Consider the following 56,959-nt stretch of genomic DNA (forward strand, 5'->3'; position numbering starts at 1 on the left):
CATGACCGAGTAACGGTTGTTGTCGAAGCGCACGAGGCAGGTCGTGGACACCGAGGCGGTGATGGCGTGGAAGCCGTCGAAGCGGCCGGCATAGGGAACGAAGGCTGCCCGCTCGATCTCGAACCGCTCCCAGACGGTGTGTTCGCGCTCCTCGGGATGAGGATGCGCCTTGGCGTAGGCGATCACCCCATCGAGCAGGAGGGCGTTCAACTCCTCGTAGCTCTTCACCCGGACGCGCGGGGTGAAGAAGCGCTCGCGCACCAGCCCGACCTGGTTCTCGACCTGCCCCTTCTCCCAGCCCGAGGCCGGCGTGCAGGCGACCGGATCGACGAGGTAGTGCGAGCACATCTGCAGGAAACGGCGGTTGTAGGCGCGCTCGCGCCCGACGAAGATCGTCTCCACCGCGGTCTTCATGTTGTCGTAGATGCCGCGCTGGCAGGTACCTTGGAAGAACGCGAACGCCCGGTCGTGGGCGTCGAACACCATCTCCTGGCTCTCGCGCGGATAGGCCCGCACGAACAGCATGCGCGAGTGGCAGAGGCGGACGTGGGCGACCTTGACCGTGACGGTCGTGCCGCCGATCAGCACGATCTCGTTGCTCCAGTCGAACTGGTAGGTCTCGCCCGGGGCGAACGACAACGGCACGAAGGCTTGCGCCGTTACGGAGTCCCGCTCGCTGCTCCAGGATTTGGCATAGCGCCGAACGGCATCGTAGCCGCCCTCGTAGCCGAGCCCGCGCAGCGCCTCGTAGATCCGGATCAGGGTCAGCCGCTCGCGGGCGGACCTGCCGGCGTTGGTGGTCAGCATCCGATCGAGATCGTCGCGCCACGGCCCGAGCTTGGGCAGCGGCTGCACGTCGCGCTCGTAGGCGAAGGCGGTGGCCCCCGACCGGATGACCTTCCGGACCGTGTTGCGGGAGACGTGCAGGTCGCGGACGATGTCCTTGATCGCGCGGCCGCGGGTGAAGAACTCGCGCCGGATGCGCGCAATCGTGTCCACGCCCTTCATCCCCCTACACCACCCTTCCGGCCGTACCGGAGGGCAGTCTGCGAGAACGAGGTTAGGGGGTCAGAATTGGACGCCGATCCCCCGCCTCACGGGGTCAAAGTTGCACGCCGAAACACAGCAGGACCGGCGCGATCACCGCCCACTCCGCATCCGTCAGATCAAACCGTGCCATCGGTATCTCCTTCCAAAGAGGGAAACCCGATGATCCTCGTCCTGATCCAAAACCCGTTATGAGTTCACGACCTAGGTAGGGAACTCATACAACCAATTGCCGTCGCTTGCGTTTTCTTCCTGAGTTTGGAGTTTCCAGCGCAGGAGGATTGCGATGGCACGGTTGTTCTGGCTTTCGGATGAGGCTTGGGCGCGGATCGAGCCGCACCTGCCTCACGGCCAACCGGGCAAACCTCGGGTCGACGACAGGCGGGTCATCAGCGGCATCCTGCACGTCCTGAAGGTCGGCTGCCGCTGGCAAGACACGCCTTCCGCCTATGGCCCACACACGACGATCTACAACCGCTACAACAGGTGGTCTCAGCGCGGGGTCTGGCAGCGGCTGTTTGCCAAGATCACGGCCGCAGGCCCCGTTCCCGACGAGTTGATGCTCGACGCGTCCCACGTGAAGGCCCACCGCTCGGCATCGGGCGGAAAAGGGGGGCCTGGAGCCAGGCGATCGGCCGCTCGCGCGGCGGGTTCACGAGCAAAATCCATTGCTTGGCCGATGGTCGTGGCCGACCGGTTGCGTTCGCCCTGACGCCCGGCAACGTGGCCGACATCACCATGGCGCTGCCGCTATTGCAGGCTGTCGTGCCGCCCAAGCGCCTGATTGCCGACAAGGCCTACGACGCACAGAGCCTGAGAGACTGGCTGAAGAGCCACCGGGTGATCGCCACCATCCCGTCCACGGCCACCCGGACGGTGCCCTACAGGCACAGCCGGATCGCCTACCGGCGGCGCAATCAGATCGAGCGGCTGTTCGGCCACCTCAAAAACTGGCGGCGCGTTGCGACCCGCTATGATCGCTTAGCCTGCAACTATCTGGCCGCCGTCGCGCTCGTTTCGTGTGTCATCGCATGGACCTGAATGAGTTCACGACCTAGCGCGTTCATGGGCGAGGACACGTTCCTCGCTAGCGCGACCCAGAGCCCGATTGCGGGCATCACGCTCAGCCACGTCGTACTTCCGGGCGATGAAGGTCATCTGCTCGAGTTCGTCGGGCGGCGGCGCATTGCTGTGCGTCGGTGGCGGGCCGATCCACAACATTGCTTCCTCGCGAAGCGCTGACGGCGACGGCCCCATTGCCATCCGCGGGGCTGGTGCGAGCCAATCCGGATGACGGTTGAGCCAGAGCACCACCGCATCGACGAGCGAGGCCTGGAAATTGAAGGCCGGTTTGTGGCCGGGGATCCAGTCCTCACCGAGCCCCTTGAGCACGGCGCTGATATTCTGATGCTTGTATTCGATCGAGCCGCGGGGCCGATCGATCACCGCCTGCAGCAAGCGGTTATGCTTGGCCTTGCTGTAGGGGCGCCCGGCGATGTCATCGCCAAGCATCGCGAAGTAATCCGCCACGATCGCGTCGTTCTGCTCGTCGGACCAGTCACCCGCTATGGTAGCTCCCAAGCGAGCCGGCCAAGCTGTGAGAGGCCCGGATCACGCCAGCAATTGTGCCGGCACACCGAGCGCCGGTCCGGCATCGGCAAGCCGCTGGTCCAACGTATGCACTGTAGCGCCATGCTCCGACGCGACGGCAAGATGCAGGGCGTCACCGGCGCGAAGGCCCAAGGTGTGCTGATCGGCAAACTTCGCCGCCGCGCGGAACTGCCGGCCCGTCACGGGCAGCACGGTGAAGCTCTCGGCGACCAGCTTGTTGAACATGGCGAGCGCTGCCGCGCGCCGCTCCAGGCTGATCTGTCCAGTCCGCAGTTTGATCGCCATGGCCGACGACATCTCGGTGACCGTCCAGTCGCTGATCAGGAGCTGAGCGGGATCCTGCTCTGCCAGCCAGGCCTGAACACGCGGCGTCATCGCTTCATTGGAGTGCGCCGCAACGATCAGCGACGTGTCGAGATAGAGCATTAGTAGCGGTCGCCGTCCCGCATCGATCGCACGAGATCAGCGGCACTCTGGGACTGGGGCGGCATCGCCGCCGTCAGCGATTGGAGCAGTGCGGCATCGATCGGCTTACGCGGCCTAGCCACGGCAGTGAGCCGCGCGACCGGCTTGCCGCGCCGGGTGATTTCGATCGAATCGCCCGCTTCGACCCGGTCGACCAGTTCGCTCAGATGGGCTTTGGCGTCCGCCAGATTGATCGCATCCATGCCACGCTCCTGACCATGTAGATGGTCATATAGCGCGTTTGGGATAAGAATTCCAGCGGCGCCTTTCCTCGTCACCCTCTTTGGCAAACCCTTAGGACCGGAGGCAATCGCAAGCCATCCAGATTGCATGTTCGGGAGGCACGTCCTGATCACTCGCCGGCATGACGCTCGCGAGTCTTCAGGAGACATGACATGACGCTCGAGCAAACTGCCTGCCAACTTGGCGACGTTCGCAACTGGACCAATGACGGGTCATTCATCCCGGATTGGGTGCGCATGCAAATGTCTGGAGACGTCGCATCCAATGGCACTTTTCTTATCGTTACACTGGTCGGCACCGCGCGGGTGCATTTGGGAGACGTTGTCATCGAGCATCGAGGCCAACTTTGGTCTCGGTCACCTGAAGAAGTTCCACAACTGATCGACGGCTTTGACGCAGAGGTGTCGCTGCCAATCGCCGCTATCGGTCCTGGCAAAGCCGCTCAGTTCGGAACGAAGAGCAAAGCCGGAAAAGGAAGAACACGGGGTGGTGAGCGCAAGATCGGATTTCGGCCGCCCATTGGAAAAATGCCGAGCATCGAATGGGTGCATACCACCGAGCTAAGCGTCGATCAGTCCTACCAGCGGTCGATCGACAATGAAGGATCACGGCGTCTGATCGCGAGCATCGCCGCCAATTTCGACTGGCGCCTCTGCGCTCCGCTCGTCGTCTCGCGGCGCCCGGATGGGTCGAAGGTGATCATAGACGGGCAGCACCGCTGGGCTGCAGCTGTCCGAAGAGGCGATCTGCTGCAATTGCCGTGCTGCCTTTTCACCTATGACAGCCCAGAGGATGAGGCGCGCATGTTCATCGTCGCCAATCGCGCCCGCAAGCCGATGAACCGTCTGGATGATTTCCACGCCGCCTTGGCGGCGGGGGATGAAGATGCGCTCGAGATCCAAAGGCTCGTGACTGAAGCGGGGTTGCGAGTGGCCCGCAACACCGCATCCACCGCCTGGAAAGCCGGAGAGGTTGCGTTCACGTCCTCGATCGCGGCCGCGCTGCGTCGATATGGCCCGCCGATTGTCTCTGCCGCACTGACCAGCATAGCCGAGGCCTATGAGGCTCGCCCTCTTACTTATGGTGCGTCGATATTCGGTGCCTTGATCAAGCTCTTCGCCAATCCCCCTGAAGGGTTTGATCCTGACGATCTCGTACCCACGTTGCGGCATTTCGATATGGCCTCACTCGGGGAGATCATAAGGGGCCTTAACGGCGGCGACACCCGCACGGCCGCCGTTCACGCTGCCATTCTCGAAAACTTGAGTCAGGAAAAACTGGCCGACAGCGAAGTACCGGCGTAGTAGTTTGATGTTGCACTCGGGGCTTGCCCGAGTGCGACATTTTCAATCGCCCTGCAATTCCGCCTCAGGTCTCGTGAGGACCGCTGGGCTCAGCACCAAAATCATCGGGAGCGATCAGACTGGGCGGACTGGTAGCTTTGCCGATAAATTGGATCTCAGCGTTCTTTTACCGGGCGCGTCTTGCGCAGGCGAACATCGGGAAGGGGCCTTTCTGATGCGTCCGGCATCGCTATCAGCACGACACTGTCTCAGCCAAGCCTCGACCTCGCTGAGATCCCACACCACACTTCGCGGTGTAAGATAGAACCGGCGCGGGAATTCGCCTCTGACCTCCATGTCGTAAATCGTGGTGTCGGAAAGCGGAACAACCAAGCGCAACTCATGTCAGCGGATCGTCCTGGGCAGTCCGGTCAGAACCGGAGGGCACGCCCGTCTCCGCCAAAAGCTTGCTCCATCTCGGCAATCGTGCAGCGGTGGGCCAGGCGTTGTCGCGTCTTGCCGAGAGAGGCCGGCTGATTCGGGCGGGGCTCGGCGTTTATGTTCGTTCCGTCACCGGTCGGTACAGCCCGAGAGTTCCTTCGATCGAGCGGCAGTGCAGGCATTTGCAAGGCAACGAGGCGAAATCATCGTTCCGAGCGATGCTGCCGCAGCCAACATCCTCGGCCTTTCTACACAAGTGCCAGTCCGGTCGGTCTATGTTACCTCGTGGTGTTCGCGGACCGCGCGTTTCGGCAGGCAGGTTGTTGAGCTTCGGCACGCCCCACGCTGGCAACTCGCTTTTGCGGACCGACCGGCTGGCAACACGATTCGGGCGTTGGCCTGACTGGGACCGGAGAGTGCGGATACTGCCTCGAGAACATTGAAGCGCACGCTCTCGCCGCCCGACTTCAGCGAACTCGTGTCAGCCGCATCGCAGTTGCCAACCTGGCTTGCCCAGGCCATTGGGAAGGCCGCATACAGCAGATGCCCTTCTCAACCTTGATGCAGGATCAAAACAGCCGTCGCTCTCGATAGATGGCGAAGGGTACGTTTCTCGAAAACGCCGAAATTTGCCAATGAAATCAACAGTCAGCCCTTCGAGACGATACAGTTGACGGTAGTCTTTAAGAGTGAGACTTTTTTCGTGAGCTATTTCAACCTGCTAGCTACGCCCGGCACCATTGAGTGGGAATAGGGCTGGCGCCCAGCCCGATCAGTCTTCCTCGGCGTCCGCCGTATCGGAGGGACGCCCGCCCCGATACCCCGTGGCCAACACGTAGAGCTCGCTCGAATCCGCCCGGCTCGCGTTCGGCTTGACGTGGCGCACGGCGGCGAAGTCGCGCTTCAGGTCCGCCAGCAAGGTGCCCTCGGTGCCGCCCTGGAACACCTTGGCGAGGTAGGACCCGCCGGGTGCCAGGATCTCGCGGGCGAACTCGGCCGCCGTCTCGGCCAGACCGATGATCCGCAGGTGATCTGTCTGTTTGTGCCCGGTGGTGTTGGCCGCCATGTCCGACAGGACGAGGTCGGCCGGCCCGCCGAGCAGGCCGGTGAGGAGGCCCGGCGCCTCCGGTGCGAGGAAGTCGAGGGTGATGAACTCGACGCCGACCATGGGCTCGATCTCGAGAAGATCGATGCCGACGATCCGCCCCGAGCCACCGACGATCTTGGCCGCGACTTGGGACCAGCCGCCGGGCGCCGCGCCGAGATCGACGATGCGCTGGCCGGGCTTCAGGAGCTTGAACCGCTCGTCGATCTCGATGAGCTTGAACGCGGCCCGCGAACGGTAGCCCTCGCGCTTGGCCCGGGCGACGTAGGGATCGTTGAGCTGGCGCTCCAGCCAGCGCTTCTGCGAAGCGGTGCGACCGCGCCCCGTCTTTACCCGTTGCTTGAGTTCGCCGCGCAACCCTGCGCCGGCACCACGCCTGTCACTCACCGGTAACCCCCACGGCGCCAGACGCCGTCTTCACGCATCATGTTCATCAAAAGGCCCTCGCGCAGGCCGCGATCGGCGATGCGCAGGCGGTCGGACGGGAACGCCCGGCGGATCGCCTCGAGAATGGCGCAGCCCGCCAGCACGAGGTCGGCCCGGTCTCGGCCGATGCACGGATTGTCCGCGCGCTGGTCGAGACGCGTGTCGAGGAGGTCGTCGATGGCGCCGCCGACCTCGCCGTCGCTCATCCACAGGCCGTCGACCCGGCGGCGCTCATAGCGGGCGAGGCGCAGGTGCATGGCGGCGAGCGTCGTCACGGTGCCCGAGGTGCCGAGCAGGTGGAAATGCCGGGCGTTGGCGGCGGGTGCGGCCCGGATGGCGAAGCGGGCCAGCATGTCGGCCACTTCCTCCACCATGCCCTCGAAGGTGAGGCGGGTCACGTCGGCGCCGCCGTGGCGCTCGGCCAGGGTGACGACCCCCACGGGCAGCGAATCCCAGGCGCGGATGCGCAGGGTCGGGTCCGTGGACGGGTTCGTGGCCGCCCCGTCGAGCCAGGCGATCTCCGTGGAGCCGCCGCCGATGTCGAAGATCACCACCGATTCGGCATAAGGGTCGGCAAGCGCCGCGCATCCGGTCACCGCCAGGTAGGCCTCCGTCTGGCGGTCGACGATCTCGAGGTCGAGGCCCACCTCGTCGCGCACACGCTCGACGAAGGCCGCGCCGTTGACGGCCAGCCGGCAGGCTTCCGTGGCGATGATCTTGGCGCGCACGACACCGCGCGCCTGCATCTTGGCCCGGCACACGCGGAGGGCATCGATGGTTCGCTCGATGGCGGGTTCGCTCAGGCGGTCGGCATTCCCGAGCCCCTCGCCCAAACGGACGATCCGCGAGAACGCATCAATGACGCGAAAGCCGTGGGACGCCGGCTCGGCGATGAGCAGGCGGCAATTGTTGGTACCGAGATCGAGGGCGGCGTAGGCATTTCGGCGCGCCGGCCGATGGGCCGCGGCCAGCGTCTCGGAGCGTGCCGGCAGCGCCCCCGGGTTCGTCACCGTGGGCGTAACGGGGCCGGCCGTGGGGCGGGCCGGCATGGTCGCGGCACTCTCTTCCCGCATCGGCTGCGCCGGATTCCCTCGTCGTGATCCCAGGCGGAAAGCCGGACCATCATTCGTTCACCAAGCTACAGGTGTCGCAGGCAAACTGCAAAGCCCTGAATTCGTTGACGTGGATCGTCCCACACCCTGGGAGGCGACGGGTTCGGGACGGGGCTTACCACAGCACTTCCGCTTACTGGGTCAGTTCGCCTTGCCGGCGGCCAGGAGGCGCGGCACCGGCCGAAGCAGGCTCTTGACCTGCGAGAACGGACGGGGGCGGTTGATGACCTCGTCGAGGCGCGACCACAGGGTCTTGGGCGAGAACGGCTTGGCGATGATCTCGTTGACGCCCAGCGAGATCGCCCGATCCACGACGTTGCGGCGCGGCTGAGCCAGCATCAGGATGATCGGCACCGTCGGGGATGGGGACGTCGTCGGCGTACGGGCAAGGCGGATGAACTCCTCGCCGGAGAGAATCGCCAGGTCCCAGTCGATGATGGTGAGGTCCGGCTTGCTCTCGGCGAGGACGCCGAGGGCCTCGGCGCCGTCGGGCGCTTCGAGGACGCGCTTGATGCCCACGCGCATGAGCATGTCACGCACGATGCGGCGGATATACAAGCTTTCGTCCACCACCAGGGCGGACAGGTCCGGAAAGGTCGGGGTGGCGATCATGGCGGTGGCGTTCGGCTCCGGTCCGCTCTCTCGGACCGGCCCAGCCCGCACCCTAGACGCGTCGGCCTTTTCGTTTTCCTAACATGCACACCAATCTCGCAATTTCGGAACGACGCCGCATTGCGCCGAAGCGAACCTTGCGAAGGGGTTTCCGGGGGGCGTCATGCCGGCTACGCATTTTGCCGCACAAAAATGATGGAACCTGAACCGAAGGCCGGAAATGGACCTTGCGATAGCGCCTTGTTTCAGTCAGGACTATGGCGTTATTCTTGGTCACCGCTGCCGGGGGTAATGATAGTGCGGAGCGTGGGCTGTCTGGGATGGCGCGCACGCGGTATTCTTAAATGATGGTCGGCGGACGGTTTTTGCGAGCTTTCTATGGGACGTGGTCGTGATTTCAGGGGGCCGCAGAAGCGCGGCTTCGATGAGGGTGGAGCCGAGCCGCGTTGGCCCGATCAAGCTCCGCCGAGCGGCGGTGGCTACGGCGGCGGCTTCGGTGGTGGCGGCGGTTTCGACCGCGCCCCGTCCCGCGCGGCGGCAGCCCCCTCGGGACCGGAGCGCGATGCGACGGTCAAGTGGTTCAACAAGGAGAAGGGCTTCGGTTTCGTCGAGCTGGCTGACGGTTCGGGCGATGCCTTCCTCCACATCCGCGCCGTCGAAGCCGCAGGCCATGCCGACCTCATGCCCGGCACGCGCCTGACGGTCCACACGGCTCAGGGCCAGAAGGGTCCGCAGGTGACCGACGTCACCAGCGTGGACACCTCGACGGCCGAGGCTGCCCCCATGCGCGACGCGCGTCCGCCCCGCACCGGCGGATTTGGCGGCGGTGACCGCTTCGGCGGCGACCGTGGTGGCTACGGCGGCGGCGCTGGTGGTGGCGATCGCTACGGCAGCGCCGGTGGCGGCGACCGTGGCGGCGGACGCTTCGCCAGCGGTCCCTCGACCGAGATGAGTGGCACCGTGAAGTGGTACGATCCGGCCAAGGGCTTCGGCTTCGTTTCCGTCAACGACGGCGGCAAGGACGTGTTCGTGCACCGTTCGGCCCTGTCGCGCGCCGGCCTCGAGTCCCTCGCCGAGGGTCAGCAAGTCGTGCTCGGCGTCGTCGAGGGCCAGAAGGGCCGCGAGGCCCAGAGCATCAACGTCGACGATTGATTCGAAACTCTGGTCGTTCTTCGGCCATGGTTGGAAGATCAAGTTGAGCGCACGGCGGTCCTCCGGGGCCGCCGTTTCGCGTTTCGGCTTTGAATTCCCCTGCGGAGAGACCATGCGGATCGCACCGCTCAGCCTGCTCTGGCTCGCGACCTTCGTCGTTCCGGCCTTTCCCGAGGACTTCACAGGTGCCTATGCGGGGGTAAATGCGGGCTATGCCTTTTCCGGCAAGGACAGGCCGAAAGCGGGGCTCGGGCTTCCTGCTTTGGACGACGCTCGCACCTCCGAGATGCCGCCGAGTGCGCGGCAGGCCTCGGAGGTTTTGCGGGCGCGCAATCGTCGGGACCGCCCCTCCCCTCTTCGATGAGGGATGGAAGTCATACGGTTTCCGCTTGATCATGTCGGTGAGGCGGTGAAACGCGGGTCCCCTCTCCTGGAAGGAGAGGGAGCACCCACGCGACCGTTCGATCCGAAGTGATCAACCGGAAAAGGTATCACTCCCCCTCACCCGACCTGCGGGAAGCGTGATGACCCATCTCACCAAGAATCCCGCCCAACAAAAAGGGCCGCCCCGAGGGGCGGCCCTTTTCGCATCGGCGACGATCTCCGGTCGGGATCAGCGCGAATAGAACTCGATCACGAGGTTCGGTTCCATCTGAACCGGGTAGGGAACCTCGCCGAGGTTCGGGATGCGGGTGACGCGCGCGGTCATCTTGGCGTGATCCACCTCGATGTAGTCCGGCACGTCGCGCTCGGCGAGCTGGGAGGCCACGACCACGATCTCGAGTTGCTTGGACGAATCCTTCACCTCGATCACGTCGCCGGTCTTCACGAGGTAGCTGGCGATGTTGACGCGCTGGCCGTTGACCTTGACGTGGCCGTGGTTGACGAACTGGCGCGCGGCGAACGGGGTCGGCACGAACTTGGCGCGGTAGACCACGGCATCGAGGCGGCGCTCGAGCAGGCCGATCAGGTTCTCGCCCGAATCGCCACGGAGACGGATCGCCTCGGCGTAATAGCGGCGGAACTGCTTCTCGGTGATGTTCGCGTAGTAGCCCTTGAGCTTCTGCTTGGCGCGCAGCTGCGTGCCGAAGTCGGACATCTTGCCCTTGCGGCGCTGGCCGTGCTGGCCGGGGCCGTACTCGCGGCGATTGACGGGGCTCTTCGGGCGGCCCCAGATGTTCTGGCCCATGCGGCGATCGAGCTTGTGCTTCGCCTGAATGCGTTTTGACATCGCGGTTCCTCTCGCAACGGAGATCTATCGAGGAACGCGCCCTCCTCTTTCCGGACCGGCCCCAAGGGCCTGACCCGGAACGACAGAGCGGCCGAAGCCGACTCACGGGTGCGCTTGAAAACGTTTCGGGGCCCCTCGTCGGGACCCCGTCACGTGCGCCTCGATAGAGCAGGCCGGCGCGCCCGTCAATGCCGAGCCGGCTCGGCTCCGCAGGGGCGGCCTTACTGGAGACCGAGCGGCATCGCTTCGACCTCGACGGCGGTGACGCCGCGCAGGGTGAGGGACGCCCGCAAGGCGTCCGTGAGGCCCGCGCCGCCGGTGAAAGCCCCGAGCACGGAGCCCGACGCGCCGTCCGCGGGGCGCCGGCCAACCCCCAGGAGTTGCGTCACCCGGCGGGCGATGGCGGGCGCGGGATCGATCCACAGGACCGGCCACGGCGCCAGGGCCTGGAGGCGCGGCAGCAGCAGCGGATAATGCGTACAGGCGAGGCAGATCACATCGGTCCGCCGGCCATCCTCGCCAAGGGCGAAGCACGGTGCGATCTCGGCGGCGAGGCGCGTATCGTCCACGGGCGCCCCGGCGAGCTCCGCTTCCGCGAAGCCGGCAAGATTGGGGGCTCCCACCAGGGTGACGTCACAGGCACCCGCGTAGGTCTCGATGAGTTCGTGGGTGTAGGCGCGCGCAACCGTGCCGGGGGTGGCGAGCAGGCTGATCCGGCGCGTGCGCGTTGCCTCCGCGGCCGGCTTGATCGGCGGAACGACGCCGACGAAGGGAATCGTGAAGCGTTGGCGCAGGGCCGGCAGCACCAGGGTCGAGGCGGTGTTGCAGGCGATGACCACGAGGTCCGGCCGGTGGACCGCAACGAGACGGTCCATAACGGCGAGCACCCGGTCGACGAGCGTCGCCTCCGCCAGGCGGCCATAGGGGAAGGCGGCGTCGTCGGCGGCGTAGACGTAGGCTGCGTCCGGTCGGGCTCGGCGCACCTGCTCCAGCACCGTGAGGCCGCCGAGCCCGGAATCGAAGACGAGGATCGTCGGAACCGGGTTTACACCCGCCGCCGCAGCGACCGTGGCCGCGCCTGCCATGAGATTGTTCCGCATCCGAACCCGGTCCGACGCCATGCGAGGAAGGCAAGTGTCGGTTGGCCCCGGTTAAGAGGGTGTGACCGCGGCGCGAAAAAGGCGGCCGGTTCGAGGAACGGGCCCGTCACGCTGCCGAGCGGGTTGGCGCGGCGGGCGCGACGAACCGTTCGGCGTCGCGCCCGTTGCCGAACGGCCCATCGGCCATATCTTCCAGCGTCACAGAGACACGGAGAAACCGGCATGGCAGCGACCGCAGCGTTTCGCGACACCGCCCCTGAGCTGTCCGGACGCACGGCGTTCCCACCGCCGAGCCTCAACGCCCGGCCGGTCGATCGTCAGGCCTGGATCGCGGCGTTTCATCATGTTCGCGACGAGACCGAGCGACGGGCCGCCCCCCTGTCGCCGGAGGATCAGCAGGTCCAGTCCATGGCGGATGCGAGCCCGACGAAGTGGCACCGCGCCCACACGACCTGGTTCTTCGAGCAGTTCCTCCTGCGGGCGCATCTGCCGGGCTACGCCCTCTACGACGAGCGCCTGCACTACCTGTTCAACTCGTACTACGTCGCCGCCGGCCCGCGCCAACCGCGCATCCTGCGCGGCCTCATCACCCGACCGACGACCGAAGAGGTGGCCGGCTACCGCGCGCATGTTGATCGCGCCGTCGATGCGCTTCTGGCGCAGGCTTCGCCGGCGTCCCTCGATACGCTGCTGCCGATCCTCGAAATCGGGCTCTACCACGAGCAGCAGCACCAGGAACTGCTGATCACCGACATCCTGCACGCCTTCGCGCAGAACCCCCTCGGGCCGGCCTACGATGAAGGGTGGCGTTTCCCGACACCTCAAACCGCGAACGGCACGGTGCCGCTCGCCCGAACCATCACCCGGATCGGGCATGACGGCGAAGGCTTCTCCTTCGACAACGAATCACCCCGCCACGAGGTGCTGATCCAGGGGGGCACCCTCGACTGCGGCCTCGTGACCAACGCCCAATGGTTCACCTTCATGGCTGACGGTGGCTACACCCGGCCCGAACTCTGGCTGTCCGATGGCTGGCTCGCGGCACAGGCCGAGGGCTGGGATGCACCGGGTTACTGGCGCCGAGACGGGGTCGGTTGGGCGACGATGACGCTCGCCGGCATTCGTGCCGTCGACCCATCCCTGCCTGTCACCCATGTGAGCTATTACGAGGCCGATGCCTACGCGCGCTGGGCCGGGCGCGATTTGCCGACGGAATTCGAATGGGAAGTCGCGGCCCGCGACGGGCTCCTGGCCGACGCCTTCGGATCGGTCTGGCAATGGACCCGAAGCGCCTACACGGCCTATCCGGGCTACCGGCCCGTGGACGGGGCGCTCGGCGAGTACAACGGCAAGTTCATGTCGAACCAGTTCGTCCTGCGCGGCTCGTCCGTGGCGACGCCCGAGGGCCATGCCAGGGTTGGCTACCGGAACTTCTTCTATCCGCATCAGCGTTGGCAGTTCACGGGCCTGCGCCTGTCCGACACCCGCGCCTAGAACAGACCCGACGTCCCGGAGACTCGATCGTTGACCATCAATCCCGTCTTCACGAACGCGAAGCCCCTCGCCGCGCGGGATGCCCGTCAGCAATTCGAGGACGATGTCGTCGCGGGCCTGTCGGCGCCGCAGAAATTCCTGTCCGCGAAGTATTTCTACGATGCGGCCGGGTCCGACCTGTTCGAGGCCATCACCCGCCAGCCTGAATACTATCCGACCCGGACGGAACTCGGCATCCTCGATACGAAGGGCGCCGAGATCGCCGCACTTCTTCCGACACGGGCCAATTTGGTCGAGCTCGGCAGCGGCTCCACCGTGAAGGTGCGCCGCCTCCTCGTGCACCGGCCGGATCTCGCCGCCTACGTGCCGGTGGACGTCTCCGAGACGTTCCTGCACAGCGAGGCCGAGGCCCTGGCCGCCGACTTCCCGAACCTCGCCATCGCGCCCGTAGCGGCGGATTTCACCCGCGCCTTCACCCTGCCGGATGGGCTCTCGCATGATGCCGTCGCGGGGTTCTTTCCCGGCTCCACCATCGGCAATTTCGAGCCGCCCCAGGCGACGCACCTGCTGGCGCATTTCGGCCGGGTGCTCGGGCTCGGCGCCACGCTCATCGTCGGCGTCGACCTCGTGAAGGACAAGGCCGTGCTGGATGCGGCCTACGACGACGCGGCCGGCGTGACGGCGGCGTTCAACCGCAACCTGCTCGTTCGGATCGAACGTGAGCTTGGTGCGGTCCTCGATGTCGAGGGGTTCAGCCACCGGGCGTTCTTCAACGAAGAAGCCTCGCGCATCGAGATGCATCTCGTCAGTGGCCGGTCGCAGACGATTCGCCTTGCGGGTCGCACCTTCGCCTTCGCCGAGGGCGAGACCATCCACACGGAAAACAGCTACAAGTACACCCTCGAAAGCTTTCGGACCCTGGCCGTTGCGGCGGGCTGGACGCCGCAGGCCGCCTGGACCGATGCCGAGGGCCTGTTCTCGATCCATGCCCTGACGCGGGCCTGAAGGGCTGCAGCGACAGCGTCGTTCCGCCGATCGTATCCGGGACGACGCGTTAGCTGCGCTTCTCCATCATCGCCTTGACCTGCATGAGCTGGTCCCAGACAAGGCCCGGCGAGGTGCCCAAGGCGTCGAAGCCGGCATTGATGCCCCAGTAGAGTCCCACCACCATGATCGGCACGAGGATCCAGCCGAGGATTTCCTCGCCCCGATGCCGCCGACGACGGCGCAGGCGCCGCTCCTCGCGGCGGGTCGGCGCGGGCGCGGTCTGGTGTTGCACGGGCGTGAGGGGCCCCTCATGCAAATCGTTCATTGGGATGCCCCCTCGTCATTGGCTTAGCCAACGCACACCGTGCGTTTCCTAGCAGGGCCGATACCTCAAGGGGCGCTTGCTAACCATCGCGAGGCCGCCTGTCGACTACCGGCGGCCGCTTCGGCGTTCGTCATTGCGGGAAACGGCGGGATCGGCCAGCCGTGCCGGGCCGATCCCGTTCTGACGTTTCGCTGGCTCAGGCCTTGACCAACGGCACCTTCGGCACCGTGCGAACGCTGCCCGAGCCGCCGCTGCCGGACCCATCGTCCTTCTTGCGGGGCGACACCTTGGCGCGGGTGCGCTTGTGCTTCTTGGCCGCGTTGGTCACGTCTTTCTCGGGCTTCGGGGTCACCGGTCCGGCCGGGAACTCGAAGCCGAGGGCCTGCTTCTCGCCCTCCTCGGGCGTCTTCACCACTACCCGCACGGCGCCGCCATCCTTGAGACGCCCGAACAGCACCTCGTCGGCGAGCGGCGTCTTGATGGTGGACTGGATCAGCCGCGCCATGGGGCGTGCGCCCATGGCATCGTCGTATCCATGCTCCACCAGCCACTCGCGTGCCTCGTCGGAAAGCTCGATGGTGACGTTGCGGTCGGCGAGCTGCGCTTCGAGCTGAAGGACGAACTTGTCCACCACTTTGGCCACCACCTCCTTCGGCAGGTGCCCGAACGAGATGATCGCATCGAGTCGGTTGCGGAATTCCGGCGCGAACAGCTTGTTGATCGCCTCGACGTCGTCACCCGTGCGCTTGGTCTGGGTGAAGCCGTAGGCCGACTTCGCCAGATCGGAAGCGCCCGCATTCGTGGTCATGATGATGATCACGTTGCGGAAATCGACCTGCTTGCCGTTGTGGTCGGTGAGCTTGCCGTGGTCCATCACCTGCAACAGGATGTTGAACAGGTCCGGGTGGGCTTTCTCGATCTCATCGAGCAGCAGCACGCAATGCGGGTGCTGGTCGATGCCGTCGGTGAGCAGACCACCCTGGTCGAAGCCGACATAGCCGGGGGGCGCGCCGATGAGGCGGCTCACCGTGTGGCGCTCCATGTATTCCGACATGTCGAACCGCAGCATCTCGACGCCCAACGACGCGGCGAGCTGCTTGGCCGCCTCGGTCTTGCCGACGCCCGTGGGGCCGGCGAACAGGTACGACCCGATGGGCTTGTCGGGATCGCGCAGGCCCGCCCGCGCCAGCTTGATCGCCGAGGTGAGGGCCTCGATGGCGTTGGGCTGGCCGTAGACGACGCGCTTCAGGCTGTCTGTGAGGTTCTTCAGCACCACCGCGTCGTCCTTCGACACGGTCTTGGGCGGAATCCGCGCCATGGTGGCGATGGTGGCCTCGATCTCCTTGACGCCGATGGTGCGCTTGCGGCGCGCCTCCGGCACCAGCATCTGCGAGGCACCGGTCTCGTCGATGACGTCGATGGCCTTGTCGGGCAGCTTCCGATCGTTGATGTACCGGGCCGAGAGTTCCACCGCCGCCTTCACCGCCTCGGCGGTGTATTTGAGTTTATGGAACTCCTCGAAATACGGCTTCAAGCCCTTCACGATCTCGATGGCGTCGGGGATCGACGGTTCGTTGACGTCGATCTTCTGGAACCGGCGCACGAGGGCGCGGTCCTTCTCGAAGTACTGGCGGTACTCCTTGTAGGTGGTCGAGCCGATGCAGCGGAGCGAACCGTTGGCGAGCGCGGGCTTCAGAAGGTTCGAGGCATCCATGGCTCCGCCCGAAGTGGCGCCGGCGCCGATGACCGTGTGGATCTCGTCGATGAACAGCACCGCGTTGGGATGCGCCTCGATCTCCTTCATCACCTGCTTGAGGCGTTCCTCGAAGTCGCCGCGATAGCGGGTGCCAGCGAGCAGGGTACCCATGTCGAGGGAGAACACCGTGGCGTCGATGAGGACTTCCGGGACCTCCTTGTGGATGATCTTGCGCGCCAGCCCTTCCGCGATGGCGGTCTTGCCGACGCCGGGATCGCCCACCAGCAGGGGGTTGTTCTTCTGACGGCGGCACAGGATCTGGATCGTGCGCTGCACCTCGGTCTCACGACCGATGAGCGGATCGATCCGGCCGTCGCGGGCCTTCTTGTTGAGGTTGATGCAGTAGGCCTCGAGGGCATCGCCCTTCTTCTTCGGCCGCGCGTCGTTATCCTCGCCGCCCGGTCGCTCGGCAGCGGATTCCTCCTCGGCGCCGCGCACGGGCTTCGGCTCCGACGCGCCCGGGCGCTTGGCGATGCCGTGGCTGATGTAGTTGACCGCGTCGTAGCGGGTCATGTCCTGTTCCTGCAGGAAATAGGCGGCATGACTCTCGCGCTCGGCGAAGATCGCCACGAGCACGTTGGCCCCCGTCACCTCCTCACGGCCCGACGACTGCACGTGGATCACAGCGCGCTGGATCACGCGTTGGAAGCCGGCCGTGGGCTTGGCGTCCTGGCGCCCGTCACCGATGAGATTGGCGAGCTCGGTATCGACGTACTCGACGAGGCTGCGCTTGAGGGTATCGACCTCGACGTTGCAGGCCCGCATCACCGCCGCGGCATCCTGATCGTCCACCAGGGCAAGGAGAAGATGCTCCAACGTCGCGTATTCGTGCCGCCGCTCGCCGGCGAGCGCCAGGGCGCGATGGAGAGCTTGTTCTAGGCTGCGAGAGAAGCTGGGCAAAGCGTGGCCTCTGTGTGGGGGTGCCTATTTCTTTTCCATAACGCACTGGAGAGGATGTTGGTGTTTGCGCGCGAAGTCCATCACCTGCGTCACCTTCGTCTCGGCGACTTCATAGGTAAATATGCCGCATTCGCCGACACCGTTCTGGTGCACGTGCATCATGATCTGGTAAGCGTCTTCCTGAGACTTGTTGAAGAACTTCTCCACGACGTGAACAACGAATTCCATCGGCGTGTAGTCGTCGTTGAGGAGGAGCACCCGATACAGGCTCGGGCGCTTGGTCTTCGGCTTGGTACGCGTGATGATCGCCGTACCGGACCGACCATCGTCACCGTTACCCGGACCGTCGGGGTTTGCTGCTGCCCGGGGCAGCTCCCGATACGGTCCGCCGCTCGCGGCACGGAAACCTTCCGGCGCGGGTGTCTTGGCTATGCCCTTCATCAGGACGTCGGACATCTGAATCGTATCGACCCCATGAGGCGGCGGCACGGTGCTCGCCAAACGGCCCGTGTCGCAAACCATGCGGGCCACGAAGGCAATCTATAGGGCGAGGGGCGACTTCGCCAGTCAGCTGCGCGCACTTGTCCGCCCAACCGCCGCGCCAGAACGACAGAGCCCCGCGCGTCGGGGACGCACGGGGCTTCGAACCGATGGATCGGGACGGGTGAATCAGACGGTGGCGGGCAGCTTCGCGCCGGTGCCCTGGGGCTTCATCGTGCCGGCGAGGCCGGTATAGAGTTCGCGCATGGTTTGGGCCTGGGCGACCAAGCGCTCGTAGGAGCTCTTGAGATAGGCGGTCTGGATCTCGAGGGCCGCTTGCGGCGTGCGTGCGGCGGCGAGCTTCTTCATGGTGGCGGTGCCTTCGGCCAACGATTGGCGGGCGAAATCCGCCCATTCGATGCCGGCGGTCTGGTTCGTCTTGGCCACGGCGGTCACGCCCTTCATCACGGTGCCGAGGCCAGCCTGGCCCTGGGTACCGGTCCTGTAGAGGGCCGCGGTCTTGTCGAAGGCTTGCGTCATCATGTTCATGGTTGGCACTGCCCCTGCGGGCATCCCTGGCGTCGAGATCGATCTGCCGCGGAAGGCGGCCCGCCGCGCGCGGATCGCCGGCTCCCTCCATTTGTGCGTCGCAGCAAAATACGTCAAGTCCTATGATGCGCTGCAACATGATCGGCGAAATCCACGGCGCCTCATTAACCCCGCCGTAACTGCATCCGCCTAGCCTGATTGACAGATGTTGCGGGGTCACGGCGGCGCTGACGCCTCCCCGTCCTGATGTTGCGTTGCAAGCCGGCCCCGCGCCGTCCTTGCCGAGGCGGTGAGTCGTGATGCGTAGCGTTCCCAACCCTGCGATGGCCTGCCCGGCGCAACTGTCCCGCCCGGGGACGACGCGCTCGTTGTCGGCCCTGATCGCGGCGGCGGTCGTTCTCACCGCGATGGCATCCCCGGCCGAGGCCAAGCGCCATCACCGTCGCGGCGGCGGCGGTTACAGCCCGCCCTACGCGGCGATGGTCATCGACGTGAAGACGGGCAAGACCCTGCACGCGGTCAACGAGGATTCCCTGCGTCATCCGGCGTCCATCACCAAGGTGATGACGCTCTACATGCTGTTCGAGCAGCTGGAGCGTGGCCGCTACACCCTCGAATCGCCCCTCACCATCTCGTCCTTCGCCGCGTCGCAGGCGCCGTCGAAACTGGGCCTGCGCCCAGGCTCGACCATCTCCGTCGAGGACGCCATCAAGGCCATCGTGACGAAGTCCGCCAACGATGTCGCCTGCGCCATCGGCGAGAACATCTCCGGCTCGGAGTCGCGTTTCGCCGAGATGATGACCGCGAAGGCGAAGGCCCTCGGCATGAGCCGGACGAACTACGCCAACGCGTCGGGCCTGCCGGATTCCGATCAGATCACCACGGCCCGCGACCTCACGGTGCTGGCCCGCGCCATCCAGGACCGCTTCCCGCGCTACTACCGCTACTTCCAGACCCGCTCGTTCGCCTTCCGGGGCCGGGTCATCGGCAACCACAACCGCCTGCTCGGCAACGTCCAAGGCGTCGACGGGATCAAGACCGGCTACACGCGCGACTCCGGCTTCAATCTGATGACGGCGGCCAAGCTCGACGACCGCCAGATCGTCGCCATCGTGCTCGGCGGCAAATCCGGGGCGAGCCGCGACAAGATCATGGCCGACCTCGTGCGCGCCAACCTGCCGCGCGCCTATGCGGGCAATCGTCAGACGCCCGCGACCATCGAGGTCGCCGAGCGCGCGCGCCCCGCCGTGGTGGCCGACGGCGCGTCCCGCACCCGCACCCAGGTCGCCTCGGCCGACGACGAGGACGTGGAGACCACGGCCTCCACGGCCCGCGAGCCCCTCGACATCTCGCCGAACCGGGCGACCACGACCCCCGGCTCCGCCGGCGCTCGAGGGCGCCTGCCCGCCGCCGCGCAGGCCTACGCTCCGGTCGCCCCCGCCTCCCCGTTTCCGACGGGCGTGAAGAGCCCGGCTCGCCTGGCTTCGGTCGACGGACCACGCACGGAATCCATCCCCAAGACCGTTTCGGGGGCCAAGGTGACGCCCACCGCGTGGGTGATCCAGCTCGGCGCCATGGACGACGAGGACAAGGCGAAGTCGATGCTGGCCGAAGCCCGCACCCGCGCCGGCGGCTCCCTGTCCCGGGCCGCGCCCTACACGGTGAAGGTCGAGCACGGCGGCGCCACCCTCTACCGCGCCCGGTTCTCCGGCTTCTCCGAGCAGGATTCGGCGCAGGATGCCTGCAATGCCCTCAAGCGCAGCGGCTTCAGCTGCTTCGCCACCCGCAGCTGATTCCTGCGGACGACCGGTCCCGCGTGGATCGGTTCTCGACCCGTGCGGCGCTTCACAGCGGCGTGCGTCAGGCCGGCTCGTTCGCCGGCTTGGAAAACCCTCGAAAACCCCCTCTGGCACGCGCGTGGAGTATCAGCGATGTCGGTTCGTCAGCCTGTCCCGGGCCGCGTTGACGCGCGCCGCCTGCTCGGCCGTCCCCCCCTGGTCGGGGTGGAGCCGCTTCATCAGCGTCCGGTGCGCGACGCGGACGTCCTCCAGGGACGCCCCGCGCTCAAGCCCCAGGATCTCATAGGCCTGCTCCTGCGTCATCGCCCCTGGGTCCGCCGGACGGCGCGCGCCCGGGTCGGGATCAGCCTCAGCGTATTCACGCCCACCGGGGTTCCGGCGGTGGAGATCCGGCTGTAGGGAGCGCCACCCTCGGACCCGATCCGACAGGGCGCGCCAGCGGCGGCGCAGGCCCCCATCGCCCTCCAGGAGCCACAAACCGGCGAGCACCAGGATCGCCCCGAGTTCGGGGCGGCCCCGTACCAGCACGAGCCCGGCGACCGCCAGAGCGACGGTGCCGGAGGCCCGCCGCAGCAACCGCGCCGCTCCGGCCGGCGACCGGCGCAGGGCGTTGCGGCCGAGCCACCACAGCAGCATGAGCCCGAAACCCGCCAGCAACAGGGTCATCGCGCGCCGCCGGACCCGGCGCGCACCCGGTCGCCGACGCGCCGGCGCGGACCGCGCGCGCCGAGAAATCCGTCCGTTCCGCGCAGCCGCGGAACGGAGCGGGCGCCGCGTCCGCGCTGGTCCGGCAGGCGTACGGCCCGGCGATGGGAAATTGCCGGGAATCGCGGATCACAACGCATCGATCGCTCTTTCGTGATCGGGAAAGCCCGGGCCAGTCACGTCTTTCACCGCCGAACCTCGGCCACGTCGGCTGTGGTGACGCGGACCCGGAGGGTGCGTCCGTCCCGCTCCACCGTCAGGTCGAGGGTGGCATCGACGCCGGCCGCCGCCATGGCCGCCGTGAGGTCGGCGAGGCGATGGATGGGCCGGTCGCCGACCGCCACGATGATGTCGCCGAGGGCACCCGTCTGCGGATCGACGCCGCGCAGTCCCGCCTGGGCGGCCGGCGAGCCACGGATCACGCGCACCACCACGACCCCGTCGATGCCGAGGCGGGCGGCGATGGATTCCTGTCCCGCGATGATGCCGATGCCGGGATTGCGGGTGCGGCCGTTGCGGATGAGTTCGGGCACGACGCGGTTGACCACGTCCACGGGGATGGCGAACCCGATACCCGCGCTCGCCCCGGAGGGCGAGAAGATCGCCGTGTTGACCCCGATGAGCCGCCCCGCGGAATCGAGGAGCGGACCGCCGGAATTGCCCGGGTTGATCGCCGCATCCGTCTGGATGACCCCCGAGAGTTCGCGGCCCTCGGCCGTCGGCAGGCGGCGTTGAAGGGCGCTCACCACGCCGGTGGTCAGGGTGTGGTCGAGGCCGAACGGATTCCCGATGGCGTAGGTCGTCTGGCCGACCTTGAGGTCCGCCGAGGTGCCGAGGGCGAGGGGCGGCGGCGGAGTGGTGCGCCCGAGCTGAAGCACGGCGAGATCGTAGCTCGGTGCCGCCCCGACGATACGGGCCGGCACCACCGAACCGGAGGAGAGCCGCACCGAAACGGAGCCGCCCCCCTGGGCGGCCGCGGCCACCACGTGATTGTTCGTCACGATGTGACCGGCGGCGTCCCAGACGAAGCCGGTGCCCGTCTGCGAACCGCTGCCCTCCTGCTCCCCACCCTCCTCGGTCTCGACGCCCAGCAGGGCGCGGCCCTGTGCCGCGGCCTGCGCGAAGACGTGGACGACGGACGGGCTCGCCTGGGCGAACAGGGCGACCGTGGAGGCTTCCGCCGGCGCGAGATCGCCGCGGGCCGTGATCGCGCGCGGGGCGCGGGCGCTGAACAGGAAGGCGGTGACGTAAGGCTGTGCCACGAACAGCGCGAGCAGGATCAGGGCCGCTCCCACCACCATCCGCCCGAACCGATCCGCCATCGCCATCCTCTTCACCGTACTGGGAAAACCCATTTGCTGCACTGCGGTATTAACCGGTCGGTGACGCTTCTGCCGTCAACTGACTTCAAGGGCCGACGCGGTCCGGGTGTGACAGCACACCGTTCAATCCCAACGCCGCAGCTACATTCTGCCTATAGGGCGAACCACAGGAAGACCCGTAACCCGACACGGCCGTATCGCCAAAGTAGCACCGGACAGAACGATGACACGTTGTCGTCCTGACCATGCGCCGGACCGGAGGCAATCTTCGTCATTGCGTCCGAAACGACCGCAAAGCCGCCCCAGAGATGCTGCCATTCCCCACCATCGTCAGCAGCGGCCGTTCAGGTTCATCCGCTTAGAAAGGATGGGCCGGACAGCCGGCATCGTGGGGATCGACCCTCCCGATCAAGGAACAGGAACCATGGAAACCGAAGCCCTCGAACGTCCGGCCGACCTGACCATCTGGCGGACCGCCCCCGTCCCGGCCCCCCTCGCCCAGCCCGAGCGTTACGGCACCCTGCGTGAAGCCATCAAGGCCGCTGCCGGCGCCCTCACCGACCCGGCCAAGCAGCCATGGATCATCACCGAGGAAGGCGAAATCCTGTCCCCGAACTGGATTCGCACCTACCTCAACTAGGACGACTTACGTCAACCAAGACGACCCGCCTCAACTGAGACGATCCGATCCGAGACGTGCTCCGGCTTCCGCGACGAGCCGGTTCTCCCCGCGAGCCGACCGCCGGAACTCCCGCGGCCGGCTCACGAGGGTGACGAGGACATAGGAAACGATCATCAGAAGGTACCACGATCCGAATTTCCCCCACGACACCACCGACCAGCCGGCCTGCTGATTGGGGTAGAGCCAGATGCGGCTCGCGGTCCCGATGTTTTCGGCGATCCAGATGAACAGGGCCACGAGCCCGAAGCCGATGACAAGTGGCATCCGGCGATGGACCCGCCAGACCTTGAAGTAGACGAAGGTCCGCCCGAACAGCACGCAGGACAGGGCCATCAGGGCCAGACGCATGTCCCATGCGAAATGGTGGGTGAAGAAGTTGAGATAGATCGCCCCGGCCAGCGGCAGGGTCAGCCACAGGGGCGGATGGCGGGTGAAACGGAAATCGAACAGCCGCCACACCCGGGCGATGTAGGAGCCGATGCTGGCATACATGAACCCGGTGAAGAGCGGGACACCGGCTAGGCGCAGCACGCTCGCCTCCGGATAGACCCACGATCCGACTCCGGTCTTGAACACCTCCATGACCGTGCCGACGGCATGGTAGAGGGCGATGACCTTCGCTTCCTCCCAGGTTTCCATCCGCGACAGGAGCAGGACGACCTGGATCGCGACCGCCGCCAGGGTGAGGGCGTCGTAGCGGCTCAGCGGGGCATCCTTGGGATAGAAGAGGTAGCTCGCGATCAGGAGGGCGCAGATCAGGCCGCCGAACAGACAGGCCCAAGCCTGCTTCACGCCGAATCGGAGAAATTCGTAGAGGCCGGCGACGTAGGGACCACGCGCGAGCGCCCAGGCCCCCAGTCGCGCATCGACCGCGATGAACCGGGCGAGGGGCGGCCAGAGGCGCGCGGCACTGTCTTCCATCGCACCCTCGAAACCGGCCCCCGCGCGGAAGGCCCACGGCCTCGCGCAACGGTCGCATCGCCCTCGGGCAATCCGACGTCAAGCCTGGCTGGAAGCGTATGGCGGGTACGGGCCACGGAGTCGTCCCCAGAAAAAAAGGCCGCTCCGAAGAGCGGCCCGAAGTCTAGGGAGGAAACGCCCAAGAAGGGCTGCGGGATCGCGACGCCATCGCGATCCCGCAATGCACAAAATAGAGTGCAGCGCACAAAACACAAGGGCGTCCGGGGGCGGCCCCGCGCTTTTCCCGTGATCCGCGAGGGGCGTCCCCGATGATCCTCGCGGGGCGTGGCGGATTTGTTCCTAGCGGTCGGGCTCAGTCTTTGGCGAGGAGCCGGGCGATCTCGGCCCGCAGGGGGCCGCCGAGATCCGCGCGCTCCAGAGCATAGGCGATGTTCGCGGTGAGGAAGCCGAGCTTCGAACCGGTATCGTAGGTCCGTCCCTCGTAGTGCATGCCGAAGAAGTCCTGGGATTGGGCGAGCTTGATCATCGCGTCGGTGAGCTGGATCTCGCCGCCGGCGCCCTTCTCGCCATGCGAGAGCACCTCGAAGATTTCCGGCTGAAGGATGTAGCGGCCCGAGATGATGAAGTTCGACGGGGCGGTGCCGGCTTTGGGCTTCTCCACCATGCCGTTGATCTCGAAGGTCTGACCGAACGTCTCGCCGACGCCGACGATGCCGTACTGGTGGGTCTCCTCCGGCTTCACCTCCTCGACGGCGATGACGTTGCCGCCGTGGCGCTCGTAGGCCGAGAGCATCTGCTGCATGCAGCCGCGGCTCAGCATGTCGGGCAGCAGCACCGCGAACGGCTCGTCACCGACGATCTCGCGGGCGCACCAGACGGCATGGCCGAGGCCGAGTGGCTCCTGCTGACGGGTGAAGCTGGTCTGTCCGGCGGCCGGAAGGTCGCGCTTCAGCTCCTCGTAGGCCGCCTGCTTACCGCGCTCCTGCAGCATCCGGTCGAGTTCGAACGCGATGTCGAAATGGTCCTCGATCACCGCCTTGCCGCGGCCCGTGACGAAGATGAAATGCTCGATGCCGGCCTCGCGCGCCTCGTCGACGACGTGCTGCACCACCGGCCGATCCACGACGGTGAGCATTTCCTTCGGCACCGCCTTGGTGGCCGGCAGGAAACGGGTCCCGAGGCCCGCGACGGGAAGGACGGCCTTGCGAATCGGTTTCATCAAGCGGGACCCGGTATCGAGTGTGGTGGGACGAGCCTCGAAGGCGCCATACGATAGAGCATTGGCCGGAACGGTGGGAACCGGCTTTCGGAAAAGCAGATCCCGGGGATAGTCGAAGACCGGTCGACCAGCGTGGCCGTTGGACGGCATAACCCATGCGCGGGTTTTGCGATATATCGATACCGTACGGTCTGGGAGCGGGTGGTCATGGCTGTTCTGGTGACGGGTGGAGCGGGTTACATCGGCAGCCACATGGTTCTGGCTCTGCTCGATGCGGGCCATGACAGCATCGTGGTCCTCGACGATCTCTCGACGGGCTTCGACTGGGCGCTGCCGCCCGAAGTGACCCTCGTCATCGGCGATGTCGCCGATCAGGCCCTGGTGGCCCGAATCATCCGCGAGCACGGCATCGACGCCCTGGCGCACTTCGCGGCGCGGATCGTGGTCCCGGATTCGGTGGCCGACCCGCTGGGCTACTATCTCGCCAACACGGTCAAGACCCGCGCCCTCATCGAGACGGCGGTGCGCGAGGGGGTGAAGCACGTGATCTTCTCGTCGACGGCGGCGGTCTACGGCGAGCCGGACGTCGTCCCCGTGCCGGAGGACCTCCTGGCCGCCCCGATCAACCCCTACGGTCGCTCGAAGCTAATGAGCGAGTGGATGATCGCCGACGCCGCCCAGGCGCACGGCTTCACCTACGTGATCCTGCGCTACTTCAACGTGGCCGGCGCCGATCCGCGCGGCCGCACCGGGCAATCGACCCCCAACGCCACCCACCTCATCAAGGTCGCGACCCAGGCGGCCCTGGGCCACCGCAGCCATCTCGACGTCTACGGCACCGATTATTCGACCCCGGACGGCTCGTGCCTGCGCGACTACATCCAGGTCTCCGACCTCGCCGAGGCGCACCGCGTGGCGCTGGATCATCTGCGTTCGGGCGGCGAGAGCCTGACGATGAATTGCGGCTACGGCCGGGGCTACTCCGTCCTCGAGGTGATCGAGGTGGTCAAGCGCGTCTCGGGGCGGGACTTCGAGGTCCGGCTGTGCCCGCGCCGCGCCGGCGACCCGGCGCAGATCGTCGCCCGGGCCGACCGCATCCGTGGCCTCGGCTGGACCCCGCGCCACGCCGACCTCGACGGCATCGTCGCCCAGGCGCTGGCCTGGGAAGAGGCCCTGACGAGGCGCAACCGCACGTGAGGATTCGGACCGGGCGGCTCGTCAGGATTCTCGTCTCCGCCCTCGTTCTCGCCGGGGTCGCCGGGCCCGGCGCCGGTCTCGCCCAGCCCGCTCAACCCGGACCGAAGGCCCCGGCCGCCGCCAACCTGCGCCCCTTCATCGAGGCGTTGCGTCCCGATGCCCTGGCCCGGGGCGTCTCCGAGGCCACCTTCGCGGCGGCTTTCGCCGGCGTGACCAAGGCCGATCCCGATGTCCTGGCGCGCACCAGGCGCCAGGGCGAGTTCGCCCGGCCGGTCTGGGAGTACCTCGTCGGCGCGGTCTCGGGGGCACGCGTCGCGCGCGGGCAGGCGGAGGCGGCGCGGCTGGCTTCCACCCTCGCCGCCGTCGAGGCGCGCTTCGGCGTGCCGCGCTGGATCGTCCTGGCGTTCTGGGGGGTCGAATCCGACTTCGGCGTCAGCGCCGGCACGGTGCCGACGGTCCGGGCGCTCGCGACCCTCGCGCAGGCCGGCTTCCGCGGCACCCTGTTCCGGGACGAACTCCTGGCGGCGCTGGCGATCCTGGAGCGCGGCGACATCGCACCGGCCGGCATGAAGGGCTCATGGGCCGGGGCGATGGGGCAGGTTCAGTTCCTCCCCTCGAGCTTCCTCGCCCATGCGGTCGATTTCGACGGTGACGGCCACCGCGACATCTGGGGGTCGCAGGCCGATGCCCTGGCCTCCATCGCGAGCTACCTCAACGCCCTCGGCTGGAACCCCGCCCTGTCCTGGGGCTACGCCGTGACCCTGCCCCCGGACTTCGACCTGACGGCGTACCGGGCCGACCTGTCGGACTTCGCCCGCCGGGGCGTGCGGCGGACGGACGGGGCGCCCCTGCCCGCCTCGGGAAACGCGAGCCTGTTCCTGCCCGGCGGACACGGCGGGCCGGCCTTCCTCATCACCGACAATTTCGAGGTGGTGCGCGCCTACAACACGTCCGATTCCTACGCGCTGGCCGTCGGCCACCTCGCAGACCGCCTCGCCGGGGGGCCGCCCCTGGCTGCCCCCTGGCCGAACGCCGCGGCCCGCCTCGACAAGGCCGGCCTCCAGGCTCTGCAGGCGGGTCTCGCCGACCGCAAGCTCTATGCCGGCGAGGCCGATGGCCGGGCCGGACCGAAGCTGCGGGAGGCCGTGCGCCGCTACCAGATCGAGCAGGGTCTGCCGGCGGACGGCTACGCGACCCCGGCCCTCCTCGCTCACCTCAAGGGGCGCTCGTGAGGCGACGATCGCCCCAAGCGTACCTCACGAAACGCGCGGGCGCCCGTCGGTCCTCGCCCGACGCCCGGCGGCGCAGGGGGAGTTCCGTGAGAGACGCTTAGACCCACGCATCGGCATGGACTAGGATGCGGACATCCCCCGGCTCGTCCGGCGCTCGAACAAGGCTCTCCATGCGAGGCTCGCCATAATGGTGCCGACAACGCGCGCGACCTGGTCCGTCCTCGCCGGCTTCGTCCTCTTTCTCGGCGCGGCGCCCCCCGCCGCGGCGCAATGGGGTGATTCCTACGACGCCCCGCGGGGGGGATACGACGCCCCCCGGCGCCGAACCCGGGACTATTATCGCGACGACGGCAACGCCGGAGCCCGCCAGGCCGCCCGCCGCTACGCGCCCCCGCCGCAGGAGGCGCCGCGCCAGTTCTACTGGCCGTGGGAAGACCGGCCGCAGCAGGCCCAGCCGGCGCCGGCGCCGACCTTGCGCCCAACGCCCCGGCCCCGCACACCGGCCTACGCCGACGATCCGCGCGCGGTCCGGCGCAAGCCGCGCCCGGCCCCAGTCATCGCCCAGCCGAAACCGGCAGTTCCCAAGGTCGAGCCCACCACCCGGATCGCCGTCTTCGGCGATTCCCTGGCCGGCTCGCTCAGTGCCGGCCTCGGCGACGTGTTCGAGGACAACACCGAGATCGGCGTGATCGACCGCTCGCGCGCCGATAGCGGCCTCGTGCGCAAGGACCTCGTCGATTGGCCGAAAGCCGCCGAGGACTATTTCAAGACCACCCCGAAGGTCGCCTACGCCCTGGTGATGGTCGGTGCCAACGACCGCCAGCCGATCCGGGACGGCGATCAGACCGTCGAACCCTTGAGCGACCGGTGGCGCCAGCTCTACGGCGAGCGCGTCGAGGCCCTGGTGAAGGTTTTCGTGGATCACAAGATTCCGCTGGTCTGGGTCGGCGTGCCGCCGATGCGGAGCGAGTCCCTCACCAAGGATCTCGCGGAGATCAACGACATCGCCCGCGAGCGCGTCGCCAAGGCGGGCCAGACCTACGTCGATATCTGGCCGGGCTTCGTCGACGACCGCAACCGCTACGCCGCGACGGGGCCGGACCTCGACGGACAGGAGGCGAAGCTGCGCGCCGGCGACGGCGTGCACTTCACCAAGGCCGGTGCGCGCAAGCTCGCGCATTTCGCCGATGTCGAACTGAAGCGGATGATGGGGACGGGTTCGACGGCGGTACCGCCGGCGGCGGCCGTGGCCACCGCCCCGATCGAGGGCGAGGCGCCGCGCCTCGACGACGCGACCGCCATCGACCGCCAGATCACCGCCATGCTGCCGAGCCTGCCCGAGCCGCCCGGTATCCCGGCTCTGCCGGTCAAGCCGACGGCCGGACCCGTGGTGCCCCTGGGGCGGGCGGAGATCGCGCCCGGCGGCGCGCTCATGAGCGGGCGCCCCCGCGACGCCGATCCCTCGGGCAACGTCGAGCGGGCGCTCCTGAGGGGCGCCGCGCCGGTCACCCAGCCCGGCCGGGCCGACGATTTCCGCTGGCCGCCGGGCTGACCCCGGCAGTCATCGATTATCGGGGTTCGGCGGACGACCGCCGCCGCGCGGTCGCGCGGGCAGGCGTCAACAAGCCAAAGCCCGTTGACGCCCGGTCTCGCTATCGCGGCAGGACGCTGGCGCCCATGAGCGCCTCGTCGATGGAACGGGCCGCCTGCCGGCCCTCGCGGATCGCCCAGACCACGAGGGACTGGCCCCGGCGCATGTCGCCGGCGGCGTAGATCTTCTCGTTCGAGGTCCGGTAGTCGACGGTGTTGGCGGTGACGTTGCCGCGCCTGTCCATGGTCACGCCGGATTCCTCCAGCAGACCCTTGCGGACGGAACCGGCAAACCCGATGGCGAGGAAGACGAGGTCGGCCGGCAGCACGAACTCGCCGCCGGGGACGGGCTGGCGCTTCTCGTCGACGCGGGTGCAGACGACGCCCGTGAGCTTGCCCTTCTTGCCTTCGAGACGCAGGGTCGCCGCCTGGAACTCGCGCTCGGCGCCTTCGGCCTGGCTCGACGAGGTCCGCATCTTCGTCGGCCAATACGGCCAGACCGAGAGCTTGTCCTCGCGCTCCGGCGGACGCGGGCGGATGTCGAGCTGCGTCACCGACAGGGCGCCCTGGCGGAACGAAGTGCCGACGCAATCCGACGCCGTGTCGCCGCCGCCGATGACGACGACGTTCTTGGCGGTGGCGAGAATCGGCAATTCGCCGTTGCCCGGCATCGGCTCGGCGCCGACGCGGCGGTTCGACTGGACGAGGAACGGCATGGCGTAGTGCACGCCGATGAGGTCCTGGCCCGGCAGCTGCGGGTTGCGCGGGTCCTCGGCGCCGCCAGCGAACAGCACGGCGTCGTGCTCGGCCGAGAGTTCGTCGAGGGGCTTCGTCACCCCGACATTGACGCCGTAATGGAAGCGGACGCCCTCGGCCTCCATCTGCTTCACGCGCCGGTCGATGTGGCGCTTCTCCATCTTGAAGTCGGGGATGCCGTAGCGCAGCAGGCCGCCGGCCTTCGGCTCGCGCTCGAACACGTGGACCTCGTGGCCGACGCGGGCCAGCTGCTGCGCAGCCGCCATGCCGGCCGGACCGGAACCGATGACGGCGACCTTCTTGCCGGTGCGATGCGAGGCCGGCTCGGGCTTCACCCAGCCGTTGTTCCAGGCCCGATCCGCGATGGCCTGCTCGATGGTCTTGATGGCGACCGGCTGGTTCTCGAGGTTGAGGGTGCACGCCTCCTCGCACGGCGCGGGGCAGATCCGGCCGGTGAACTCGGGGAAGTTGTTGGTTGAGTGCAGGTTGCGCGCCGCTTCCTCCCAGTCCGACTGGAAGACGAGCTCGTTCCAATCGGGGATCTGGTTGTGGACCGGGCAGCCGGTGTCGCCGTGGCAGAACGGGATGCCGCAATCCATGCAGCGGGCCGCCTGCTTCTTCAGGTCATGCTCGTCCAGCGGCAGCGTGAACTCGCGGAAGTGCCGCACGCGGTCGGCCGCGAGCTGATACTTCTGCTCCTGCCGGTCGAATTCGAGAAAACCCGTGACCTTGCCCATGTCCTAAAGCCCCACTCACCCCAAGCGCTCCGCGCAAAGCGGAGACCGATTCTTTTCTCGCGAGCACGCTCGCTATGGTCTTAGCCAATTCTCGATGTCGAGCATCGGCACCCGTGAGAACTCGCCGACATTGTCCGTCACCAGGACACTCCCGTCGCAAATCGCGTGCGACGCGATCAGCAGATCGTTCGCCCCGATCGGCGTGCCGTCCGCTTCGAGCTTGCGCCGCAGTTCGGCGTAGGTCCGATCGACGGGGACGGACAAGGACGCGATGGTCACTGCGTTCAGAACCGCATCGACCTGGCGAGACAAGCGCTCCGACCCTTTTTTGGCCGCCCCGAACCGCAATTCCGAGGCGACGATCACACTCGTATAGACGTTCTGCTCACCGACCCGCGCGATGGCGTCCCTCAGAGGCCCATCCGGAGCGCGAACCAGGGCCGACAGGATGTTCGTGTCGAGGAGGTAGCGCACTAGAGATCGACCGGCTCCGGAGGTCGATCGTCAACTTCGGGAAACGTCTCAAGCAGGGGAAGGAGCCCGGACAGGGTCGCCAGGAGAGAGGGCCGATCAACGGCTTCGAGCGTCAAACGGCCCTCGTCCAAGCGAAGGATCGCCTCATTGCCGGGCAGTGCGAACTCACCCGGGAGTCGGATGGTCTGCTCATGCCCGTCGTGATGAAGCTTGATCCTTCGCTCGATCATGGGTCCATTGTCCTTCGAACGTGATGCGAGAGGAGATTGGCCCTCGCATCAGCACCCTTGAGCACGTCGAATCGGAGATTCGGCGCGCTCATTCTACTCCGCCGCCACCGGCATCCGCGCCATCTCCATCTCGCGCAGGGCGCGGCGGTACTCCACCGGCATGACCTTGACGAATTTGGTGCGGTAGCCGGCCCAATCCTCCAGGATCGCCTTGGCACGCGGGGAGCCCGTGTACTTCAGGTGATTGGTGATGAGCTGGGACAGGCGCTCCTCGTCGTGGCCCGACATGTCCGCGAGGATGTCGACGCGGCCCTTGGTCTCGAGGTCGCCGTCCTGGTGGAAGCGACGCATGAGGTCGTCCTCCTCCTCGACGGGTTCGAGATCGACCATGGAGAGGTTGCAGCGGGCGGCGAACGAGCCGTCCGCGTCGAGCACGTAGGCGATGCCGCCGGACATGCCGGCCGCGAAGTTGCGCCCGGTCTCGCCGATGGAGACGACGACGCCGCCGGTCATGTACTCGCAGCCATGGTCGCCCATGCCCTCGACCACCGCGATGGCGCCGGAATTGCGCACGGCGAAGCGCTCGCCGGCCGAGCCCCGGATGTAGCACTCGCCCGCGATCGCCCCGTACAGGACGGTGTTGCCGGCCATGATCGTGTGGTTCGGCGGCGCCTTCAACGCATCGGACGGGCGGATGATGAGCTTGCCGCCCGACAGGCCCTTGCCGACGTAATCGTTGGCGTGGCCCGTCAGGGTCACGGTCACGCCCGCCGCGAGCCAGGCGCCGAAGCTCTGGCCGGCGGTGCCCGAGAGGTTCACCCGGATCGTGTCGTCGGGCAGGCCCTCGTGGCCATAGCGCTTGGCCACGGCGCCGGACAGCATGGCGCCCGCCGTGCGGTCGGAGTTCTTGATTACGTCGTCGACCACCACGGCCTCGCCCCCCTCCAGCGCCGCCTGGGCGCCGGCGATGAGACGCCGGTCGAGCACGTCGTCGATGGGGTGCTTCTGCTTCTCCGTGTGCCGGATGGCCACGTGCGCCGGCACGTCGGGGCGGTGGAACAGCTTCGAGAAGTCGAGTCCCTTGGCCTTCCAGTGCGCGATCACCTCCAGGGTGTCGAGGAAGTCGGCCCGGCCGATGAGGTCCTCGAGCTTGGTGTAGCCCATGGCCGCCATCAGCTCGCGCAGCTCCTCGGCGACGAAGAAGAAGTAGTTGATGACGTGCTCGGGCGTGCCCTTGAAGCGCTTGCGCAGGACCGGGTCCTGCGTCGCCACGCCGACGGGGCAGGTGTTGAGGTGGCACTTGCGCATCATGATGCAGCCGGCCGCGATGAGCGGCGCGGTGGAGAAGCCGAACTGGTCGGCGCCGAGAAGCGCCGCCACGAGGACGTCGCGCCCCGTGCGGATGCCGCCATCGGCCTGCAGCACCACGCGGCCGCGCAGGTGGCTCAGCACCAGGGTCTGCTGGGTCTCGGCGAGACCTGTCTCCCAGGGGCCGCCCGCATGCTTGATCGAGGTCAGCGGCGCCGCACCGGTGCCGCCGTCGAAGCCCGAGATGGTGATGTGATCGGCCCGCGCCTTGGCCACGCCCGTCGCGACGGTGCCGACGCCGACCTCGGAGACGAGCTTCACCGACACGTCGGCATCCGGGTTGACGTTCTTCAGGTCGAAGATGAGCTGGGCGAGATCCTCGATGGAGTAGATGTCGTGGTGCGGCGGCGGCGAGATCAGGCCGACGCCGGGGGTGGCGTAGCGGACCTTGGCGATCTTGGCATCGACCTTGTGGCCGGGCAGCTGGCCGCCCTCGCCGGGCTTGGCGCCCTGCGAGACCTTGATCTGCATCATGTCGGCGTTGACGAGGTACTCCGTCGTGACGCCGAAGCGGCCCGACGCGACCTGCTTGATGGCCGAGCGGCGCGAGCGCCCATCGGCCATGGGCTTGAAGCGCTCGACCTCCTCGCCGCCCTCGCCGGAGTTCGAGCGGCCGCCGAAGGAGTTGACGGCGATGGCCAGCGTCTCGTGCGCCTCCTTCGAGATGGAGCCGTAGGACATGGCGCCCGTGGCGAAGCGCTTGACGATGTCGACGGCCGGCTCGACGGCCGCGATGTCGACGGGCGCGCGGCCGAGCTCGGCCGCCTGCTTGATCCGAAACAGGCCCCGGATGGTCTTGAGATGGCTCTCCTGCTCGTTCACTAGGCGGGCGTATTCGCGGTAGCGCTCGGGCAGGCCGAGGCGCACGGCGTGCTGGAGCGTCGCGACGGAATCCGGCGTCCAGGTGTGGCTCTCGCCCCGCAGGCGGTAGGCGTACTCGCCGCCGACATCCAGCGCCGTGCGGTAGACCGGCGCGTCGCCGAACGCGTCGGTGTGCCGGCGCGCCGTCTCCTCGGCGACCTCGGCCATGCCGATGCCCTCGATGGTGGTGGCCGTGCCGAAGAAGTCGCGCGCGACGAAAGCCGAGTTCAGCCCGATGGCGTCGAAGATCTGCGCGCCGCAATAGGACTGGTAGGTCGAGATGCCCATCTTGGACATGACCTTGAGCAGGCCCTTATCGATGGACTTGATGTAGCGGTAGACGATCTCGTCGGGGGTCAGGTCCGGCGGGAACTCGTCCTTCATCGCGATCAGCGTCTCGAAGGCGAGGTAGGGGTTGATGGCCTCGGCGCCGTAGCCGGCGAGACACGCGAAATGGTGCACCTCGCGCGGCTCGCCCGATTCGACCACGAGGCCGACCGAGGTGCGCAAGCCCTTGCGGATCAGGTAGTTGTGCACGGCGGCCGTGGCCAGCAGCGCCGGGATCGCGATGCGATCCGGGCCGACGCCGCGATCCGACAGGATGATGATGTTGTAGCCGCCGCGCACGGCGACCTCGGCCCGGTCGCACAGGCGGTCGACGGCGCCCTCCATGGCGGCCGCCCCGGTCTCGGCCGGGAAGGTCATGTCGAGGGTCTTGGTGTCGAAGCGATCCTCGAAGTGGGAGATCGAGCGGATCTTCTCCAGATCGCCGTTGGTGAGGATCGGCTGGCGAACCTCGAGGCGCTTCTTGCGGGAGGCGCCCTCCATGTCGAGCAGGTTCGGGCGCGGGCCGATGAACGAGACGAGGCTCATCACGGCCTCTTCGCGGATCGGGTCGATGGGCGGGTTCGTGACCTGCGCGAAGTTCTGCTTGAAGTAGGAGTAGAGCGACTTCGGCTTGTCCGAGAGCGCCGAGAGCGGGGTGTCGGTGCCCATGGAGCCGACGGCCTCCTGGCCGGTCACGGCCATGGGCGCCATGAGCAGCTTGAGGTCTTCCTGGCTGTAGCCGAAGGCCTGCTGGCGATCGAGGAGCGACACGTCCGAGCGCGAGGCGCGCGGGATGACGGGCTTCAGGTCCTCCAGCACGATCTGGGTGTTCTTGACCCACTCGGCGTAGGGGTGGGCTGCGGCGAGCTCGCTCTTGATCTCCTCGTCGGAGACGATGCGGCCCTTCTCGAGATCGATGAGCAGCATGCGGCCGGGCTGGAGGCGCCAGGACTCGACGATCTTCTCGTCGGGGATCGGCAGCACGCCCATCTCGGAGGCGAGCACCACGAGGCCATCGTCGGTGACGAGGTAGCGGGCGGGGCGCAGGCCGTTGCGGTCCAGCGTCGCGCCGATCTGGCGGCCGTCGGTGAAGCACACGGCGGCCGGACCGTCCCACGGCTCCATCAGGGCGGCGTGGTACTCGTAGAACGCCTTGCGCTCCTCGTTCATGAGCGGGTTGCCCGCCCAGGCCTCGGGGATGAGCATCATCATGGCGTGGGCGAGCGAGTAGCCGCCCTGCACGAGGAATTCGAGGGCGTTGTCGAAGCACGCCGTGTCGGACTGGCCCTCGTACGAGATCGGCCACAGCTTCGAGATGTCGTTGCCGAACAGCTCGGAATCGACGCTGGCCTGGCGCGCGGCCATCCAGTTCACGTTGCCCCGCAGGGTGTTGATCTCGCCGTTATGCGCGACCATCCGGTAGGGGTGCGACAGGCGCCAGGTCGGGAAGGTGTTGGTGGCGAAGCGCTGGTGGACGAGGGCGAGGCCCGAGACGTAACGCTCGTCCTGCAGGTCGCGATAGTAGTCGCCGAGCTGGGTCACCAGCACCATGCCCTTGTAGACGATGGTCCGGGTGGAGAGCGAGACGGGATAGTAGACGTCGGCGCGCGGGTCCTTGAGGCCGTAGACCTTGTTGGAGATCACCTTGCGCACGGTGAAGAGGCGGCGCTCGAAGGCGTCCTCGTCGGCGAGGGTGGCCGGGCGGCCGATGAACAGCTGGCGGTGGTGGGGCTCGGTCTCCTTGACCATGATTCCGAGGTCGCTCGGGTCCACCGGAACGTCGCGCCAGCCGAGCAGCGGCAGGCCCTCGTCGGCGAGGGACTTCTCGACGATCTCCTCGATGAGCTGGCGGGCTTCCGCATCCTTCGGCATGAAGAACTGGCCGATGCCGTAATGGCCCGGCTCCGGCAGGGTGATGCCGAGCCCTTCGCACTCCGCCTTGAAGAAGGCGTGCGGGATCTGGGTGAGGATGCCGCAGCCGTCGCCCATCTTGGGATCGGCGCCGACGGCGCCGCGATGGTCGAGGTTCTTCAGGATCTGCAGACCCTGCGCGACGATGGCGTGGGTGCGGCGGTCATGCATGTCGGCGACGAAACCGACGCCGCAGGCGTCCCCCTCACGGGCCGGATCGTACAGACCCTGCGCCTGCGGAAGCGCGCGGTCCCGAACGATCAGCGGCGCGCCGCCGTCACGGGTGGCGGGAATCGACGCCTGAAGCGCCCCGAACTCAGCAGATGCGACCACGCTCACCATCCCTCGCCTCCGACGTGCTCGCTCGCGAGCATGTTTCGTGCCCAAGCGCCCACCGGCCCTCGGGTGCATCTCTCGACAGCGTCGGCTCTCGGCGGGTTTTCTCGTCAGCGGGACTTCGGTGAGGAAGCGCCCGCGACCCGCGGGCGCGACGCCGGCCTGGTCTCAAGCCGTGCGGGCCCGAATCGCCACGGTGGCGATCGTCTTGGAATCTCGTTTGTTCGCCGGAAACGTCACCCGCGGAGATCCTTGGCCGACCGGACAGGCACCCTGCCGAAAATGGGACAGTCTTACTGTCCTAACGATAGAAAGTGACAGATTTTAAACGCTCCAGCAAGGGCCGTTGCGCGTCCACCCGCGCCTTATTACGCGCGCACGAGCGTCTCGGCGTCCGCAGCGTTGCCGCAGGGACGCCCGATCCCCGAACCGGTTCGACAGAGTCCCGCCCCGAAGGCCCCGTATTCCCGCCCTAATCCCCGGGTTAACAAGTGGTTGCCGGGCACAAGCGGCATGCGGGGCGAGGCCCTTGCGGAGACCCGCCGGAGGACCCGCGCCAACAGCGGGCCTCCGGCCTTCAGAGTTCTGACACGAGGCTCCATGAACGCGTGTGGCAAGAACGGACGCGGAGAAAATCGGCGCGAAGAGAATCGGCGCGGGAAATTCCGTCCGCGCGCATCGATGCCATGCTTCGCCGCCCTGGCGGGTGGTCTTGCCCTGTCCGTCCTCGGACCGGGACTCGCCTCGGCGCAGTTCTTCGACGACCGCGAGATGCTCATGCCGCCCCGCGCCGTGGTCTGGCGCCTGAACGACCGGGGCTTCCGGGCCGTCACACGGCCCCAGTTCGACGGCCGTGCCTACGTCGTCGAGGCGGACGACCCTTATGGCGAACGGGTTCGGGTGTTCGTCGATGCACGGGACGGGGCCATCCTGCGTCGCCAGCGCCTCGATGTCGGCCCGCCGCCCATGCGCGTCGCCCGGCCGGCGCCCGGATACGGCTGGACGGAGGAGGAACCGCTCCCGCGTCGCCCGGTGCGCGAGGCCGCGCGCATCGTTCCGCCGGGCGAAGTCCCGGGCGTCACGGCCGGGCGGCGTGCCGCCCCCGTCGCGCCGCCACCGGCCCGGGCCGAAGTCCCCGACCGCAATCCGATGGGCCTCAATCCCGACGCCCGCCCCGCATCCGAGGCCCCGGCCAAGGTGGTCCGCCTCGCCCCGGCGAAGACCCCGGCGGCCCCCAGGGTGAGCCCGCAGGCGCCGCGCCTGTCGGAGACACCCCCGGCCGCGCCCGAGACGAAGCCGGCGGCCGCCCTCGACGCGCCGAAGCCCGTGACGCCGGCCACGAACGCGACGCCTCCGGCGACGACCCCGCCGCCCCGCGAGGCGAAGGCGACGAAGGATTGGAAAGACCCGCCCGCCGACCAGAAACGGCCGGTCCGCGTGATCGGCGGCGCCACCGTCGTGCCCGGTGCGACACCCCAGGGCGAGTCCGCCAAGGACTGAGCATCGGGGGGGGGCGCGAAGATCAGCGCCCCCCCGATGCTCGGTCAGCTGTAAAACCTCAGCCCGCGTCGCTCGCGCCGGCCCCCTGAAGGGCGGGATCGCGGGTGCCGGCCCGCACGGGGCTCTCGCCCTCGGGCGTCTCGGAGATCGCCTTGAGGGCGAGGGGATCGAGGCCGCTGCCCTCCGTCGGGCCGAACGCTTCGAGGGAACGGCGCATCTTCGGCGTCCAGAACGCCACGATGTGCTTGTGGATACCGGCCACCGCCTCCTCGTCCGGATACGACCGGAAGAACGTGGTGATCTGGTTCGCCATGCGGACGAGTTTCTGGTCGGATGTCAGGGCGCTCATGGGGACGCTCGCGTGAGAGAAGGGGGCGCGGTCAGGGAGCCGGGGCGAGGATCAGACGCTCACGCCCCGTGAAGACCGTCAGGGTGTCGGAGCGGGCGATGGCGCACAGGGTCATGCCGTGCAGCCGCGCCCGGTCGATGGCGAGCGATGTCGGTGCCGAGATCGCGACGACGATGGAAGCGCCGAGGTTTGCTGCCTTCTCGACCATCTCGAACGAGCACCGGCTCGTGATGACGACGAAGCCGGTGGCCGGATCGACCCGGTCCCGGATCAGGGCGCCGATGAGCTTGTCGAGCCCGTTGTGGCGCCCGACATCCTCGCGCACGGCGACCAGCGACCCGTCGAGGTTGGCCCAGGCGGCGGCATGGACCGCGCGGGTCCGGCGGTTCAGCACCTGCGCGTCGCCGAGCGCCGCCAGCGCGCGCTCGACGGCTGCGATCCCGACGCCGACCGCCCCGTCGGCGCGGGTCTCGGCCATGGGCAGGGCGGCGAGATCGTCGATCCCGCAGACGCCGCAGCCGGTCCGCCCGCTGATGGCGCGCTTGCGGGCGAGGTGCTCGCGCAGGCGCCCCGGCGCGAGGTCGACGAGGACGCGCAGGCCGCCCTCGCCATCCTCCACCGTCACAGCCCGGATCTCGTCGGCCGAGGCCACGATCCCTTCCGTGAGACTGAACCCGTAGGCGAAGTCCACGAGGTCGGCCGGCGTGCACATCATCACCGCGTAGGGCACGCTGCCGTAGACGAGGTTGACCGGCATCTCGACGGCGAGATCGCGCTCGCCCGGCCGGGCAACGGGGTCGTCGTAGGCGACGACGAGGGTCGTGACGCGCCGGGCCGCCTCGGCCGGCGCGTCGTCTTCGGTCAGGGTCTGGCTACTCGGCAGCATTCAACTGGGTCGCGATACGGGTCAGGGAGAAGTCCTCCTCATAGAACTTCGCCTGCCAATCGGAAGGCCGGTTGGTGCGCCGGACCTGCACCGCCGTCACCTTGTACTCGGGACAGTTGGTCGCCCAGTCCGAGTAATCCGTGGTGATGACGTTGGCGCCGGTCTTGGCGTGGTGGAAGGTGGTGTAGACGACGCCCGGCTGCATGCGCTCGGAGACGACGGCCTTGAGGGCGATGTCGCCGGAGCGGCTTTCCAGGGCCACGAGATCGCCGTCGACCACGCCGCGCACTTCCGCGTCGAACGGGTGGATCTCCAGCACGTCCTCCTCATGCCAGCGCGAGTTCTCCGTGCGGCGGGTCTGCGCGCCGACATTATACTGCGACAGGATGCGGCCCGTGGTGAGGATGAGCGGGAAGCGCGGACCCGTGCGCTCCTCGGTCGCCACGTACTCGGTGATCATGAACTTGCCGAGGCCGCGCACGAAACGGTCGACGTGCATCATCGGCGTGCCGCGCGGCGCGTCGTCGTTGCAGGGCCACTGGATCGAGCCGAGCTCGTCGATCTTGGCGAAGCTCACGCCCTTGAAGCTCGGAGTGAGCGAGGCGATCTCGTCCATGATCTCGGACGGGTGGCTGTAGTTCATCGGGTAGCCCAGGGCGTTGGAGAGCAGCATCGTGCCCTCCCAGTCACCGACGCCGGCAAGCGGCGGCATCACCTTGCGGACGCGGGAGATACGGCGCTCGGCATTGGTGAAGGTGCCGTCCTTCTCCAGGAACGACGCGCCCGGCAGGAAGACGTGGGCGTACTTCGCCGTCTCGTTCAGGAAGATGTCCTGAATGACGATGCACTCCATCGCCATGAGGCCGGCGGTGACGTGGTGCGTGTCGGGGTCGGACTGAGCGATGTCCTCGCCCTGGATGTACATGCCCTTGAAGGCGCCATCGACGGCCTCGTCGAGCATGTTGGTGATGCGCAGGCCCGGCTGGCTGTCGAGGGTGACGCCCCACAGGGACTCGAAGGTCTCTCGGGTGGCGTCGTCCGAGACGTGGCGGTAGCCCGGCAGCTCGTGCGGGAACGAGCCCATGTCGCACGAGCCCTGGACGTTGTTCTGGCCGCGCAGCGGATTCACGCCGGCGCCCAGCATGCCGATGTTGCCGGTGGCCATGGCGAGATTGGCCATGCCCATGACCATGGTCGAGCCCTGGCTGTGCTCGGTCACGCCGAGGCCGTAGTAGATGCCGGCCGCACCACCCGTGGCGTAGAGGCGAGCGGCGCCCCGGAGTTCGGCCGGATCGATGCCGGTGAAGCGCTCCTGAGCCTCGGGCGAGTGGCGCTCATCGGCCACGAACCGCGCCCAGGCCTCGAAGTCGCCGAGGTCGCAGCGCTCGCGGATATAGGCCTCGTCGATCAGGCCCTCAGTGACGATGACGTGCGCCATCGAGTTGATGAAGGCGACGTTGGAACCGGGCTTCAGCGGCAGGTGGAAGTCGGCCTCGACGTGGGGCGACTTCACCAGATCGATCTTGCGCGGATCGGCGACGATGAGCTTGGCGCCCTCGCGCAGGCGCTTCTTCATCCGCGAGCCGAAGACCGGGTGACCGTCGGTCGGGTTGGCGCCAATGACCAAGATCACGTCGGAATGCGCGACGGAGGCGAAATCCTGCGTGCCGGCCGATGTGCCGAGCGTCGACATCAGGCCATAGCCCGTGGGCGAGTGGCAGACCCGGGCGCAGGTATCGACGTTGTTGTTGCCGAACGCGGCCCGGACCAGCTTCTGGACGAGGTAGGCCTCCTCGTTGGTGCAGCGCGACGAGGTGATGCCGCCGACGGAATCCTTGCCGTACTTCGCCTGGATGCGCTTGAACTCGGACGCGGCGCGGTCGATGGCGACCTCCCACGACACTTCCTGCCAGGGGTCCGTGATCTTGTCGCGGATCATCGGCTTGGTGATGCGGTCCTTGTGAGTGGCGTAGCCGTAAGCGAAGCGACCCTTGACGCAGCTATGGCCTTCATTGGCCTTGCCGCCCTTGTAGGGGACCATCCGCACGACGCGGGTGCCCTGCATCTCGGCCTTGAACGAGCAGCCGACGCCGCAATAGGCGCAGGTGGTGATCTCGGAGTGATCGGGCTGGCCGTGCTCGATGATCGACTTCTCCTGGAGCGTCGCCGTCGGGCACGCCTGGACGCAGGCGCCGCAGGAGACGCACTCGGATTCCATGAAGTTCGTCGGCCCGGCGGCGACGCGGCTGTCGAAGCCACGGCCCTCGATGGTCAGCGCGAAGGTGCCTTGCACCTCTTCGCAGGCGCGGACGCAGCGATTGCAGACGATGCACTTCGACGGATCGTAGGTGAAGTACGGGTTCGAGGTGTCCTTCGGCAGGTACTGATCCGAGGACGGCTTGACGTGGTTGGCACCGTCATAGCCGTAGCGCACGTCGCGCAGGCCGACCGCACCGGCCATGTCCTGCAATTCGCAATCGCCGTTGGCGGCGCAGGTCAGGCAGTCGAGGGGGTGATCGGAGATGTAGAGCTCCATCACGCCCTTGCGGAGCTTGGCGAGCTTGTCCGTCTGGGTCGAGACCACCATGCCGTTCTCGGCCGGCGTGGTGCAGGAGGCGGGCGTGCCGCGACGGCCCTCGATCTCGACGAGGCAGAGGCGGCAGGAGCCGAAGGCTTCCAGCGAATCCGTGGCGCAGAGCTTGGGGATCTGCGTGCCCGCATGCATGGCGGCGGCCATGACGGAGGTGCCGGCCGGGACGGTGACGTGCATGCCGTCGATGGTGAGCGTTACGGTCTGCTCGGACACCCGGATCGGGGTGCCGTAATCGATCTCTTTGATGAGGGCCATGGGTCGCGCCTCCTTACTCGGCAGCGACGGACATGTGTCCGCCACGCTCGAAATCCTCGGGGAAATGGGTGATCGCGCTCATGACGGGCATCGGCGTGAGCCCGCCCATGGCGCAGAGCGACCCATCGGTCATGACGTCGCAAAGGTCTGAGATGACAGCCAGATTACGCTGGGTGTCGGTGCCGGCGATGACCTTGTCCATGGTCTCGACGCCGCGTGTCGCGCCGATGCGGCAGGGAGTGCACTTGCCGCAGGATTCGACGGCGCAGAACTCGAAGGCGAAGCGCGCCTGCTTTGCCATGTCGACGGTGTCGTCGAACACCACGATGCCGCCATGGCCGACGAGGCCCTTCTTGGCCGCCATCGCCTCGTAGTCGAGGGGTGTGTCGAGGAGGTGATCGGGGAAGTAGGCGCCGAGCGGGCCGCCGACCTGCACCGCCCGCACAGGCCGTCCGCTCTGTGTGCCGCCGCCGAAATCCTCGATGATCTCGCGCAGCGTAATGCCGAAGGCGTACTCGATGAGGCCGCCGTGCTTGATGTTGCCGGCAAGCTGGATCGCCAGGGTGCCGAGGGACCGGCCCATGCCGTACTCGGCATAGGCCTTGGCGCCGTGCTCGAGGATGTAGGGCACGGCCGTGAAGGTCATCACGTTGTTGACCAGCGTCGGCTTGCCGAGGAACCCCTTGAGTGCCGGAATCGGCGGCTTGGCGCGGACGATGCCGCGGCGGCCCTCCAGGCTCTCCAGCAGGGAGGTCTCCTCGCCACAGATATAGGCGCCGGCACCGAGGCGGACTTCGAGGTGGAAGGCCTTGCCGGAGCCCATGACGTTATCGCCGAGGAAGCCGGCCTTCGTCCCGTTGGCGATGGCTTCCTTCAGGGTCGAGAAGGCCTGGGGATACTCGGAGCGCAGGTAGATGTAGCCACGCGTGGCCCCCGTCGCGATGCCCGCGATGGTCATGCCCTCGATGAGATTGAAGGGGTCGCCCTCCATCATCATCCGGTCGGCGAAGGTGCCGGAATCGCCCTCGTCGGCATTGCAGACCACGTATTTCTGGTCCGACGCGGCGAGCATCACCGTGTTCCACTTGATGCCGGCCGGGAACCCGGCGCCGCCGCGCCCGCGCAGACCGGACTCGCGGACCTCGGCGACGATGCCGGCGGCGTCGAGCTTGAGGGCGGCTTCCAGCCCCTTGTAGCCACCATGCGCCCGGTAATCCGCGACGGAGACCGGATCGACGACGCCGCAGCGCTGGAAGGTCAGGCGATGCTGGCGGGCGAGGTAGGGAATCTTTTCGGGGTCGCCGAGGCGCAGAGCATGCGCCCCACCATCCACCAGACCGGCATCGAGCAGGCCATCGACGTCGCCGAGGGTGACGGGGCCGTAGGCGATGCGGCCTTCGGCCGTGCCGACCTCGATCATCGGTTCCAGCCACAGCATCCCGCGCGAACCCGTGCGGACGATGGTGACGTCGAGGCCTCGGCGCTCGGCTCCGGCGAACAGGGCGCGGGCGACCCGGTTGGCCCCGAGCCCGAGGGCGACGGCGTCGCGGGGGACGTAGAGGGTGACGCTCATGACTTCACCTCGGCCAGGGCCGATTCCAGGGAGTCGGCGGTGAGCCGGGCCAGGGGCTCGTCGTCGACGAGGGCGCCCGGACCGTTGGCGCAGAGGCCGAGGCAGTAGACCGGCTCGACGGTGACCTGACCATCCGGCGTGGTGCCGTGCCAATCGATTCCGAGGCGGGCGAGGATGTCGGCATGGAGCGCGTCCGAGCCCATGGCCTGGCAGGCCTCGGCCCGGCACAGCTTCACCTGATGCCGGCCGGACGGCGCGCGCCGGAAGTCGTGGTAGAAGGTGATGCAGCCGTGGATCTCGGCCCGCGACAGGTTCAGCGCGTCGGCAATGAGCGGCACCGCCCCCTCGTCGACGTAGCCGAAAGTCTCCTGCAGGGCGTGGAGGATCGGAAGAGTCGCCCCTTCCAGATGGAGATGATCGGCGATGATCCCGGCGGCGCGGGGCTCGCTCCAGGGCTCGTTCGGCAGCATTGTTCCACCCGGTTTATCTTGTTCTCGTTCCAATGTGGTATATCACCGACCGTGAATCAATCGCGCCTTTCCGTTGGTCGACAACGGATTTTTGTCGTAAAATGATTGTGCAACGCAAAAACCCATAGCGAGGCCGGAGCTCGGCAGGACCTCACAGGGAGGCAATATCCTGCGCGATGGTGGGCGCTGCGGCACGGGCCTCGACGATGAGGGCGGCGCAGAGCGGCGTCATGGGTTCGCGTTCCGGCACGACGAGGCCGATCAGGTGGCTGACGTCGGGCTCGACGATGGGCACGGCCCGCACCCGCTCGCTGAGGCGGAAACTGTCGGCGAGCACCGCCGGCATGATGCTCGCCCACTTGGCCGTCCGGACATGGGTGAGCAGGACGATCATCGAGTTCGATTCGAGGAGCGGCGCCGAGACGCGCCCGACACTGGTCAGATGCCGGTCGATGATCCGACGGTTCTGCATGTCGGGCGTGAGCAGGCAGAGGGGGATGCGCGCCACCTCTTCCCAGGTCACGGACTCGCGGGCGCCGAAGACGCCGTCCACCGCAGTGAGCAGCCGGTAGCGCTCGCGGTAAAGCGGCACGGCGGTGAGGCGCCCCAGAGGCTCGTTCTCCAGGTAGGTGATGCCGGCGTCGATCTCGAGATCGGCGATGAGACGGCCGATCTCGCCCGAGGTGGTGGAGTGCACGGAGAACCGCACCTCCGGATGGCGCATCCGGAACGGCGTCGTGAGGGCCGCCACGATGGGCGTCGCCGTCGGGATCGCGGCAAGCCGAAGCGTGCCGGACAGGCCCCGTCGCAGGCTCGCCACCTCCTCCCGCATGGCGCGGGCATCGCCGACGATGCGGCGCGCCCATTCGAGCACCCGCTCGCCCTCCGGGGTGAAGCCCTGGAAGCGGGAACCGCGCTGGACCAGCATGACGCCGAGGCGTTCCTCGAGCTGCTTCACGCCGGCCGACAGGGTCTGCTGCGAGACGTTGCAGACCTGCGCGGCCCGGCCGAAATGGCGCTCGCGCGCCAGGGCGAGGATGAATTCCAAACGCTCGATCACGGGCCGGCACGAACCTCCATGTCGATTGTCAGACCGCGCCCGCGAAGGGTCCACAGAGGGGTCCGCACGCGAATCGGACCCGGCATAACGCGCACGAATGCCGCCGATGCGACGCTGTTGCGGTTGCGCCTCCCCCGCCCATGTGGTCTGACACGCCCCATCGGCATTCAGGGTGGGCAAAATCCGCGGGATGCCGCAACACCCGCAGAACGCACTTGCGCTTTCGTCTAAATATAGCAAGAGGCGCGGGGACAACCGATCACGTCATGGGGAGCCGAGAGAGGCAGATGCGGACGACGCAGGCGCAACACCGGTCATCATGGGGGCTTGCCGCGCTTGGCGCCGTCCTCGTCTCGTCGTCATCCGCCCTGGCGGCCGGCATCGGCCAGCCCGTGCCCTGGCAGATGGATCGCCAAGTTGCGGTCACCGAGAATGCCCGGGACATCCATACCTTCGAACAGGGCATGCACTGGCTGTCCTTCGGCATCTCGGCCTTCGTGCTGGCGCTGATCCTCTACTGCGTGTTCCGTTTCAACGAGAAGGCGAACCCGACGCCCTCGAAGACCACGCACAACACCCTCATCGAGGTGGCCTGGACCATCGTCCCGGTGCTCATCCTCGTCGCCGTCGCGATCCCGTCGTTCCGCCTCCTGCGCACGCAGCTCTCGGACCCGAAGGCCGACGTGCTCGTGAAGGTGATCGGCCATGCCTGGTACTGGTCCTACGAGTACCCGGCCGTCGAGCAGGGCGGCGGCTTCACGTTCGACGCCAACCTCGACGAGGACAAGCAGCCGAAGCTCCTCGGCACCGACAACGACATGGTCGTGCCGGTGAGCAAGATCGTCAAAATCCAGGTCACCGCCGCCGACGTGCTGCATTCCTGGGCGATGCCGTCCTTCGGCTTCAAGATCGACGCCATCCCCGGCCGCCTCAACCAGTTCTGGTTCAAGGCCGAGCGCGAGGGCACCTATCACGGCCAGTGCTCCGAACTCTGCGGCGCCCGCCACGCCTATATGCCGATCACGGTCCAGGTCGTGAGCGAGGAGGCCTACGCCAAGTGGCTCGCCGAGGGTAAGACGAAGTTCGCCCGGATCGACAACGACACCTCGAAGTTCGCTGCGGCCCGCTGACGGGTCCGGCCGGTCCGGGCGCGAAGGGCGCCCGGACCGGCCTCGCTTCATGAGATTCAAGAGAAACCTGGACTGAGGTCTATCCATGGCTAACGCCGCAGCACATTCGGGGCACCACGACGCCCACGATCACAAGCCGCCGTTCTTCTCCCGCTGGTTCCTGTCCACGAACCACAAGGACATCGGCACCCTCTACCTGCTGTTCGCCTTCTGCGCGGGCATCATCGGCGCGTTCCTCTCCTTCGGCATCCGCATGGAGATGGAGGAGCCCGGCCTCCAGTATTTCGCCAATCCCGGCACCTACAACGTGTTCGTGACCGGCCACGGACTCATCATGGTGTTCTTCATGGTGATGCCCGCCCTCATCGGCGGCTTCGGCAACTGGTTCGTGCCCCTCATGATCGGCGCGCCCGACATGGCGTTCCCGCGCATGAACAACATCTCGTTCTGGCTGACGGTGGCGGGCTTCCTCAGCCTCGTCTGCTCGCTGTTCGTCGAGGGCGCTCCCGGCGCCAGCGGCGCCGGCACCGGCTGGACCGTCTACCCGCCGCTCTCCACCGCCGGCCATCCCGGCCCGGCCGTCGACTTCGCGATCTTCGCCCTGCACCTGTCCGGCGCCGGCTCGATCCTGGGCGCCATCAACTTCATCACCACCATCCTGAACATGCGCGCGCCGGGCATGACCCTGCACAAGATGCCGCTGTTCGCCTGGTCGATGCTGGTGACCGCGTTCCTGCTGCTCCTGTCGCTTCCGGTGCTCGCCGGCGCGATCACCATGCTGCTCACCGACCGCAACTTCGGCACGACCTTCTTCGACCCGGCCGGCGGCGGTGATCCGGTGCTCTACCAGCACCTGTTCTGGTTCTTCGGTCACCCCGAAGTGTACATCATGATCCTGCCGGCCTTCGGCATCGTCAGCCACATCATCTCGACCTTCTCGAAGAAGCCCGTGTTCGGCTACCTCGCCATGGCCTACGCCATGGTCGCCATCGGCGTCGTCGGCTTCGTCGTGTGGGCGCACCACATGTACACCGTCGGCCTGTCGCTTCAGACCCAGTCCTACTTCGTGTTCGCCACCATGGTGATCGCGGTGCCCACCGGCGTGAAGATCTTCTCGTGGATCGCCACCATGTGGGGCGGCTCCATCCGCTTCACCGCCGCCATGCACTGGGCCGTCGGCTTCATCTTCCTGTTCACCGTCGGCGGCGTGACCGGCGTGGTGCTGGCGAACTCGGCGGTCGATAAGTACCTGCACGACACCTACTACGTCGTGGCGCACTTCCATTACGTGCTCTCGCTCGGCGCGGTGTTCATCATCTTCGCCGGCGTCTACTACTGGTTCCCGAAGATGACCGGCCACATCATCCCCGAATGGGCCGGCAAGCTGCACTTCTGGCTCGCCTTCATCGGCGCGAACGTGCTGTTCTTCCCGATGCACTTCCTCGGTCTCGCCGGTATGCCGCGTCGCTACGCCGACTACCCAGAGGCCTTCGCCGGCTGGCACAAGGTCTCGACCTGGGGCGGGCACATCTTCGCGCTCGGCATGGTGGTGTTCTTCATCGGCGTCGTCCTGGCCTTCCGGTCCAGCAAGCGCGCGGCCGACAATCCGTGGGGCGAGGGTGCGACCACCCTCGAGTGGACCCTGTCCTCGCCGCCGCCCTTCCACCAGTTCGAGACGCTGCCCCGCATCGTCGACGAGCCGGGCCACCACTGAGAAAAGCCATAAGCTTCACGGATTGCGAGGACCGCGCGAGCGGTCCTCGCTCTTTCCCGGATGCCTCACCCGCCGAAATCGGGGGGCGGGCATCCCCCAAAGGGCGGCGCCAAGACTGCATCATTCGATGACGGCGCGATCCGAAGCCCCACACGACAAACGCATCAGGTCCCCATGACGAGCCTGTCGAACAGCCTCTCCGCTGACGCCGAGCCGCAACCGGTCACCATGGCCGTGGGCGGCGAGGTCTCGGATTTCTTCGCCCTGCTGAAGCCGCGCGTGATGGTGCTGGTGATCTTCACCGCCCTCGTCGGCATGGCGGTGTCGAACGTTCACATCCAGCCCGTGGTCGGCACGATCTCGCTCCTCATGATCGCCGTGGGTGCGGGCGCCTCGGGCTGCCTCAACATGTGGTGGGACGCCGACATCGACGCCGTGATGACCCGCACGGCCAAGCGCCCGATCCCGGATGGCCGCATCCAGCCCGGCGAGGCCCTGGCCTTCGGCATCGTCCTGTCCGTCGGCTCGGTGCTCGTGCTCGGTCTCGCCTCGAACTGGCTCGCCGCTGGACTCCTCGCTTTCACCATCGTGTTCTACGCGGTGTTCTATTCCATGTGGCTGAAGCGCGCGACGCCGCAGAACATCGTCATCGGCGGTGCCGCCGGCGCCCTGCCGCCGATCATCGGTCAGGCCGTGGTCACGGGCTCGGTGGGCATCGAATCGATCGTCCTATTCCTCATCATCTTCATCTGGACGCCGCCGCACTTCTGGGCGCTGGCCCTGATCAAGTCGGGTGAGTACGCCAAGGCCGGCATCCCGATGATGCCGAACGTGGCCGGGCCGCAATCGACCCGCCGCCAGATCATCTACTATTCCCTCGTCCTCTTCCCCGTCGGCCTCGCCCCGGTCTTCCTCGGCTTCGGCGGCCTTCTCTACGGCCTGACCGCCCTGCTCGGCGGCCTCGGCATGCTCGCCTTCAGCGTCCACGTCTTCCGCAACCGCGAGGGCGAGGCGGAGCGCAAGGCGGCGCTGGGCATGTTCGGCTTCTCGATCCTGTACCTGTTCCTCCTGTTCTCGGCACTGCTGGCCGAGCACAGCCTCGGCCTGCTCCGGACGGTGATCGCGTGAGCGGCCTGCAGAACAATCCGCAGCCGCGGCCCCTCACGCCGGAGGAGGCGCAGCGCCGGCGGAAGCGGTCGCTCGCCATCGCGGCGGTGCTGTTCACCCTCGTGGCGATCTTCTACGTGCTAACCATCGCGAAGCTCGGACCTCAGGTCCTCAATCGCCCGCTGTGAAGCGCGGCGACGGAGTCACCATGACCGACCGTACCAAATCGTCCCGCAAGGCCGCCGTCACGGCGTTCGCCTGCGCCGGTCTCGCCTTCGGGATGATCGGCCTCGCCTTCGCGTCGGTGCCGCTCTACGACATGTTCTGCAAGGCCACGGGCTTCGACGGCACGCCGCGCAAGGGTGCCGCGCTCGCAGCGGCGGCCACCGACGACAGCATGCTGGTCCGGTTCGACACCAACGTCTCCTCCAGCCTGCCCTGGCGCTTCCAGGCCGAGACCGCCGAGGTTACGGCCCGGCTGGGGGAAACCAAGACGGTGTTCTTCCGCGTGAAGAACGCCGGCACCGTACCGTCCACCGGCATCGCGACCTTCAACGTCCAGCCGGCGCTGATGGGCGCGTTCTTCGTCAAGATCGAGTGCTTCTGCTTCAACGAGCAGACCCTGCAGCCGGGCGAGACCATGGATTTCCCGGTGGTGTTCTACATCGATCCGGCCATGCGCGAGGATTCGAACACCGCGCACCTCTCCGAGATGACCCTGTCCTACACCTACTTCGCGTCGAAGAACGGCCAGCCCACGGCCGCGCTTGCGACAACGGGCAGCACGGGAAAGAAGTCGAATTTCTGACGCGCCAACCCTGTTTTCCATGGGCCAAGCGTGACAAGAGCGCGCCGGGCTGATTAAGGGTCTGAGCGTGGAGGCCGGACATCCGGTCGAGCCGAAACAATGAGAGAGCCCGGGGCCATCACGGTCGGGGGCCAGGGGTCAGGAGAGACGTTAGATGGCCGAGGCGCACGCCAAGAACCACGATTTCCACATTCTCGCCCCGAGTCCGTGGCCGCTCATCGGCGCCTTCTCCGGCTTCCTCATGGCGTTCGGCGCCGTGTTCTGGATGAAGAGCCTCACCATCGGCACCCTCAGCCCGGGGCCGTACATCTTCGGTGCCGGCGCCATCGGCGTGCTCTACACCATGTACGCCTGGTGGAAGGACGTGGTCCACGAGGCCAACACGGGTGACCACACCCGCGTGGTTCAGCTCCATCACCGCTACGGCATGATCATGTTCATCGCCTCCGAGGTGATGTTCTTCGCCGCGTGGTTCTGGGCCTATTTCGAGGCGGCCCTCTACACCGCCGACCCGATCCAATCGACCCGCGTTGACTTCACCGGCGGCACTTGGCCCCCGAAGGGCATCGAGGCGTTCGACCCCTGGCACCTGCCGCTCCTCAACACCCTGATCCTGCTCACCTCGGGCACGACCATCACCTGGGCCCACCACGCCCTCCTGCATGACGACCGCAAGGGTCTGAAGTACGGCCTGTGGCTGACGATCATCCTCGGCGTGCTGTTCTCGGCCTGCCAGGCCTACGAGTACGCCCACGCCCATTTCGGCTTCTCGGGCAGCATCTACTCGGCGACCTTCTTCATGGCGACGGGCTTTCACGGCTTCCACGTCATCATCGGCACCATCTTCCTCTCCATCTGCCTGTACCGTGCCTATCTCGGCCAGTTCACCGTGAAGCAGCACCTCGGCTTCGAGTTCGCCGCCTGGTACTGGCACTTCGTCGACGTGGTGTGGCTGTTCCTGTTCGCCTCGATCTACGTCTGGGGCTCGGGCGCCGGACACGCCGCCCACTGAGTTCGGCCCTCTCGGCTGCATGGGAGACATGAAAGGGCGGCGCGAGCCGCCCTTTCGCGTGTGGGGACCGTCCCTTATCCCCATATCCGCATCGAGCCGGCGTTCGTCCGGGCTCGAGGAGTACGCATCTTGGACGCCACGCGGCCACTTCCCCCACCGATCCCCACCGGCCTGCGCGGTCGCTGCCCGCGCTGCGGCGAGGGCCACATGTTCGACGGCTTCCTCACCTTTCGTCCATCCTGCGAGGTCTGCGGCCAGGATTTCTCCGGCTTCAACTCCGGCGACGGCCCGGCCTTCTTCGTCATGTCCATCGTCGGGATCGTCGTGGTCGGCCTCGCCCTGTGGATGGAGATCACCTACGAGCCTGCGATCTGGATCCACGCCCTCGTGGCCGGTTCCCTGTCCATCGGGTTGAGCCTCGCCATCATCCGGCCGCTCAAGGGCGTCCTCGCTGCCTTGCAATTCGCCAACAAGGCCGAGCAGGGGCGCTTCCGCTAGTGCCGTCCGTCCGGCCCGCCGCCGTGCGCGCCCTGATCGCGCCCGGCCTCGTCTCCCTCGTCTGCCTCGCGATCCTCCTCGGGCTCGGGGTTTGGCAACTCGATCGCAAGGGCCAGAAGGAGGCGCTGATCGGGCGCATCCTCGAGCGCTCGCGGGTCGAGCCTCCCGCAGCCCCGCCCGCTCCAGGCACGTGGAATCCGGACGCCGACGAGTTCCGGCGCGTGCGCGTCACCGGCACCCTCCTCAACGACCGCGAGACCCTGGTCCACGGCCTGGCGGCCGGCGCCACGCCGGGGCGCGCGCTCCAGGGTTACTACGTCCTGACGCCCCTTCGCCTGTCGGAGGGCGGTACGGTTCTGATCAACCGCGGCTTCGTGCCGACCGAACTGAAGGCGCCGGCCAACCGCAATGGCGGGCAGGTCGTCGGGGAGACCGTGGTCACCGGCATCCTGCGGGGCTCCGAACCGCGGACCATGTTCGTGCCCGCCCCCGACACCGCACGGAACGAGTGGTTCAACCGCGACATCCCCGGAATCAGCGCGGCACTCGGGCTGACGAACGCCCTCCCCTACCTCGTCGAGGCGGACGCGACGCCCAATCCCGGTGGCTGGCCCAAGGGTGGACAGCTGCGCGTCGACCTGCCGAACAACCACCTGCAATACGCTTTCACCTGGTTCGGCATCGCCGGCTGCCTCGTCGGCGTGTTCGGCGTGTTCGCGTGGAAGCGCCTCTTCGACGCACCGGACGCGGTCTGAACCGTCGACCGGCTTGCCGGAGACGGCGCGCGCGCTACTCTCCGGTTGGGCGGATCACGCCCCGGAGTGTGCCCCATGCGCGCCGCGACCCTGCTGCTGACCCTCGGCCTGACGTTGAGTACGGCGTACGCCGCCGACGAGGCCGGGCGCGCGGCGGCCCGCGCCACCGTCACCCGTCAGCTCGAAGCGTTCCGCACCGACGACGCGGCGACCGCCTACGCCCAGGCCGCCCCGGCGATCCAGGGCCTATTCCCCTCCCCCGACTCCTTCCTCGCCATGGTCCGCAAGGGTTACGCCGCCGTCTACCGCGCCCGCAGCTTCAGCGTGGACCGGGTCGAGGATGTCGGCACCGACGGCGTCGCCCTGGGGGTGAAGCTGCAGGACGAGGCGGGCGCCGACTGGATGGCCCTCTACACGCTGGAGCGGCAGCCCGACGGAGCGTGGCGCATCACGGGATGCCAGTTGGCCAAGGCCCCGGGCACCAGCACCTGAGCCGCATCAGGTTTCGACAGGCCGGACGGCTTGGTGTAGACGGGGCGCCTTCCCGGAGGCCCCTTTGCTTCACGTCTCGACCCGCGGCGCCGCGGCGCCCCTCTCCTTTTCCGATGCCCTGCTCGCCGGGCTCGCCCGTGACGGCGGTCTCTATGTGCCAGAGACCTGGCCGCGGTTGTCGCACGAGACCATCGCGGGGCTAGCCGGCCTGCGCTACGCCGACGCTGCCAAGATCGTCCTGCGTCCCCTCATCGACGGCGAGATCGCGGATGGCGACCTCGACCGGATGATCGAGGAATCCTACGCGACGTTCCGGCACCCGGCCGTCTGCCCGCTGACCCAGCTCGACGACAACCTGTTCCTCCTCGAACTGTTTCACGGGCCGACGCTCGCGTTCAAGGACGTGGCGATGCAGCTCCTCGGGCGGCTCATGGACCACGTCCTGCGGGCGCGCGGTTCGCGGGCGACCATCGTCGGCGCCACGTCGGGCGATACCGGCTCCGCCGCCGTCGAGGCGTTCCGCGGCCTCGATCAGGTCGACATCTTCATCCTGTTCCCGGAGGGCCGCGTCTCCGAGGTGCAGCGGCGGCAGATGACCTCGGTGGGGGCGGACAACGTCCACGCCATCGCCATCGACGGCAATTTCGACGATTGCCAGAACATCGTCAAAGCCCTGTTCCAGCACGCCGAATTCGCCGATGCGGTGAAGCTTTCGGGCGTGAACTCCATCAACTGGGCCCGGGTCGCCGCCCAGGCGGTGTACTACTTCACCAGCGCGGTCGCCCTCGGCGCGCCCCACCGCCCGGTCTCGTTCGCCGTGCCCACGGGCAATTTCGGCGACATCCTTGCCGGCTGGGTCGCCAAACGCATGGGCCTGCCCATCGAGCGCCTGATGATCGGCACCAACGCCAACGACATCCTGGCCCGGACCCTGGAGCATGGATCCTACGAAGTGCGGGGCGTGCAGCCCACCACCTCGCCGTCCATGGACATTCAGATCTCCTCGAATTTCGAACGCCTGCTGTTCGAGGCCCTCGGCCGCGATGCGTCGAGCCTCGGTCGCCTGATGGCCGGCCTGAAGCAGTCGGGCGGGTTCACCCTCGATCCGGCGGTGCTCGACACCGTGCGGGCCGAGTTCGATGCCACCGCCGTTCCGGAGGACGCCGTGAAGGCCGAGATCGCCCGGACCTTCGCCGAGACCGGCCACGTCATCGACCCGCACAGCGCCATCGGCGTCCATGCCGGCCGCCGGCTCCTCGAGACGGACCCGCGCACGCCCGTCGTGGCTCTGGCCACCGCGCATGCGGCGAAGTTCCCCGATGCCGTGTCCGAGGCGGTGGGCGGCGCGCGCCCGGCCCTGCCGCCGCATCTCGCCGACCTCCTCGACCGCAAGGAGACGTTCTCGCGCGTCGCCAACGACCAGGCGGCGGTGGAGAGCTTCATCCGCGCGCATGCCCGCATCACCAAGGCCGGCTGACCCCATGAACCAGCACTTCGCCACCCACGGCGCCTCCCCGGACCTGCGGATCACGCGCCTGGACAACGGCGTCACCGTGGTCACGGAGGCGATGCCGGGGGTCGCCACGGCGACCCTCGGCGTCTGGGTCGGCGCCGGCTCGCGCCACGAGCGGCCCGACGAGGGCGGGCTGAGCCACCTCATCGAGCATATGGCGTTCAAGGGCACGAAGACGCGCTCGGCCCGGCGCATCGCCGAGGACATCGAGAATGTCGGCGGCGACATCAACGCCGCGACCTCCGCCGAGGGCACGAGCTACACCGCCCGGGTGCTCGGCGAGGATGCGGGCGTGGCGCTGGACGTCATCGGCGACATCCTCACGGATTCGGTGTTCGATGCTGGCGAGTTGGCGCGCGAGAAGGGCGTGATCCTCCAGGAATACGCCGCCATCGAGGATACCCCCGACGACGTGGTCTACGAGGCCTTCACCGAGGCGGCGTTCCCCGATCAGCCCATGGGCCGTCCGATCATCGGCACGCCGGACACCATCAACAGCTTCGACCGCGCCGGCATCGAGGCGTACATCGCGCGCGAATATACCCCCGACCGCATCGTGCTCGCGGCGGCCGGCGCCATCGCGCACGACGCCATCGTCGAATCCGCGCGCACCCATTTCGGCGCGCTCAAGGCCGCGACGCCGCCCGAGACCGTCCCGGGAATCTACAAGGGCGGCGAGAAGCGTCTGCAGAAGAAGCTCGAACAGGCCAACGTCGTCATCGGCCTGCCCGGCCTGTCGTTCCGCGACCCCGGCTACTACGCCCTGCACATGTTCACCCAGGTGCTCGGCGGCGGGCTGACCTCGCGCCTGTGGCACGAGGTGCGCGAGACGCGGGGCCTCGCCTACGAGATCCAGGCGTTCCACTGGTCGTTCTACGATTGCGGGCTGTTCGGCATCGGCGCCGGCACCTCGGGCGGCGATCTCGGCCAGCTCGTGGACGTGACCCTGGAGGCCACCACCCGGGCGGCCCGCGACGCCGACACCGTCGAGGTCGCCCGCGCCAAGGCGCAGCTCAAGGTCGCGCTGCTGTCGGCCCTGGAGACGCCCGGCGGACGCATCGAGCGCAACGCCCGGCAGATCCTCGCCTGGGGCCGGGTGATCCCGGCGCAGGAGGTCATCGCCAAGGTGGATGCCGTCACCGTCGACGATGTCCGTGCCGCCGGCATCAGGCTGCTTTCGGGCGCCCCGACGCTGGCCGCGATCGGTCCGATCAAGAAGCTGCCGCCCCTGGAGCGGATCGCCGCTGCCCTGAAGGCCGCCTGAGATTTTCCGCCCCCGGCTTGTTTTGGCCTCAAAGGAACGTGATCCAGCGGGTTCGGCGTCACGGTTGAGAAACGGTGGGCGTCTCCGCTCCGGCGCCCCCGCTGCCTTGCCGGTGGAGGTCGCCGCCGATACGACTGAGCCCTCGGCTGAGCCGTACTCGTCACACAGCCTCGCCCGGCCGGAACACTCGCCCGTTGCGTCAGATCTCCCTCGTCCTCGCCGCTCTTCTCACGGCTCTCTTCGGCGCCCTGCTCCTCAGCGCGCCGGCGCGCGCCGTCGAGGCCGTGCGCGTCACCCTCGATGCGCCGGCCATCGACCTGACGACGATGATCGAGCGCTATCGCTCGGACGGGGACCTCATCCAGATCTCCACGGCACCGGGCAAGGACGGCATCGTCCGCCGCATCGTCGTGAAGGCGCGCGACACGGGCGGGCGCCCCGACTGGATGGTGTTCGCGCTGACCAACGACACCGACGAGCAGATCGACCGCGTCCTCGTCGCCCCGCATTTCCGCCTCGTCGGCTCGGGCGTGATCTGGCCGGACCTCGGCGGCTCGCGCATCGCCGCCATCACGGCCAGCCAGGGCATCCGCCCGGAGCGCGACGAGAATCCGGAAGCCGACCAGTTCGTCATCACCCTCGATCCCGGCGCCACCGTCACCTACGTGGCCGAGCTGCGCGGGCCCAACATCCCCCAGGTCTACCTCTGGGACCAGGAAGCCTACCGCAAGAAATCCACCGGCCTGACCCTCTACAAGGGCATCATCATCGGCATCGCCGGGCTGCTGGCGCTGTTCCTGACGATCATCTTCGTGGTCAAGGGCGCGATCATCTTCCCCGCCGCCGCCGCCCTGGCGTGGTCGGTCCTCGCCTATGCGTGCATTGACTTCGGATTCCTGCAAAGGGTGTTCCCCGTCACCGAGGTGGCCGAACGGGTCTACCGGGCGTCCGCCGAGGCGGTGCTCGGCGCCACCCTGCTGGTGTTCCTGTTCGCCTATCTCAACCTCAGCCGCTGGCACGTGCGCTACAGCCACGTGGCGTTCTTCTGGCTCGCCTTCCTCGCCGGCCTCGTGGCGCTCGCCGTGTTCGATCCGCCCGTGGCGGCGGGTGTCGCGCGCATCTCCATCGCGGCGGTGGCCGGGGTCGGCCTGCTGCTCATCGTCTATCTCGCCGCCCATAACGGCTACGACCGGGCGATCCTGCTGATCCCGACCTGGTTCCTCCTCCTCGTCTGGGTGGTGGCGGCGGGCTTCGCCATCACGGGACAGATCGGGAGCGACCTCGTCCAGCCCGCCCTCATCGGCGGCCTCGTCCTCATCGTCATGCTCATCGGCTTCACGGTGATGCAGCACGCCTTCGCGGGCGGCGGCCTCACCCATGCCCTGGTCTCCGACACCGAGCGCCGGGCGCTCGCGCTCACGGGCGCCGGCGACGTGGTGTTCGACTGGGACGTGCCGGGCGACCGGGTCTTCGCCGGCCAGGAGATCGAAGGACAGCTCGGCCTCAAGCGCGGGGCCCTCGAAGGCCCGGCGGTGAACTGGCTCGCCCTCGTCCACCCGTTCGATGTCGACCGCTACTCGGCCGCCCTCGACACGGTCATCGAGGAGCGGCGCGGCCGCATCGTCCACGACTTCCGCCTGCGCTCCACCGCCGGCCCGTACTACTGGTATCGCCTCAAGGCGCGGCCGGTGATCGGCACGGACGGCGAGGTCGTGCGCATCGTCGGCACCATCTCGGACGTCACCGAGGTGAAGACCGCCGAGGAGCGCTTGCTGCACGACGCCGTCCACGACAGCCTCACCGGCCTGCCCAACCGCGAGCTGTTCCACGACCGCCTCGACTCGGCCCTCGCCTTCGCCAGCCAGGATGCCCGCCTGAAGCCGACGACCATCGTCCTCGACGTCGATCGGTTCAAGGCCATCAACGACGCCATCGGCCTCTCGGCGGGCGACTCGATCCTGCTCACCCTGTCGCGCCGCCTCGGCCGGCTCCTG

General features: G+C 67.6%; 51 protein-coding genes and 2 pseudogenes (1 of these 53 cut by a window edge). 25 read left to right on the forward strand and 28 right to left on the reverse strand.

Features of this window, described 5'->3' with window-relative positions; all coding sequences use genetic code 11:
- The coding region (istA, locus tag MKK49_RS05755) for an IS21 family transposase (protein WP_244027098.1) at positions 1-1,008 on the reverse strand (1,008 nt) is incomplete at its 3' end.
- Between the two features lie 325 nt (positions 1,009-1,333).
- Between istA and MKK49_RS05760 the strand changes: the two are divergent.
- A pseudogene (locus MKK49_RS05760) lies at positions 1,334-2,088 on the forward strand (IS5 family transposase).
- 6 nt (positions 2,089-2,094) lie between these two features.
- Here MKK49_RS05760 and MKK49_RS05765 read toward each other — a convergent pair.
- The 3 genes from MKK49_RS05765 to MKK49_RS05775 form a co-directional block, all read right to left on the reverse strand.
- Entirely contained in the window at positions 2,095-2,577 is a 483-nt protein-coding gene (locus MKK49_RS05765) for a hypothetical protein (RefSeq protein WP_244027099.1), read from the reverse strand.
- Between the two features lie 81 nt (positions 2,578-2,658).
- The gene (locus tag MKK49_RS05770; protein WP_244027100.1) at positions 2,659-3,084 is read right to left on the reverse strand and encodes a type II toxin-antitoxin system VapC family toxin; all 426 of its coding nucleotides are present in this window, start codon (positions 3,082-3,084) and stop codon (positions 2,659-2,661) included.
- Positions 3,084-3,326 (reverse strand): type II toxin-antitoxin system Phd/YefM family antitoxin, encoded by a 243-nt coding sequence (locus MKK49_RS05775; RefSeq protein ID WP_244027101.1) that lies wholly within the window; start codon positions 3,324-3,326, stop codon positions 3,084-3,086. Before MKK49_RS05775 ends, MKK49_RS05770 begins: the two co-directional genes overlap by 1 nt.
- Positions 3,327-3,518: 192 nt before the next feature.
- Between MKK49_RS05775 and MKK49_RS05780 the strand changes: the two genes are divergently transcribed.
- Positions 3,519-4,670: a DUF6551 family protein gene (locus MKK49_RS05780; protein WP_244027102.1), complete on the forward strand. Its 1,152-nt coding sequence runs from the start codon at positions 3,519-3,521 to the stop codon at positions 4,668-4,670.
- 114 nt (positions 4,671-4,784) lie between these two features.
- Here MKK49_RS05780 and MKK49_RS05785 read toward each other — a convergent pair whose 3' ends face one another.
- Positions 4,785-5,006, reverse strand: coding sequence for a helix-turn-helix transcriptional regulator (locus MKK49_RS05785; RefSeq protein WP_244027198.1), 222 nt, complete (start codon positions 5,004-5,006; stop codon positions 4,785-4,787).
- A gap of 80 nt (positions 5,007-5,086) precedes the next feature.
- Between MKK49_RS05785 and MKK49_RS05790 the strand changes: the two are divergent.
- Positions 5,087-5,652 (forward strand): annotated as a pseudogene (locus tag MKK49_RS05790) (DUF6088 family protein); the annotation flags it as partial.
- A 210-nt stretch (positions 5,653-5,862) separates the two neighbouring features.
- Here the strand turns inward: MKK49_RS05790 and MKK49_RS05795 are convergent.
- From MKK49_RS05795 to MKK49_RS05805, 3 genes are all read right to left on the reverse strand, one after another.
- Positions 5,863-6,582, reverse strand: coding sequence for an RlmE family RNA methyltransferase (locus MKK49_RS05795; RefSeq protein ID WP_244027103.1), 720 nt, complete (start codon positions 6,580-6,582; stop codon positions 5,863-5,865).
- Complete coding sequence (locus MKK49_RS05800) at positions 6,579-7,694, reverse strand: Ppx/GppA phosphatase family protein (protein WP_244027104.1); 1,116 nt, start codon at positions 7,692-7,694, stop codon at positions 6,579-6,581. Before MKK49_RS05800 ends, MKK49_RS05795 begins: the two co-directional genes overlap by 4 nt.
- A 180-nt stretch (positions 7,695-7,874) precedes the next feature.
- Complete coding sequence (locus MKK49_RS05805; RefSeq protein ID WP_056086736.1) at positions 7,875-8,345, reverse strand: response regulator; 471 nt, start codon at positions 8,343-8,345, stop codon at positions 7,875-7,877.
- A gap of 378 nt (positions 8,346-8,723) precedes the next feature.
- Here MKK49_RS05805 and MKK49_RS24470 point away from each other — a divergent pair, with 378 nt between their 5' ends.
- Both MKK49_RS24470 and MKK49_RS05820 read left to right on the forward strand, forming a co-directional pair.
- Positions 8,724-9,497 (forward strand): cold-shock protein, encoded by a 774-nt coding sequence (locus tag MKK49_RS24470; RefSeq protein ID WP_279595353.1) that lies wholly within the window; start codon positions 8,724-8,726, stop codon positions 9,495-9,497.
- Between the two features lie 112 nt (positions 9,498-9,609).
- Positions 9,610-9,861 carry a hypothetical protein gene (locus MKK49_RS05820; RefSeq protein WP_244027105.1) on the forward strand — a complete coding sequence of 84 codons (252 nt, stop codon included), beginning with the start codon at positions 9,610-9,612 and terminating at the stop codon, positions 9,859-9,861.
- A gap of 249 nt (positions 9,862-10,110) precedes the next feature.
- Here MKK49_RS05820 and rpsD read toward each other — a convergent pair whose 3' ends face one another.
- Complete coding sequence (rpsD, locus tag MKK49_RS05825; RefSeq protein ID WP_056086744.1) at positions 10,111-10,728, reverse strand: 30S ribosomal protein S4; 618 nt, start codon at positions 10,726-10,728, stop codon at positions 10,111-10,113.
- 221 nt (positions 10,729-10,949) lie between these two features.
- Positions 10,950-11,828 (reverse strand): glutamate racemase, encoded by an 879-nt coding sequence (gene murI / locus MKK49_RS05830; RefSeq protein WP_244027106.1) that lies wholly within the window; start codon positions 11,826-11,828, stop codon positions 10,950-10,952.
- Positions 11,829-12,050: 222 nt separating this feature from the next.
- Between murI and egtB the strand changes: the two genes are divergently transcribed.
- On the forward strand, positions 12,051-13,322 hold the full coding sequence (gene egtB, locus MKK49_RS05835) for an ergothioneine biosynthesis protein EgtB (protein ID WP_244027107.1): 1,272 nt from the start codon (positions 12,051-12,053) through the stop codon (positions 13,320-13,322).
- A 30-nt stretch (positions 13,323-13,352) separates the two neighbouring features.
- Positions 13,353-14,327 (forward strand): L-histidine N(alpha)-methyltransferase, encoded by a 975-nt coding sequence (egtD, locus tag MKK49_RS05840; RefSeq protein ID WP_244027108.1) that lies wholly within the window; start codon positions 13,353-13,355, stop codon positions 14,325-14,327.
- A 49-nt stretch (positions 14,328-14,376) separates the two neighbouring features.
- Here the strand turns inward: egtD and MKK49_RS05845 are convergent, their stop codons facing one another.
- The 4 genes from MKK49_RS05845 to MKK49_RS05860 form a co-directional block, all read right to left on the reverse strand.
- On the reverse strand, positions 14,377-14,634 hold the full coding sequence (locus MKK49_RS05845; RefSeq protein ID WP_244027109.1) for a hypothetical protein: 258 nt from the start codon (positions 14,632-14,634) through the stop codon (positions 14,377-14,379).
- A gap of 196 nt (positions 14,635-14,830) precedes the next feature.
- Complete coding sequence (gene clpA, locus MKK49_RS05850; protein ID WP_244027110.1) at positions 14,831-17,290, reverse strand: ATP-dependent Clp protease ATP-binding subunit ClpA; 2,460 nt, start codon at positions 17,288-17,290, stop codon at positions 14,831-14,833.
- Positions 17,291-17,314: 24 nt separating this feature from the next.
- Positions 17,315-17,746 carry an ATP-dependent Clp protease adapter ClpS gene (gene clpS, locus MKK49_RS05855; protein ID WP_244027111.1) on the reverse strand — a complete coding sequence of 144 codons (432 nt, stop codon included), beginning with the start codon at positions 17,744-17,746 and terminating at the stop codon, positions 17,315-17,317.
- A 213-nt stretch (positions 17,747-17,959) separates the two neighbouring features.
- The gene (locus MKK49_RS05860) at positions 17,960-18,319 is read right to left on the reverse strand and encodes a phasin family protein (RefSeq protein ID WP_244027112.1); all 360 of its coding nucleotides are present in this window, start codon (positions 18,317-18,319) and stop codon (positions 17,960-17,962) included.
- Between the two features lie 299 nt (positions 18,320-18,618).
- On the opposite strand from MKK49_RS05860, the gene MKK49_RS05865 reads away from it, so the two are divergent.
- Positions 18,619-20,112: a D-alanyl-D-alanine carboxypeptidase gene (locus tag MKK49_RS05865; RefSeq protein WP_409565022.1), complete on the forward strand. Its 1,494-nt coding sequence runs from the start codon at positions 18,619-18,621 to the stop codon at positions 20,110-20,112.
- Positions 20,113-20,244: 132 nt separating this feature from the next.
- Here MKK49_RS05865 and MKK49_RS05870 read toward each other — a convergent pair whose 3' ends face one another.
- Together MKK49_RS05870 and MKK49_RS05875 are read right to left on the reverse strand one after the other, a co-directional pair.
- Complete coding sequence (locus tag MKK49_RS05870; protein WP_244027113.1) at positions 20,245-20,784, reverse strand: DnaJ domain-containing protein; 540 nt, start codon at positions 20,782-20,784, stop codon at positions 20,245-20,247.
- 224 nt (positions 20,785-21,008) lie between these two features.
- Entirely contained in the window at positions 21,009-22,145 is a 1,137-nt protein-coding gene (locus MKK49_RS05875; RefSeq protein WP_244027114.1) for a S1C family serine protease, read from the reverse strand.
- Between the two features lie 424 nt (positions 22,146-22,569).
- Here MKK49_RS05875 and MKK49_RS05880 point away from each other — a divergent pair, with 424 nt between their 5' ends.
- A complete protein-coding gene (locus MKK49_RS05880; RefSeq protein WP_244027115.1) occupies positions 22,570-22,785 on the forward strand; it encodes a hypothetical protein in 216 nt (71 codons plus the stop codon).
- Between the two features lie 30 nt (positions 22,786-22,815).
- Here the strand turns inward: MKK49_RS05880 and MKK49_RS05885 are convergent, their stop codons facing one another.
- On the reverse strand, positions 22,816-23,748 hold the full coding sequence (locus tag MKK49_RS05885) for a DUF817 domain-containing protein (protein WP_244027116.1): 933 nt from the start codon (positions 23,746-23,748) through the stop codon (positions 22,816-22,818).
- Between the two features lie 352 nt (positions 23,749-24,100).
- Positions 24,101-24,967, reverse strand: coding sequence for a UTP--glucose-1-phosphate uridylyltransferase GalU (gene galU / locus MKK49_RS05890; RefSeq protein ID WP_244027117.1), 867 nt, complete (start codon positions 24,965-24,967; stop codon positions 24,101-24,103).
- A gap of 207 nt (positions 24,968-25,174) precedes the next feature.
- Here galU and galE point away from each other — a divergent pair, with 207 nt between their 5' ends.
- The 3 genes from galE to MKK49_RS05905 all read left to right on the forward strand — a co-directional run bounded on the left by galE (position 25,175) and on the right by MKK49_RS05905 (position 28,948).
- Entirely contained in the window at positions 25,175-26,164 is a 990-nt protein-coding gene (gene galE / locus MKK49_RS05895; RefSeq protein WP_244027118.1) for a UDP-glucose 4-epimerase GalE, read from the forward strand.
- Positions 26,161-27,396 (forward strand): lytic murein transglycosylase, encoded by a 1,236-nt coding sequence (locus tag MKK49_RS05900; protein WP_244027119.1) that lies wholly within the window; start codon positions 26,161-26,163, stop codon positions 27,394-27,396. Before galE ends, MKK49_RS05900 begins: the two co-directional genes overlap by 4 nt.
- Before the next feature lie 187 nt (positions 27,397-27,583).
- Positions 27,584-28,948 (forward strand): DUF459 domain-containing protein, encoded by a 1,365-nt coding sequence (locus MKK49_RS05905; protein ID WP_244027120.1) that lies wholly within the window; start codon positions 27,584-27,586, stop codon positions 28,946-28,948.
- Between the two features lie 100 nt (positions 28,949-29,048).
- On the opposite strand, the gene MKK49_RS05910 is transcribed toward MKK49_RS05905, so the two are convergent.
- The 4 genes from MKK49_RS05910 to gltB form a co-directional block, all read right to left on the reverse strand.
- Positions 29,049-30,479, reverse strand: coding sequence for a glutamate synthase subunit beta (locus MKK49_RS05910; protein WP_244027121.1), 1,431 nt, complete (start codon positions 30,477-30,479; stop codon positions 29,049-29,051).
- A gap of 72 nt (positions 30,480-30,551) precedes the next feature.
- The gene (locus MKK49_RS05915) at positions 30,552-30,953 is read right to left on the reverse strand and encodes a type II toxin-antitoxin system VapC family toxin (protein ID WP_244027122.1); all 402 of its coding nucleotides are present in this window, start codon (positions 30,951-30,953) and stop codon (positions 30,552-30,554) included.
- Entirely contained in the window at positions 30,953-31,183 is a 231-nt protein-coding gene (locus tag MKK49_RS05920; protein ID WP_244027123.1) for an antitoxin, read from the reverse strand. The genes MKK49_RS05915 and MKK49_RS05920 overlap by 1 nt, the downstream gene beginning before the upstream one ends.
- A gap of 93 nt (positions 31,184-31,276) precedes the next feature.
- Positions 31,277-35,992, reverse strand: coding sequence for a glutamate synthase large subunit (gltB, locus tag MKK49_RS05925; protein ID WP_409565023.1), 4,716 nt, complete (start codon positions 35,990-35,992; stop codon positions 31,277-31,279).
- Positions 35,993-36,667: 675 nt separating this feature from the next.
- Here gltB and MKK49_RS05930 point away from each other — a divergent pair.
- Positions 36,668-37,486 carry a hypothetical protein gene (locus tag MKK49_RS05930; protein ID WP_244027124.1) on the forward strand — a complete coding sequence of 273 codons (819 nt, stop codon included), beginning with the start codon at positions 36,668-36,670 and terminating at the stop codon, positions 37,484-37,486.
- Positions 37,487-37,544: 58 nt separating this feature from the next.
- Here the strand turns inward: MKK49_RS05930 and MKK49_RS05935 are convergent, their stop codons facing one another.
- From MKK49_RS05935 to MKK49_RS05960, 6 genes are all read right to left on the reverse strand, one after another.
- The gene (locus MKK49_RS05935) at positions 37,545-37,835 is read right to left on the reverse strand and encodes a formate dehydrogenase subunit delta (RefSeq protein ID WP_056086788.1); all 291 of its coding nucleotides are present in this window, start codon (positions 37,833-37,835) and stop codon (positions 37,545-37,547) included.
- 31 nt (positions 37,836-37,866) lie between these two features.
- Positions 37,867-38,721: a formate dehydrogenase accessory sulfurtransferase FdhD gene (gene fdhD / locus MKK49_RS05940; RefSeq protein ID WP_244027125.1), complete on the reverse strand. Its 855-nt coding sequence runs from the start codon at positions 38,719-38,721 to the stop codon at positions 37,867-37,869.
- Complete coding sequence (fdhF, locus tag MKK49_RS05945; protein WP_244027126.1) at positions 38,708-41,569, reverse strand: formate dehydrogenase subunit alpha; 2,862 nt, start codon at positions 41,567-41,569, stop codon at positions 38,708-38,710. Before fdhF ends, fdhD begins: the two co-directional genes overlap by 14 nt.
- Positions 41,570-41,582: 13 nt before the next feature.
- Entirely contained in the window at positions 41,583-43,142 is a 1,560-nt protein-coding gene (locus tag MKK49_RS05950) for a formate dehydrogenase beta subunit (RefSeq protein ID WP_244027127.1), read from the reverse strand.
- On the reverse strand, positions 43,139-43,612 hold the full coding sequence (locus MKK49_RS05955) for a formate dehydrogenase subunit gamma (protein WP_244027128.1): 474 nt from the start codon (positions 43,610-43,612) through the stop codon (positions 43,139-43,141). The genes MKK49_RS05950 and MKK49_RS05955 overlap by 4 nt, the downstream gene beginning before the upstream one ends.
- A 151-nt stretch (positions 43,613-43,763) precedes the next feature.
- On the reverse strand, positions 43,764-44,672 hold the full coding sequence (locus MKK49_RS05960) for a LysR family transcriptional regulator (RefSeq protein ID WP_244027129.1): 909 nt from the start codon (positions 44,670-44,672) through the stop codon (positions 43,764-43,766).
- 287 nt (positions 44,673-44,959) lie between these two features.
- On the opposite strand from MKK49_RS05960, the gene coxB reads away from it, so the two are divergent.
- From coxB to MKK49_RS06020, 12 genes are all read left to right on the forward strand, one after another.
- Positions 44,960-45,802: a cytochrome c oxidase subunit II gene (gene coxB, locus MKK49_RS05965; protein ID WP_244027130.1), complete on the forward strand. Its 843-nt coding sequence runs from the start codon at positions 44,960-44,962 to the stop codon at positions 45,800-45,802.
- A gap of 85 nt (positions 45,803-45,887) precedes the next feature.
- Complete coding sequence (ctaD, locus tag MKK49_RS05970; RefSeq protein ID WP_244027131.1) at positions 45,888-47,516, forward strand: cytochrome c oxidase subunit I; 1,629 nt, start codon at positions 45,888-45,890, stop codon at positions 47,514-47,516.
- A 174-nt stretch (positions 47,517-47,690) separates the two neighbouring features.
- The gene (locus MKK49_RS05975) at positions 47,691-48,644 is read left to right on the forward strand and encodes a heme o synthase (protein ID WP_244027132.1); all 954 of its coding nucleotides are present in this window, start codon (positions 47,691-47,693) and stop codon (positions 48,642-48,644) included.
- On the forward strand, positions 48,641-48,811 hold the full coding sequence (locus MKK49_RS05980) for a hypothetical protein (RefSeq protein WP_244027204.1): 171 nt from the start codon (positions 48,641-48,643) through the stop codon (positions 48,809-48,811). Before MKK49_RS05975 ends, MKK49_RS05980 begins: the two co-directional genes overlap by 4 nt.
- 20 nt (positions 48,812-48,831) lie before the next feature.
- Positions 48,832-49,431, forward strand: coding sequence for a cytochrome c oxidase assembly protein (locus MKK49_RS05985; protein ID WP_244027133.1), 600 nt, complete (start codon positions 48,832-48,834; stop codon positions 49,429-49,431).
- A gap of 154 nt (positions 49,432-49,585) precedes the next feature.
- Positions 49,586-50,443: a cytochrome c oxidase subunit 3 gene (locus MKK49_RS05990; protein WP_244027134.1), complete on the forward strand. Its 858-nt coding sequence runs from the start codon at positions 49,586-49,588 to the stop codon at positions 50,441-50,443.
- 129 nt (positions 50,444-50,572) lie between these two features.
- Complete coding sequence (locus MKK49_RS05995; RefSeq protein ID WP_244027135.1) at positions 50,573-50,941, forward strand: DUF983 domain-containing protein; 369 nt, start codon at positions 50,573-50,575, stop codon at positions 50,939-50,941.
- Between the two features lie 23 nt (positions 50,942-50,964).
- Positions 50,965-51,696: an SURF1 family protein gene (locus tag MKK49_RS06000; protein ID WP_244027136.1), complete on the forward strand. Its 732-nt coding sequence runs from the start codon at positions 50,965-50,967 to the stop codon at positions 51,694-51,696.
- Positions 51,697-51,771: 75 nt separating this feature from the next.
- On the forward strand, positions 51,772-52,188 hold the full coding sequence (locus MKK49_RS06005) for a DUF4864 domain-containing protein (protein ID WP_244027137.1): 417 nt from the start codon (positions 51,772-51,774) through the stop codon (positions 52,186-52,188).
- Between the two features lie 64 nt (positions 52,189-52,252).
- Positions 52,253-53,665: a threonine synthase gene (gene thrC, locus MKK49_RS06010; RefSeq protein WP_244027138.1), complete on the forward strand. Its 1,413-nt coding sequence runs from the start codon at positions 52,253-52,255 to the stop codon at positions 53,663-53,665.
- Between the two features lie 4 nt (positions 53,666-53,669).
- The gene (locus MKK49_RS06015) at positions 53,670-54,965 is read left to right on the forward strand and encodes a M16 family metallopeptidase (protein WP_244027139.1); all 1,296 of its coding nucleotides are present in this window, start codon (positions 53,670-53,672) and stop codon (positions 54,963-54,965) included.
- Between the two features lie 194 nt (positions 54,966-55,159).
- A protein-coding gene (locus MKK49_RS06020) for a sensor domain-containing phosphodiesterase (protein WP_244027140.1) crosses the window boundary here: on the forward strand, positions 55,160-56,959 show its 5' portion. 1,086 nt of this gene lie beyond the right edge of the window; 1,800 of the gene's 2,886 nt are visible here — the first part of the coding sequence; its start codon is at positions 55,160-55,162; the stop codon falls past the right edge of the window.

It is taken from the genome of Methylobacterium sp. J-090, assembly GCF_022829345.1.
Lineage (GTDB): Bacteria > Pseudomonadota > Alphaproteobacteria > Rhizobiales > Beijerinckiaceae > Methylobacterium.

What these genes read in the sequence shown, in the direction of transcription:
- MKK49_RS05770 (WP_244027100.1), bottom strand. Translation starts at nt 3,084, where the DNA reads ATGCTCTATCTCGACACGTCGCTGATCGTTGCGGCGCACTCCAATGAA.
- MKK49_RS05775 (WP_244027101.1), bottom strand. Translation starts at nt 3,326, where the DNA reads ATGGATGCGATCAATCTGGCGGACGCCAAAGCCCATCTGAGCGAACTG.
- MKK49_RS05780 (WP_244027102.1), top strand. Translation starts at nt 3,519, where the DNA reads ATGACGCTCGAGCAAACTGCCTGCCAACTTGGCGACGTTCGCAACTGG.
- MKK49_RS05785 (WP_244027198.1), bottom strand. Translation starts at nt 5,006, where the DNA reads ATGGAGGTCAGAGGCGAATTCCCGCGCCGGTTCTATCTTACACCGCGA.
- MKK49_RS05800 (WP_244027104.1), bottom strand. Translation starts at nt 7,694, where the DNA reads ATGCGGGAAGAGAGTGCCGCGACCATGCCGGCCCGCCCCACGGCCGGC.
- MKK49_RS05805 (WP_056086736.1), bottom strand. Translation starts at nt 8,345, where the DNA reads ATGATCGCCACCCCGACCTTTCCGGACCTGTCCGCCCTGGTGGTGGAC.
- MKK49_RS24470 (WP_279595353.1), top strand. Translation starts at nt 8,724, where the DNA reads ATGGGACGTGGTCGTGATTTCAGGGGGCCGCAGAAGCGCGGCTTCGAT.
- MKK49_RS05820 (WP_244027105.1), top strand. Translation starts at nt 9,610, where the DNA reads ATGCGGATCGCACCGCTCAGCCTGCTCTGGCTCGCGACCTTCGTCGTT.
- rpsD (WP_056086744.1), bottom strand. Translation starts at nt 10,728, where the DNA reads ATGTCAAAACGCATTCAGGCGAAGCACAAGCTCGATCGCCGCATGGGC.
- murI (WP_244027106.1), bottom strand. Translation starts at nt 11,828, where the DNA reads ATGCGGAACAATCTCATGGCAGGCGCGGCCACGGTCGCTGCGGCGGCG.
- egtB (WP_244027107.1), top strand. Translation starts at nt 12,051, where the DNA reads ATGGCAGCGACCGCAGCGTTTCGCGACACCGCCCCTGAGCTGTCCGGA.
- MKK49_RS05845 (WP_244027109.1), bottom strand. Translation starts at nt 14,634, where the DNA reads ATGAACGATTTGCATGAGGGGCCCCTCACGCCCGTGCAACACCAGACC.
- clpS (WP_244027111.1), bottom strand. Translation starts at nt 17,746, where the DNA reads ATGTCCGACGTCCTGATGAAGGGCATAGCCAAGACACCCGCGCCGGAA.
- MKK49_RS05860 (WP_244027112.1), bottom strand. Translation starts at nt 18,319, where the DNA reads ATGAACATGATGACGCAAGCCTTCGACAAGACCGCGGCCCTCTACAGG.
- MKK49_RS05865 (WP_409565022.1), top strand. Translation starts at nt 18,619, where the DNA reads ATGCGTAGCGTTCCCAACCCTGCGATGGCCTGCCCGGCGCAACTGTCC.
- MKK49_RS05870 (WP_244027113.1), bottom strand. Translation starts at nt 20,784, where the DNA reads ATGACCCTGTTGCTGGCGGGTTTCGGGCTCATGCTGCTGTGGTGGCTC.
- MKK49_RS05875 (WP_244027114.1), bottom strand. Translation starts at nt 22,145, where the DNA reads ATGGCGGATCGGTTCGGGCGGATGGTGGTGGGAGCGGCCCTGATCCTG.
- MKK49_RS05880 (WP_244027115.1), top strand. Translation starts at nt 22,570, where the DNA reads ATGGAAACCGAAGCCCTCGAACGTCCGGCCGACCTGACCATCTGGCGG.
- MKK49_RS05885 (WP_244027116.1), bottom strand. Translation starts at nt 23,748, where the DNA reads ATGGAAGACAGTGCCGCGCGCCTCTGGCCGCCCCTCGCCCGGTTCATC.
- galU (WP_244027117.1), bottom strand. Translation starts at nt 24,967, where the DNA reads ATGAAACCGATTCGCAAGGCCGTCCTTCCCGTCGCGGGCCTCGGGACC.
- galE (WP_244027118.1), top strand. Translation starts at nt 25,175, where the DNA reads ATGGCTGTTCTGGTGACGGGTGGAGCGGGTTACATCGGCAGCCACATG.
- MKK49_RS05905 (WP_244027120.1), top strand. Translation starts at nt 27,584, where the DNA reads ATGGTGCCGACAACGCGCGCGACCTGGTCCGTCCTCGCCGGCTTCGTC.
- MKK49_RS05910 (WP_244027121.1), bottom strand. Translation starts at nt 30,479, where the DNA reads ATGGGCAAGGTCACGGGTTTTCTCGAATTCGACCGGCAGGAGCAGAAG.
- MKK49_RS05920 (WP_244027123.1), bottom strand. Translation starts at nt 31,183, where the DNA reads ATGATCGAGCGAAGGATCAAGCTTCATCACGACGGGCATGAGCAGACC.
- gltB (WP_409565023.1), bottom strand. Translation starts at nt 35,992, where the DNA reads ATGGTGAGCGTGGTCGCATCTGCTGAGTTCGGGGCGCTTCAGGCGTCG.
- MKK49_RS05930 (WP_244027124.1), top strand. Translation starts at nt 36,668, where the DNA reads ATGCCATGCTTCGCCGCCCTGGCGGGTGGTCTTGCCCTGTCCGTCCTC.
- MKK49_RS05935 (WP_056086788.1), bottom strand. Translation starts at nt 37,835, where the DNA reads ATGAGCGCCCTGACATCCGACCAGAAACTCGTCCGCATGGCGAACCAG.
- fdhD (WP_244027125.1), bottom strand. Translation starts at nt 38,721, where the DNA reads ATGCTGCCGAGTAGCCAGACCCTGACCGAAGACGACGCGCCGGCCGAG.
- fdhF (WP_244027126.1), bottom strand. Translation starts at nt 41,569, where the DNA reads ATGGCCCTCATCAAAGAGATCGATTACGGCACCCCGATCCGGGTGTCC.
- MKK49_RS05950 (WP_244027127.1), bottom strand. Translation starts at nt 43,142, where the DNA reads ATGAGCGTCACCCTCTACGTCCCCCGCGACGCCGTCGCCCTCGGGCTC.
- MKK49_RS05955 (WP_244027128.1), bottom strand. Translation starts at nt 43,612, where the DNA reads ATGCTGCCGAACGAGCCCTGGAGCGAGCCCCGCGCCGCCGGGATCATC.
- coxB (WP_244027130.1), top strand. Translation starts at nt 44,960, where the DNA reads ATGCGGACGACGCAGGCGCAACACCGGTCATCATGGGGGCTTGCCGCG.
- ctaD (WP_244027131.1), top strand. Translation starts at nt 45,888, where the DNA reads ATGGCTAACGCCGCAGCACATTCGGGGCACCACGACGCCCACGATCAC.
- MKK49_RS05975 (WP_244027132.1), top strand. Translation starts at nt 47,691, where the DNA reads ATGACGAGCCTGTCGAACAGCCTCTCCGCTGACGCCGAGCCGCAACCG.
- MKK49_RS05985 (WP_244027133.1), top strand. Translation starts at nt 48,832, where the DNA reads ATGACCGACCGTACCAAATCGTCCCGCAAGGCCGCCGTCACGGCGTTC.
- MKK49_RS05990 (WP_244027134.1), top strand. Translation starts at nt 49,586, where the DNA reads ATGGCCGAGGCGCACGCCAAGAACCACGATTTCCACATTCTCGCCCCG.
- MKK49_RS06005 (WP_244027137.1), top strand. Translation starts at nt 51,772, where the DNA reads ATGCGCGCCGCGACCCTGCTGCTGACCCTCGGCCTGACGTTGAGTACG.
- MKK49_RS06015 (WP_244027139.1), top strand. Translation starts at nt 53,670, where the DNA reads ATGAACCAGCACTTCGCCACCCACGGCGCCTCCCCGGACCTGCGGATC.